General features: G+C 69.0%; 54 protein-coding genes and 1 tRNA gene (1 of these 55 only partly in view). 15 read left to right on the forward strand and 40 right to left on the reverse strand.

The window, feature by feature from the left end; genetic code table 11:
• Positions 1-358: 358 nt before the first annotated feature.
• Positions 359-1,630 (reverse strand): UDP-N-acetylglucosamine 1-carboxyvinyltransferase, encoded by a 1,272-nt coding sequence (gene murA, locus ACFQS9_RS16485; RefSeq protein ID WP_378406564.1) that lies wholly within the window; start codon positions 1,628-1,630, stop codon positions 359-361.
• A gap of 81 nt (positions 1,631-1,711) precedes the next feature.
• On the opposite strand from murA, the gene ACFQS9_RS16490 reads away from it, so the two are divergent.
• Positions 1,712-2,305, forward strand: coding sequence for a cob(I)yrinic acid a,c-diamide adenosyltransferase (locus tag ACFQS9_RS16490; protein WP_378406566.1), 594 nt, complete (start codon positions 1,712-1,714; stop codon positions 2,303-2,305).
• Between the two features lie 49 nt (positions 2,306-2,354).
• On the opposite strand, the gene ACFQS9_RS16495 is transcribed toward ACFQS9_RS16490, so the two are convergent.
• The 22 genes from ACFQS9_RS16495 to argS form a co-directional block, all read right to left on the reverse strand.
• Positions 2,355-2,777: a DUF2550 domain-containing protein gene (locus ACFQS9_RS16495; RefSeq protein ID WP_378406568.1), complete on the reverse strand. Its 423-nt coding sequence runs from the start codon at positions 2,775-2,777 to the stop codon at positions 2,355-2,357.
• A gap of 55 nt (positions 2,778-2,832) precedes the next feature.
• Complete coding sequence (locus ACFQS9_RS16500) at positions 2,833-3,201, reverse strand: F0F1 ATP synthase subunit epsilon (protein WP_378406570.1); 369 nt, start codon at positions 3,199-3,201, stop codon at positions 2,833-2,835.
• A 6-nt stretch (positions 3,202-3,207) separates the two neighbouring features.
• Positions 3,208-4,656, reverse strand: a complete 1,449-nt coding sequence (gene atpD / locus ACFQS9_RS16505) for a F0F1 ATP synthase subunit beta (protein ID WP_378406572.1) — start codon at positions 4,654-4,656, stop codon at positions 3,208-3,210.
• Between the two features lie 4 nt (positions 4,657-4,660).
• On the reverse strand, positions 4,661-5,632 hold the full coding sequence (locus tag ACFQS9_RS16510; RefSeq protein ID WP_378406574.1) for a F0F1 ATP synthase subunit gamma: 972 nt from the start codon (positions 5,630-5,632) through the stop codon (positions 4,661-4,663).
• Positions 5,633-5,681: 49 nt separating this feature from the next.
• Positions 5,682-7,325 (reverse strand): F0F1 ATP synthase subunit alpha, encoded by a 1,644-nt coding sequence (gene atpA / locus ACFQS9_RS16515; RefSeq protein ID WP_378406576.1) that lies wholly within the window; start codon positions 7,323-7,325, stop codon positions 5,682-5,684.
• Positions 7,326-7,392: 67 nt separating this feature from the next.
• Positions 7,393-8,217 carry a F0F1 ATP synthase subunit delta gene (locus ACFQS9_RS16520; protein ID WP_378406578.1) on the reverse strand — a complete coding sequence of 275 codons (825 nt, stop codon included), beginning with the start codon at positions 8,215-8,217 and terminating at the stop codon, positions 7,393-7,395.
• A gap of 5 nt (positions 8,218-8,222) precedes the next feature.
• Positions 8,223-8,783, reverse strand: a complete 561-nt coding sequence (locus ACFQS9_RS16525; RefSeq protein WP_378406580.1) for a F0F1 ATP synthase subunit B — start codon at positions 8,781-8,783, stop codon at positions 8,223-8,225.
• A gap of 7 nt (positions 8,784-8,790) precedes the next feature.
• The gene (locus ACFQS9_RS16530) at positions 8,791-9,039 is read right to left on the reverse strand and encodes an ATP synthase F0 subunit C (RefSeq protein WP_027503025.1); all 249 of its coding nucleotides are present in this window, start codon (positions 9,037-9,039) and stop codon (positions 8,791-8,793) included.
• A 70-nt stretch (positions 9,040-9,109) separates the two neighbouring features.
• Positions 9,110-9,835 (reverse strand): F0F1 ATP synthase subunit A, encoded by a 726-nt coding sequence (gene atpB, locus ACFQS9_RS16535; protein WP_378406583.1) that lies wholly within the window; start codon positions 9,833-9,835, stop codon positions 9,110-9,112.
• A gap of 413 nt (positions 9,836-10,248) precedes the next feature.
• Positions 10,249-10,746 (reverse strand): hypothetical protein, encoded by a 498-nt coding sequence (locus ACFQS9_RS16540; protein ID WP_378406585.1) that lies wholly within the window; start codon positions 10,744-10,746, stop codon positions 10,249-10,251.
• A gap of 10 nt (positions 10,747-10,756) precedes the next feature.
• Positions 10,757-11,977, reverse strand: coding sequence for a glycosyltransferase family 4 protein (locus ACFQS9_RS16545; RefSeq protein ID WP_378406587.1), 1,221 nt, complete (start codon positions 11,975-11,977; stop codon positions 10,757-10,759).
• Positions 11,964-13,307 (reverse strand): serine hydroxymethyltransferase, encoded by a 1,344-nt coding sequence (locus tag ACFQS9_RS16550; RefSeq protein WP_378406589.1) that lies wholly within the window; start codon positions 13,305-13,307, stop codon positions 11,964-11,966. The genes ACFQS9_RS16545 and ACFQS9_RS16550 overlap by 14 nt, the downstream gene beginning before the upstream one ends.
• Positions 13,304-13,972 (reverse strand): L-threonylcarbamoyladenylate synthase, encoded by a 669-nt coding sequence (locus ACFQS9_RS16555; RefSeq protein ID WP_378406591.1) that lies wholly within the window; start codon positions 13,970-13,972, stop codon positions 13,304-13,306. Before ACFQS9_RS16555 ends, ACFQS9_RS16550 begins: the two co-directional genes overlap by 4 nt.
• A gap of 105 nt (positions 13,973-14,077) precedes the next feature.
• Entirely contained in the window at positions 14,078-14,977 is a 900-nt protein-coding gene (gene prmC, locus ACFQS9_RS16560) for a peptide chain release factor N(5)-glutamine methyltransferase (protein ID WP_378406593.1), read from the reverse strand.
• A 60-nt stretch (positions 14,978-15,037) separates the two neighbouring features.
• Positions 15,038-16,117 (reverse strand): peptide chain release factor 1, encoded by a 1,080-nt coding sequence (gene prfA, locus ACFQS9_RS16565; RefSeq protein ID WP_378406595.1) that lies wholly within the window; start codon positions 16,115-16,117, stop codon positions 15,038-15,040.
• A gap of 148 nt (positions 16,118-16,265) precedes the next feature.
• Complete coding sequence (gene rpmE / locus ACFQS9_RS16570) at positions 16,266-16,499, reverse strand: 50S ribosomal protein L31 (RefSeq protein ID WP_027503018.1); 234 nt, start codon at positions 16,497-16,499, stop codon at positions 16,266-16,268.
• Positions 16,500-16,731: 232 nt separating this feature from the next.
• Positions 16,732-18,771, reverse strand: coding sequence for a transcription termination factor Rho (gene rho / locus ACFQS9_RS16575; RefSeq protein WP_378406598.1), 2,040 nt, complete (start codon positions 18,769-18,771; stop codon positions 16,732-16,734).
• A 356-nt stretch (positions 18,772-19,127) separates the two neighbouring features.
• Positions 19,128-20,060, reverse strand: a complete 933-nt coding sequence (gene thrB / locus ACFQS9_RS16580; protein ID WP_378406599.1) for a homoserine kinase — start codon at positions 20,058-20,060, stop codon at positions 19,128-19,130.
• A 29-nt stretch (positions 20,061-20,089) separates the two neighbouring features.
• Positions 20,090-21,178: a threonine synthase gene (gene thrC, locus ACFQS9_RS16585; protein ID WP_378406601.1), complete on the reverse strand. Its 1,089-nt coding sequence runs from the start codon at positions 21,176-21,178 to the stop codon at positions 20,090-20,092.
• The gene (locus ACFQS9_RS16590; protein WP_378406603.1) at positions 21,171-22,484 is read right to left on the reverse strand and encodes a homoserine dehydrogenase; all 1,314 of its coding nucleotides are present in this window, start codon (positions 22,482-22,484) and stop codon (positions 21,171-21,173) included. Before ACFQS9_RS16590 ends, thrC begins: the two co-directional genes overlap by 8 nt.
• A complete protein-coding gene (gene lysA / locus ACFQS9_RS16595) occupies positions 22,477-23,904 on the reverse strand; it encodes a diaminopimelate decarboxylase (protein WP_378406605.1) in 1,428 nt (475 codons plus the stop codon). The genes ACFQS9_RS16590 and lysA overlap by 8 nt, the downstream gene beginning before the upstream one ends.
• Complete coding sequence (gene argS, locus ACFQS9_RS16600; RefSeq protein WP_378406607.1) at positions 23,901-25,553, reverse strand: arginine--tRNA ligase; 1,653 nt, start codon at positions 25,551-25,553, stop codon at positions 23,901-23,903. The genes lysA and argS overlap by 4 nt, the downstream gene beginning before the upstream one ends.
• 123 nt (positions 25,554-25,676) lie before the next feature.
• Here argS and ACFQS9_RS16605 point away from each other — a divergent pair, with 123 nt between their 5' ends.
• Together ACFQS9_RS16605 and ACFQS9_RS16610 are read left to right on the forward strand one after the other, a co-directional pair.
• A complete protein-coding gene (locus ACFQS9_RS16605) occupies positions 25,677-26,579 on the forward strand; it encodes a DUF3105 domain-containing protein (RefSeq protein ID WP_378406609.1) in 903 nt (300 codons plus the stop codon).
• 1 nt (position 26,580) lies between these two features.
• Positions 26,581-27,384, forward strand: coding sequence for a DUF305 domain-containing protein (locus ACFQS9_RS16610; protein WP_378406611.1), 804 nt, complete (start codon positions 26,581-26,583; stop codon positions 27,382-27,384).
• Positions 27,385-27,403: 19 nt separating this feature from the next.
• Here the strand turns inward: ACFQS9_RS16610 and ACFQS9_RS16615 are convergent, their stop codons facing one another.
• Entirely contained in the window at positions 27,404-28,336 is a 933-nt protein-coding gene (locus ACFQS9_RS16615; RefSeq protein ID WP_378406613.1) for an alpha/beta fold hydrolase, read from the reverse strand.
• Positions 28,337-28,500: 164 nt separating this feature from the next.
• On the opposite strand from ACFQS9_RS16615, the gene ACFQS9_RS16620 reads away from it, so the two are divergent.
• Positions 28,501-28,576: transfer RNA gene (locus ACFQS9_RS16620), tRNA-Arg, on the forward strand.
• A 131-nt stretch (positions 28,577-28,707) separates the two neighbouring features.
• Here ACFQS9_RS16620 and ACFQS9_RS16625 read toward each other — a convergent pair.
• Positions 28,708-29,076, reverse strand: coding sequence for a nuclear transport factor 2 family protein (locus ACFQS9_RS16625; protein ID WP_378406615.1), 369 nt, complete (start codon positions 29,074-29,076; stop codon positions 28,708-28,710).
• Between the two features lie 157 nt (positions 29,077-29,233).
• Positions 29,234-29,929 (reverse strand): SDR family NAD(P)-dependent oxidoreductase, encoded by a 696-nt coding sequence (locus tag ACFQS9_RS16630; RefSeq protein WP_378406617.1) that lies wholly within the window; start codon positions 29,927-29,929, stop codon positions 29,234-29,236.
• Positions 29,930-30,030: 101 nt separating this feature from the next.
• On the opposite strand from ACFQS9_RS16630, the gene ACFQS9_RS16635 reads away from it, so the two are divergent.
• Positions 30,031-30,945, forward strand: coding sequence for a helix-turn-helix domain-containing protein (locus ACFQS9_RS16635; protein WP_378406619.1), 915 nt, complete (start codon positions 30,031-30,033; stop codon positions 30,943-30,945).
• Here the strand turns inward: ACFQS9_RS16635 and ACFQS9_RS16640 are convergent.
• The 5 genes from ACFQS9_RS16640 to ACFQS9_RS16660 all read right to left on the reverse strand — a co-directional run bounded on the left by ACFQS9_RS16640 (position 30,866) and on the right by ACFQS9_RS16660 (position 36,888).
• Positions 30,866-31,900, reverse strand: coding sequence for a TIGR03617 family F420-dependent LLM class oxidoreductase (locus ACFQS9_RS16640; protein ID WP_378406621.1), 1,035 nt, complete (start codon positions 31,898-31,900; stop codon positions 30,866-30,868). The genes ACFQS9_RS16635 and ACFQS9_RS16640 overlap by 80 nt on opposite strands.
• A gap of 7 nt (positions 31,901-31,907) precedes the next feature.
• Positions 31,908-33,035: a 3'(2'),5'-bisphosphate nucleotidase CysQ gene (locus tag ACFQS9_RS16645; protein WP_378406623.1), complete on the reverse strand. Its 1,128-nt coding sequence runs from the start codon at positions 33,033-33,035 to the stop codon at positions 31,908-31,910.
• The gene (cysN, locus tag ACFQS9_RS16650) at positions 33,032-34,894 is read right to left on the reverse strand and encodes a sulfate adenylyltransferase subunit CysN (protein ID WP_378406625.1); all 1,863 of its coding nucleotides are present in this window, start codon (positions 34,892-34,894) and stop codon (positions 33,032-33,034) included. The genes ACFQS9_RS16645 and cysN overlap by 4 nt, the downstream gene beginning before the upstream one ends.
• Positions 34,894-35,820: a sulfate adenylyltransferase subunit CysD gene (gene cysD, locus ACFQS9_RS16655; RefSeq protein WP_378406627.1), complete on the reverse strand. Its 927-nt coding sequence runs from the start codon at positions 35,818-35,820 to the stop codon at positions 34,894-34,896. The genes cysN and cysD overlap by 1 nt, the downstream gene beginning before the upstream one ends.
• A gap of 96 nt (positions 35,821-35,916) precedes the next feature.
• Positions 35,917-36,888: an IclR family transcriptional regulator gene (locus tag ACFQS9_RS16660; protein WP_378406629.1), complete on the reverse strand. Its 972-nt coding sequence runs from the start codon at positions 36,886-36,888 to the stop codon at positions 35,917-35,919.
• Between the two features lie 91 nt (positions 36,889-36,979).
• On the opposite strand from ACFQS9_RS16660, the gene ACFQS9_RS16665 reads away from it, so the two are divergent.
• Genes ACFQS9_RS16665 through ACFQS9_RS16675 form a run of 3 tightly spaced genes read left to right on the forward strand, consistent with a single transcriptional unit; the run spans position 36,980 to position 40,086 of the window.
• Positions 36,980-38,146 carry a hypothetical protein gene (locus ACFQS9_RS16665; protein ID WP_378406630.1) on the forward strand — a complete coding sequence of 389 codons (1,167 nt, stop codon included), beginning with the start codon at positions 36,980-36,982 and terminating at the stop codon, positions 38,144-38,146.
• A 7-nt stretch (positions 38,147-38,153) separates the two neighbouring features.
• Positions 38,154-38,936 (forward strand): SDR family oxidoreductase, encoded by a 783-nt coding sequence (locus ACFQS9_RS16670; RefSeq protein ID WP_378406632.1) that lies wholly within the window; start codon positions 38,154-38,156, stop codon positions 38,934-38,936.
• A gap of 13 nt (positions 38,937-38,949) precedes the next feature.
• Positions 38,950-40,086, forward strand: coding sequence for a sulfotransferase family protein (locus tag ACFQS9_RS16675; RefSeq protein ID WP_378406634.1), 1,137 nt, complete (start codon positions 38,950-38,952; stop codon positions 40,084-40,086).
• Between the two features lie 63 nt (positions 40,087-40,149).
• Here the strand turns inward: ACFQS9_RS16675 and ACFQS9_RS16680 are convergent, their stop codons facing one another.
• Positions 40,150-40,641 (reverse strand): MarR family winged helix-turn-helix transcriptional regulator, encoded by a 492-nt coding sequence (locus ACFQS9_RS16680; protein ID WP_378406636.1) that lies wholly within the window; start codon positions 40,639-40,641, stop codon positions 40,150-40,152.
• A 109-nt stretch (positions 40,642-40,750) separates the two neighbouring features.
• Here ACFQS9_RS16680 and ACFQS9_RS16685 point away from each other — a divergent pair, with 109 nt between their 5' ends.
• Complete coding sequence (locus ACFQS9_RS16685) at positions 40,751-41,107, forward strand: rhodanese-like domain-containing protein (protein ID WP_378406637.1); 357 nt, start codon at positions 40,751-40,753, stop codon at positions 41,105-41,107.
• Positions 41,108-41,132: 25 nt separating this feature from the next.
• Here ACFQS9_RS16685 and ACFQS9_RS16690 read toward each other — a convergent pair whose 3' ends face one another.
• Positions 41,133-41,666 carry an arsenate reductase/protein-tyrosine-phosphatase family protein gene (locus tag ACFQS9_RS16690; RefSeq protein WP_378406639.1) on the reverse strand — a complete coding sequence of 178 codons (534 nt, stop codon included), beginning with the start codon at positions 41,664-41,666 and terminating at the stop codon, positions 41,133-41,135.
• A 240-nt stretch (positions 41,667-41,906) separates the two neighbouring features.
• Between ACFQS9_RS16690 and ACFQS9_RS16695 the strand changes: the two genes are divergently transcribed.
• Complete coding sequence (locus ACFQS9_RS16695) at positions 41,907-42,344, forward strand: hypothetical protein (protein ID WP_378406641.1); 438 nt, start codon at positions 41,907-41,909, stop codon at positions 42,342-42,344.
• A gap of 3 nt (positions 42,345-42,347) precedes the next feature.
• On the opposite strand, the gene ACFQS9_RS16700 is transcribed toward ACFQS9_RS16695, so the two are convergent.
• The 3 genes from ACFQS9_RS16700 to ACFQS9_RS16710 form a co-directional block, all read right to left on the reverse strand.
• Positions 42,348-43,751, reverse strand: a complete 1,404-nt coding sequence (locus ACFQS9_RS16700) for a metallophosphoesterase family protein (RefSeq protein ID WP_378406642.1) — start codon at positions 43,749-43,751, stop codon at positions 42,348-42,350.
• A gap of 69 nt (positions 43,752-43,820) precedes the next feature.
• Positions 43,821-44,663, reverse strand: a complete 843-nt coding sequence (locus ACFQS9_RS16705; RefSeq protein WP_378406644.1) for an alpha/beta fold hydrolase — start codon at positions 44,661-44,663, stop codon at positions 43,821-43,823.
• On the reverse strand, positions 44,660-46,453 hold the full coding sequence (locus tag ACFQS9_RS16710; protein ID WP_378406646.1) for an N-acyl-D-amino-acid deacylase family protein: 1,794 nt from the start codon (positions 46,451-46,453) through the stop codon (positions 44,660-44,662). Before ACFQS9_RS16710 ends, ACFQS9_RS16705 begins: the two co-directional genes overlap by 4 nt.
• 100 nt (positions 46,454-46,553) lie before the next feature.
• Here ACFQS9_RS16710 and ACFQS9_RS16715 point away from each other — a divergent pair, with 100 nt between their 5' ends.
• Entirely contained in the window at positions 46,554-47,192 is a 639-nt protein-coding gene (locus tag ACFQS9_RS16715; protein WP_378406648.1) for a TetR/AcrR family transcriptional regulator, read from the forward strand.
• Here the strand turns inward: ACFQS9_RS16715 and ACFQS9_RS16720 are convergent.
• Genes ACFQS9_RS16720 through ACFQS9_RS16730 form a run of 3 tightly spaced genes read right to left on the reverse strand, consistent with a single transcriptional unit; the run spans position 47,168 to position 50,863 of the window.
• Positions 47,168-48,259 carry an ABC transporter ATP-binding protein gene (locus ACFQS9_RS16720; RefSeq protein WP_378406650.1) on the reverse strand — a complete coding sequence of 364 codons (1,092 nt, stop codon included), beginning with the start codon at positions 48,257-48,259 and terminating at the stop codon, positions 47,168-47,170. The genes ACFQS9_RS16715 and ACFQS9_RS16720 overlap by 25 nt on opposite strands.
• Complete coding sequence (locus tag ACFQS9_RS16725) at positions 48,256-49,821, reverse strand: ABC transporter permease (RefSeq protein WP_378406652.1); 1,566 nt, start codon at positions 49,819-49,821, stop codon at positions 48,256-48,258. The genes ACFQS9_RS16720 and ACFQS9_RS16725 overlap by 4 nt, the downstream gene beginning before the upstream one ends.
• Positions 49,822-49,825: 4 nt before the next feature.
• On the reverse strand, positions 49,826-50,863 hold the full coding sequence (locus tag ACFQS9_RS16730; protein ID WP_378406654.1) for an iron ABC transporter substrate-binding protein: 1,038 nt from the start codon (positions 50,861-50,863) through the stop codon (positions 49,826-49,828).
• A gap of 194 nt (positions 50,864-51,057) precedes the next feature.
• Here ACFQS9_RS16730 and ACFQS9_RS16735 point away from each other — a divergent pair, with 194 nt between their 5' ends.
• Both ACFQS9_RS16735 and bfr read left to right on the forward strand, forming a co-directional pair.
• Positions 51,058-51,261 (forward strand): (2Fe-2S)-binding protein, encoded by a 204-nt coding sequence (locus ACFQS9_RS16735; protein ID WP_378406656.1) that lies wholly within the window; start codon positions 51,058-51,060, stop codon positions 51,259-51,261.
• A gap of 90 nt (positions 51,262-51,351) precedes the next feature.
• Positions 51,352-51,837: a bacterioferritin gene (gene bfr, locus ACFQS9_RS16740; RefSeq protein ID WP_378406658.1), complete on the forward strand. Its 486-nt coding sequence runs from the start codon at positions 51,352-51,354 to the stop codon at positions 51,835-51,837.
• Positions 51,838-51,932: 95 nt separating this feature from the next.
• Here bfr and ACFQS9_RS16745 read toward each other — a convergent pair whose 3' ends face one another.
• The gene (locus ACFQS9_RS16745; protein WP_378406660.1) at positions 51,933-55,163 is read right to left on the reverse strand and encodes an arabinosyltransferase domain-containing protein; all 3,231 of its coding nucleotides are present in this window, start codon (positions 55,161-55,163) and stop codon (positions 51,933-51,935) included.
• 209 nt (positions 55,164-55,372) lie between these two features.
• Here ACFQS9_RS16745 and ACFQS9_RS16750 point away from each other — a divergent pair, with 209 nt between their 5' ends.
• Together ACFQS9_RS16750 and ACFQS9_RS16755 are read left to right on the forward strand one after the other, a co-directional pair.
• Positions 55,373-55,504, forward strand: coding sequence for a hypothetical protein (locus tag ACFQS9_RS16750; protein ID WP_378406662.1), 132 nt, complete (start codon positions 55,373-55,375; stop codon positions 55,502-55,504).
• Between the two features lie 66 nt (positions 55,505-55,570).
• A protein-coding gene (locus ACFQS9_RS16755; RefSeq protein WP_378406664.1) for a cytochrome P450 crosses the window boundary here: on the forward strand, positions 55,571-56,406 show its 5' portion. Its footprint extends 304 nt past the window's final position; only the first 836 of its 1,140 coding nucleotides appear in the window; its start codon is at positions 55,571-55,573; its stop codon lies off the right edge, out of view.

Raw genomic sequence — 56,406 nt, forward strand, 5'->3', positions numbered from 1 at the left:
CACACCATCGCCACCGAGAAACACGTTCTCGGCCACTCCGGGGCAACTGTTCCAGCCTAGCTCATCAAGTCTACCCAGTCAAAGCCGGGCTGAACGATCAAGCAGACTGCGGGATTGTCGGGCGCCTACGTCCAACCTCGTGTCCCTGGCCTCTCGGCCGGGTCGGTGTCCGTGTCGCTCTGACTCGACAAAAGTTACGCGGCGGCGAACGTTGTGGCAAATCGCCATGTCGCGCCCCGCTCGACTCGGAAGTTGCCAGGTCAGAGGAGTCGAGACGGCCACCGAACCGGCACTTTCGGGGGACATCGAACTTTGTGACGCCGGACACTCTCGGCGCTCCCCCGGTACGACGGCTCGCTCAGCGCGCCACCACCGGGGCCGAAACCCGCTCGATCGCGCCGCCGAGATCGGTCAGGTTCTCGACGAAACGCGGGTATCCGCGGTCGATGTGGAACACGTCGTGGACCTCGGTGACGCCGTCCGCCACCAGGCCGGCCAGCACGAGACCCGCGCCCGCACGGATGTCCGAGGACCAGACCGGGGCGCTCGAGAGACGCGGGATCCCACGGACCACCGCGTGGTGCCCATCGGTGCGGGCATCGGCGCCGAGCCTGATCATCTCCTCGACGAACCGGAACCGCGCCTCGAAGACGTTCTCGGTGATCATCGAGGTCCCGTCCGCCACGGCCGCCAGGCCGATTGCCATCGGCTGGAGATCGGTCGGAAATCCCGGGTACGGCAGCGTCGCGTAGTTCACCGCGGTCGGCCGGCCCTCCTGCACGATCCGGAAGCCGTCCGGCTCCATGGTCACCTGCGAGCCCGCGGAACGGAGCTTGTCGAGCACGAGCGAGAGGTGCTTCGGGTTCACCCCGCGCACCCGCACGTCGCCCCTCGTCATGGCGGCGGCCATCCCCCACGTCGCCGCCACGATCCGGTCACCGATCACCCGATGGGTGGTCGGTTGCATGGTCTTGACCCCCCGAATGGTCAGCGTCGTCGAGCCGGCACCCTCGATCTGGGCGCCCATCCGCCTGAGCATGTTGCACAGGTCCACGATCTCGGGCTCGCGGGCAGCGTTGTCGATGACCGTCTCCCCCTTGGCCAGCACCGCGGCCATCAGGATGTTCTCGGTGGCACCGACCGACGGGAAGGCCAGCCGGATGGTGGCGCCGTGCAGATCGTCCGCCTCCGCGACAACGCACCCGTGCTGGATCTCGCTGCGAGCGCCGAGCAACTCCAGTCCCGACTGATGCATGTCGAGCGGACGCGAGCCGATCGCGTCGCCGCCGGGAAGCGCGACCACGGCGCGCCTGCACCGGGCGACCAGCGGTCCGAGGACGCACACCGAGGCACGGAACTGGGTCACCGCCGGGAAGTCGGCGTGGTACTTCGGCTCGGCCGGTGTCGTGATCCGCGCCTCGTCGCCGTCGAGCACCACCTCGCAGCCGAGCCCGCGCAGGACCTCCGCCATCAACGGGACGTCGAGGATGTCCGGGCAGTTGGTGATGGTGGTCGTACCCTCCGCCAGGAGCGCGGCCGCCATCAACTTCAGGACGCTGTTCTTCGCGCCGCCCACCGAGACCTCACCCGTCAGCCTGTTGCCGCCGGTGACTAGAAAGCGTTCACTCACGTGCGACAGCCTAGTCAGCCCCGACCGGCTCACGACCGCGAGCGGTCCCGATCGGATCGCCGCGGGCGGTACCGTGACGTCATGTCCGTACACCTGACCCGCATCTACACCCGCACCGGCGACGACGGGACCACCGGTCTCAGCGACTTCTCGCGGGTGTCGAAGAACGACCCGCGGCTGATCGCGTACGCGGACTGCGACGAGGCCAACGCCAGCCTCGGTGTGGCGCTCGCACTCGGGCAGCCGGACCCGGAGCTCGTCACGGTTCTCCGCCAGGTCCAGAACGATCTCTTCGACGCGGGCGCGGACCTGTCCACCCCGGTCGTCGCGGATCCGAAGTACCCGCCGCTGCGGGTCACCGCCGGATACATCGACCGCATCGAGGGCTGGTGCGACCAGTACAACGAGTCGCTGGCCCCGCTGAACTCCTTCATCCTCCCGGGCGGGACCCCGCTGGCGGCGCTCCTGCACGTGGCCCGCACCGTGGTGCGACGCGCCGAACGCTCCGCCTGGGCGGCGGTGGACGCGTCCCCCGACGACACCAGTGTGCTGCCGGCGAAGTACCTGAACCGACTCTCCGACCTGCTGTTCATCCTCAGCCGCGCGGCGAACCCCGAGGGGGACGTGTTGTGGAAGCCAGGAGCCGGCGGCACCGAATCCGCGGACGGGCACTGAAACGAGAAAGACCCCGGCGATGAGCCGGGGTCTTCGATATGGGTGCGTGTCAGGCCGGACGGCCTCGCATCGACCGTCCCGAGGGACGCGATTCCACCCACGAGAGGAACGCCGTGAGGGCGCCGGAATCGAGCGCGACCTCGTAGCCGTTGTCGCCGTCCTGCACCGACAGGATCACGATCTCGTCGGTCATGATGTCGAACTCGGTGTCGCGGGGTCCACGCCGATCCCCCACTTCGATGCCCTGCCTGCTGATCCGGGAGTCGGGTCCCGGCCGGAGGCTGGAGAGCTTGTAGAACACGAGGTCTTCTTCGCCGTACCGGATGACCCCGTGACGCCAGCCCTGTCCGGGGGCCGCGGGGGTGGACCGGACGATCGCCGCCGTACCGCCCCGGCGGAGCACCCCCAACCGATACACGAAAGCCGCGACGAGCGCCGCGAGCAGCACTACCAGAATGAAGAGAACTGTCACTCCGGTGTTCACTGCTCGTCGGCCTTGCTCGTCGCGGCTATCGGGTTGGTACCGGTCAGGCCCGCTCGACGGCGCGCAGCTGGCCCTTGGCGATCGCGATCGCCTCCAGGTCGGCCCGCTCATCCGTCAGCACGGTCTTGGCAGCCTCGACATCGACGTCACCCGCGAAGTCCGCGGACTCCGCCAGAATCGTGACGGTCGTGCCCGTCACCGAGAGGAAGCCACCGTGCACCGCGGCGACGATGCGCTCGCCGTCGGCGGTGGTGATGGAAACCACGCCCGCCTCGATCAGCTGCCCGAGGACCGGCTCATGTCCGTACATGATGCCGATCTCGCCCTCGGTGGTCTGAGCGCTGACGAGCGTCGCCGAACCCGACCACAGCCGCTGCTCGACGGCAACGAGCTCAACGGTCATCTCAGCCATGGTCGACTACTTCCCGGCGATCTTCTTGGCGGCGGCCTCGACGTCGTCGAGTCCACCGCAGCTGTTGAACGCCTGCTCGGGCAGGTGATCGAACTCGCCCTTGCAGACGAGGTCGAACGCCTCGATCGTGTCGCGCAGCGGCACGACAGAGCCGGCCTCACCCGTGAACTTCTCGGCCACGATGAAGTTCTGGCCGAGGAACTTCTGCAGGCGACGCGCGCGGCCGACGAGGATCTTGTCCTCTTCCTGCAGCTCGTCCATACCGAGGATGGCGATGATGTCCTGCAGTTCCTTGTACTTCTGCAGGATCCGCTTGACCTCGTTCGCGACGCGGAAGTGCTCCGCACCGACGATGCCGGGCTCGAGGATGCGCGAGGTCGACGTCAGCGGGTCCACAGCGGGGTAGATACCCATCTGCGAAATCGGACGCGAGAGCTCGGTGGTCGCATCGAGGTGCGCGAAGGTGGTCGCGGGCGCCGGGTCGGTGTAGTCGTCGGCGGGGACGTAGATCGCCTGCAGCGAGGTGATCGAGCGGCCACGGGTCGAGGTGATGCGCTCCTGGAGCTCACCCATCTCGTCCGCCAGCGTCGGCTGGTAACCCACGGCGGAGGGCATACGACCCAGCAGGGTCGAGACCTCGGAGCCGGCCTGGGTGAAGCGGAAGATGTTGTCGATGAAGAGCAGCACGTCCTGGTTCTGCACATCGCGGAAGTACTCCGCCATGGTCAGCGCCGACAGGGCGACGCGCATACGCGTTCCCGGCGGCTCATCCATCTGACCGAACACGAGGGCGGTGTCCTGGAGAACACCCATCTCGGCCATCTCGAGGTGGAGGTCGGTGCCCTCACGGGTGCGCTCACCGACGCCTGCGAACACCGAGGTTCCGGAGAACTCGCGGGCGATACGGGTGATCATCTCCTGGATCAGAACGGTCTTGCCGACGCCGGCACCACCGAACAGACCGATCTTGCCGCCCTTGACGTACGGGGTCAGCAGGTCGATGACCTTGATGCCCGTCTCGAGGATCTCGGTCTTGCCCTCGAGCTGGTCGAAGGCGGGGGGCTTGCGGTGGATGCCCCACTGCTCGCCGTCGCGTCCGAGGCCGGGGGTGTCGAGGCAGTCACCGAGGGCGTTGAACACGTGGCCCTTGACGACGTCACCGACGGGAACCGAGATCGGCTTGCCGGAGTCGACGACCGCCGCGCCACGGACGAGGCCGTCGGTCGGCTGCATCGAAATGGTGCGCACCAGGTTGTCGCCCAGGTGCTGCGCCACCTCGAGGGTCAGCGTCTTCGCGACCGTCGGCAGAGTGACCTCTGCGTTCAGCGCGTTGAACAGAGCGGGAACGGCGCCACGCGGGAACTCAACGTCCACAACGGGACCGATGACCCGCACGACCCGGCCGGACGTGGTGCCCGAGCCGTTCGCGTTGGTTTGGGTTACTGCTGCGGTCATGTGTCTAGTCACTTCCTGCGCTCGAGGCGAGCGCATTCGCGCCACCGACGATCTCGCTGATTTCCTGGGTGATCTGGGCCTGGCGAACCTGGTTGGCCTCGCGGCTCAGGGTGTTCACCAGCTCGTTTGCGTTGTCCGTGGCCGCCTTCATGGCGGTACGACGTGAAGCCGACTCCGAGGCCGCCGCATCGAGCAGCGAGGAGTAGATACGGGTGCTGATGTACTTCGGCAGCAGCGCCGAGAGCAGCGTCCCGGCCTCCGGCTCGAAGTCGTACTGCGCCGTCGGCTGAGCACCGTTCGAATCGGAGAGCATGTCCTCCCCGAGTTCGAAGTTCTCGTCCTTGTACTCGACCTCGAGCGGAGCCATCCGCCGGACCTCCGGCGTCTGGGTCAGCATCGACACGAAGCGGGTGTAGACGATGTGCAGTTCGTCCACGCCCTCGACGGTGCCCTCACCGTTGTACGCGGCGACCTCGGAACCCGACCCGGCCATGAAGAGCTCGACCAGGTGCCGGCTCGCCTTGGCGGCGTCCGCGTAACCGGGCTGCTGAGAGAACCCGGTCCAGGCGCCCTTCAGATCGCGATCGCGGAACGTGTAGTACGTCAGGCCCTTCGCGCCCATCGCGTACAGCACCGGCTCCTTGCCCTCGGAACGCAGCAGCTGCATCAGCTCCTCCGCCTCCTTGAGGACGTTGGAGTTGTAGCCGCCGCACATGCCGCGGTCGCTGGTGACGACCAGCACGGCAGCCCGCTTGGGCTCCGGCCGCTCGTTCAGCAGCGGGTGGTCGAGCGACCCGGAGGCGCTCGCCAGCGCGGAGAGCACCTTGGTGATCTCCTCGGCGTAGGGCTTGGACGCCGCAACCCTGGCCTGAGCCTTGGTGATGCGGGAGGTCGCGATCAGCTCCTGCGCCTTGGTGATCTTCTTGGTCGAGTTGACTGACTTGATACGTGAGCGCAGTTCGCGCAGGCTTGCCATCTACTCAGTCACACTCCCTTCCCACGAGATTCCGACACGGCAGTCACGCTCACTTGCTGACGTGCTTGCGAGTGACGGAAACCTGCTCCTGGCTGACCTCGTCCGCGCCGAGGGTCGAGGCCTCGGCCTCGTTGACCACGCGGCTGCCGTCGGAGGCGATGAAGCCTTCCTTGAACTTGTCGGTCGCGGCCATGAGGGCGTCGATCGAGGTGTCGTCGAGGGCCTTGCCGCCCTTGATGGACTCGTAGACCGAGGTCGCATTGCGGTGCAGGTCCTCGAGCAGCTCGGCCTCGAAGCGGCGGACATCGCCGACCGGCACCGAGTCGAACACGCCCTCGCCCGCGAGGTAGATCGAGACGATCTGGTCCTCGACGGCGATTGGGGAGTACTGGTCCTGCTTGAGCAGCTCGACCAGACGCTGGCCACGCTCGAGCTGGGCCTTGGAGGCGTCGTCCAGGTCGGAGGCGAAGGCCGAGAAGGCCTCCAGCTCACGGAACTGGGCGAGCTCGAGACGCAGCGAACCGGAGACCTTCTTCATGCCCTTGGTCTGCGCGGCGCCACCGACTCGGGAGACCGAGATACCGACGTTGATCGCGGGGCGGATGCCCTTGTTGAACAGGTCGGACTCGAGGAACACCTGACCGTCGGTGATGGAGATGACGTTGGTCGGGATGTAGGCCGAGACGTCGTTGGCCTTGGTCTCGATGATCGGCAGTGCGGTCAGCGAGCCGCCGCCGAGCTCGTCGGAGAGCTTGGCCGAACGCTCCAGCAGACGGGAGTGCAGGTAGAACACGTCACCGGGGTACGCCTCGCGGCCCGGCGGACGACGCAGCAGCAGCGAGATGGCGCGGTACGCCTCGGCCTGCTTGGTCAGGTCGTCGAACACGACGAGGACGTGCTTGCCCTGGTACATCCAGTGCTGGCCGATGGCCGAGCCGGTGTACGGGGCGAGCCACTTGAAGCCGGCCGAATCGGAGGCCGGGGCGGCGACGATGGTGGTGTACTCCATCGCGCCCTGCTCCTCGAGGGCCTGCTTGACGCCCGCGATCGTGGAGCCCTTCTGGCCGATGGCGACGTAGATGCAGCGAACCTGCTGCTTCGGGTCACCGGTCGCCCAGTTGGCCTTCTGGTTCAGGATGGCGTCGACGCAGACCGCGGTCTTGCCGGTCTTGCGGTCGCCGATCACCAGCTGGCGCTGTCCACGGCCGATCGGGGTCATCGCGTCGATGGCCTTGATGCCGGTCTGCAGCGGCTCCTCGACGGGCTGACGCTCCAGCACGGACGCGGCCTGCAGCTCGAGCGCACGGCTCTCGGTGCTCTCGATCTCGCCGAGGCCGTCGATCGGCTGGCCGAGCGGGTTCACCACGCGACCGAGGAAGGCGTCGCCGACCGGCACGGACAGCACGTCGCCGGTCCGCTTGACCTGCTGGCCCTCTTCGATGTCCGCGAAGTCGCCCAGGATGACGGCACCGATCTCGGTGGCCTCCAGGTTCAGCGCCACGCCGAGCACGCCGCCGGGGAACTCCAGCAGCTCGTTGGCCATCGCCGAAGGCAGGCCGGTGACGTGCGCAATGCCGTCACTGGTGTCGGACACCACGCCGACCTCCTCGCGGGAGGCCTCCGGGGAGTAGCTCGCGGTGTAGTTCTCAATCGCGCTACGGATCTCGTCGGAGGAGATCGTCAGCTCCGCCATGTTTTTCCTGCTCTCGGTATCTGGTCTTCGAATATCTGGAGTTTGAGGTCGGGCGCGAACGCCGGGACTACTTGAGGGTCTTGCGCAGTGACGCGAGACGTCCCGCCGCACTGCCGTCGATGACCTCGTCGCCCACGCGAACGACAAGGCCGCTCAGGAGCTCGGGGTCGACCTCCACGTGCACGGTGACCGGCTTGCCGTAGGTGCGGCTCAGGATCGCGGCGAGCCGCTCCTCCTGATCGGAGGACAGCGCCGAGGCGCTGCGCACGTGTGCGACCGCCTTGTCGCGTCGCGCCGCCGCCAGTTCCGACAGCTCGTTGAAGGCATCCGCGGGTGCGGTCCGCAACCGGCCGACGGCCTGGCTGGCCAGCGCCTCGGAGATCGCGGTGACCTTGCCGTAGAGCAGCTTGGCCAGCAGTTCGCGCTTGGCCGCGGTGGGCGTCGCGCGATCCGACAGTGCCTGCTCGAGGCCGGAGTCCGCCGCCACGATGCGGCCGAGGCGGAAGAGCTCGTCCTCGACGGTGTCGAGCTGACCCTGATCGTCGGCCGCCTTGAGCAGCGACTCCCGACCGAGCAGCACCAGCGAGTTCCGCAGGTCCGCCGAGCTCGACCAGTCCTGGGACATGGCCGCCTTCAGCGTCGCGAGGGTCTCGGCCGAAACCTTGGCCGAGAACACCTGCTCGGCCAAGGCCTGCCGAACCGCCGCGGGGGCCGAGGGGTCGGACAGGGCGGCGCGAAGCGTGCGCTGTCCGTCGAGGACCTCGACCACCGTGAACAGCTCGGCACCGGTCTGTGCCGCAGCTGCAGTCGCCGCGCCGGCCGACACTCCGGCCAACGCTGATTCCAGGGCGCTCCTCGTGTGAGTCAGCGCCTCACGGCTTGCTGCGTACATGGTGCTCACTTTCCGGCTGCGGAGTCAGCGCTGACGGCGTCCAGTTCGCTGAGGAAACGATCGATCGAACCCGACCGCTTGACCTCGTCGGCCAGCGACTCGCCGATGACCTTCTCGGCCAGATCGACTGCGGTCCGGCCCAGGTCGCTGCGCAGTTCGGTGACGATCTGCTGACGCTGAGCGGCGAGCTGGCTGCTGCCCGCGGCCACGATGCGGTCGCTCTCCACCTGTGCCTGGACCTTCATCTCGGCGATGATCTGCTGGCCCTGGGTGCGGGCATCCTCACGGATGGCCGCGGCCTCGGTCCGTGCCTCGGCGAGCTGGGCGCGGTACTGCTCCAGCGTCTCCTTGGCCTCGGCCTGAGCTTCCTCGGCGCGCTTGATGCCGCCCTCGATCTGCTCGGAACGGTCCGCCAGCACCTGCTGGAACTTCGGAAGGACGTACTTCCAGAAGACGAAGCCGATGATAGCTACGCAGACCGCCGACCACACGATGTCGTAGGTCGCGGGGACGAGGGGATTGATGTCCTCGCCTTCCGCGGCTGCGATCAATGCAATGGTTGACATGGCGAGATCAGAAAATGAAGCCGGCGACGAGGCCGATCAGCGCGAGGGCCTCGGTGAACGCGATACCGAGGAACATGTTGGTACGGATCTGGCCGGCCAGCTCGGGCTGACGCGCGATGCCCTCGATGGCCTTGCCGACGACGATGCCCACACCGATGCCGGGGCCGATGGCCGCGAGGCCGTAGCCGATGGCGCCGTAGCCCTTGCCGGTGGTCGTCTGCTCAACGGCTTCCTGTGCCAGGTACGCGAGGCTCATTTGGTTTCCGTTCCCTTTCCGTTGCCCACCACCGGGATTCGGCGGATGGGTCAGTTTGTGTGTAGTGCGGTCAGTGCGAGTCGGCGTGCAGCGCCAGGTCGATGTACACGGCGGTCAGCAGGGCGAAGACGTACGCCTGCAGGAAGATCACCAGCATCTCGAACAGGGTGAACCCGAAGCCGGCGGCGAGGGAGAACACGCCGAAGACCTTCATCCCGGCTGCTGCCTCGAAGAAGAAGAACTGCGTGGCGCTGAAGAACAGCACCAGCATGATGTGACCGGCCAGCATGTTGGCCATGAGTCGGACGGTCAGCGTGAACGGCCGGAGGATGAAGGTCGAGATGAACTCGATCGGGATCAGCAGGAAGTGCAGCGCGATCGGGACGTTCGGGACCACGATGCTGCTCTTCACGTACTTGAAGAAGCCGTACTTCTTGATGCCCACGTAGTTGAACGTGATGTACGCCAGGGCCGCCAGGACGATCGGCATGCCGACGCGGGCGTTCGAGGAGATGTTCAGGAACGGGATGATGCTCGACGCGTTCAGGAACAGCACGGTGAAGAAGATCGTGGTGATCACGGGCAGGAATCGCTTGCCCTGCTCCTTGCCGAGCACCTCGTCCGCGATCTGGTTCTTGACGAATCCCAGACCCATCTCGGCGAGGTTCTGCGCGCCGCGCGGGACGAGCTTCGGGCTGCGCATCGCGATCACGAAGAAGGCGAGCAGCACGACCGTCATCAGGATGCGGATGAGCATCAGCCGGTCGAGCTCGAAGGGCGTGCCCTCGAACAGCACGGCGGGAGGGAAGAAGTCTGCAAGTGACGGCGGATGGAACTCCGCGGCCAGGGTGGTGACGCTCAGCGGTCTCTCCCGTAGTCGTGGCCGCAGGCGGCATCGCCTGCGGTTCGATCGGACATTGACGATCTAACAAGTCGACAAGGTCGGCTCGCGTATTCGTCAGCTGCTGTGGCCGATTCACTCGGCCCCGCGTCTGTCGGTGTCGGCGGACTGTCGTCGACTCGGTGTTCCCCGACCTGCCAATTCCGAACAGCCGAAAGTGGCAATCGTGGTCACCTGCGAGGCTGCCGGACCCTGCGAAATGTGTGTTTCGCGTGGTTCCCGCGCTCGCTTGGCCCTGACCCTACCAATACATCTACGACGTTGTGTAGATGGGGGTCCCGCTTGACCGATTACGACAGGTCGTCGTACTACTTTTCGTCGGATTCGGGCTCACCGGCTTGGCCGTCCTGCTGTGCGGGAGCGCCGTCCTGCTGTGCGGGAGTGACATACGGCACCTTCACCTTGAGCAGCCCGTACGTCTCGGCACCGAGCACGATGATCAGCGCCAGCACCATGACGATGACCAGTGCCTGCTTGCTGTAGAAGTCCATGCCCTTGAGCACGCCGAGGACCAGGATCGCCAGGATCATCTTGAGCAGCCAGCTGCCCAGCAGCACCGCACCCGAGGTGGCGGGCGGGAGCTTCTCGGTGAACAACACGGCCAGCGCGGTGCACAGGATGAATCCGCCACCGACGGCGACGCCGATCAGCGCACCCCACAGCCCCGGCATGCCTGCGGCCAGTGCGGCGACGATCGAGCCGACCACCGCGAGCGCGATCAGGCCGATCACCCCATAGCGAACCGCGGCACGCAGCGGAGCGGACTGGTCGGGCACGGGTTCCGGAGAGAAGGTCACGGTGCGCAAGCCTAGCTGGCTAGGGCTCGCCCACTCGATCGCGACCGGGGATCTGCTTCAGGCGCAGCGACGGCACCGCGGTGACGACCAGGGCGAACACCAGGCCGCCCGCCACCAGCAGGACCACGATCCTCCGGTCGATCAGGGCCGACCCGACGGCACCGAACGCCAGCACCCCGACCCACAAATAGATCAGCAGCACCACCCGCCGATGGGAATGCCCGATCTGCAGCAGCCGGTGATGCAAATGCATCTTGTCGGGGCTGAACGGGCTGCGGCCCGCCCTGGTCCGACGGACCACCGCGAGCAGCAGGTCGAGGATCGGGATGAACATCACCGCACCCACCAGCAACAGCGGCGAGAGCAGACCGAGGATGTCCTTGGTGCCGTAGGCGCTGAGCGGGATCCGCCCGGACGCGCTGGTCGAGATGGCTGCCAGCATCAGCCCGATCAGCATCGAACCCGAGTCCCCCATGAAGATCCGGGCGGGCTGGAAGTTGTGTGGCAGGAAGCCCAGGCACGCCCCCGCGAGGGCGGCGGCCAGCATCGCCGGCGGATACGCGCTCACGTCTCCCCCCTGCTCGTGCAGCAGGCCGACCGAGAAGACGCAGATCGCCAGCGCGGCGATCAGCCCGAGACCGGCCGCGAGGCCGTCGAGGCCGTCGACGAAGTTCATGGCATTGATCATCACGACGGCGATGAGCACCGTCACCAGGCCCGACTGCAACTGGTCGAGGACCAGCGTGGTGCCGTTGAAGGGCAGGTACAGCACGAACCAGCTGACCCCCATCACCACCAGCACGCCCGCGGCGGTGACCTGCCCGACGAACTTCGTCAGGGCGTCGAGCCCCCACCGGTCGTCGATGATCCCCACCAGCACGATGACGCCACCGGCGACGAGCGCAGCCGGGATGTCCTTGGTGTTGTAGTCGAATCCCCTGGCCAGCGCGGGCAGCTGCTGCGCGAACAGCAGGGCCGCGACGAACCCGACGTACATGCCGACGCCACCGAGCCGGGGCGTGGGCTCGACGTGGACGTCGCGATCTCGCGGGATCGCCACCGCCCCGAACTTGAGGGCGAGCAGCCGGACGGCGCCGGTGGCGAGGAACGTGATGACCGCCGCGGTGAAGAGCACCAGCAACAGTTCCCTGATCGGGACCCCGGCCCCCCGGCCCGACTGAGCGAGCAATGCTGAATGGGCGACGATCACGTCGAAGAGGCTACCGTCACCGCGCGCCATCCCCCGCCGCCGGATTCGCCTGCGTGCGCACCCGGGGGTAGGCAGGCTTGCGCGCGACCATCTCCGACACCTCGCGCGCGATGTCGGCCAGTTCGGCGTCGCCCGCGGTGGTGCCGTCCTCGGCCCGTACGGCCCTGGCGATCAGCCCGCCGACCGCCGCGCACTCGTCGGCGCCGAAGCCCTGCGTGGTCACCGCGGCCGATCCGACCCGGATCCCGGACGCCACCATCGGCGGCGCCGGGTCGTACGGGATCGCGTTCTTGTTCAACGTGATTCGGGCCGCATCGCACCGCCGTTCCGCCTCGGCCCCGGTCACCCCGAGCTCGCGCAGGTCCAGCAGGGCCAAATGGGTGTCGGTGCCGCCGGACACCGCGCGCATGCCGCCGGCCTCGAGCGCCTTCGTCATCGCCGCGGCGTTGTCCACCACGCTCGCCGCGTACGCCCGGTAGTCGTCGGTCGCGGCTTCCTTCAGCGCCACCGCCTTGGCTGCGATCGAGTGCATGAGCGGTCCGCCCTGGCTGAAGGGGAACACCGCCTTGTCGATCGCCTTGGCATGCTCGGCTCGACACATCAGCATGCCGCCGCGTGGGCCACGCAGGACCTTGTGGGTGGTGGCGGACACGACGTCGGCGTACGGCACCGGCGACGGGATCGCCCCGCCCGCCACCAGCCCGATGAAGTGGGCGGCGTCGACCCACAGGATCGCGCCCACCTCGTCGGCGATCTGCCGGAACCTCGCGAAGTCGATGAGACGCGGATAGGCGGTCGCGCCCGCGACGATGATCTTCGGTCGATGCGTCAGCGCGAGGTCGCGGACCTCGTCGTAGTCGATGAGCTCGGTGGACTTGTGCACGTGATACGGGATCGGCGTGAACCACTTGCCCGAGAAGCTCACCTTGGACCCGTGGGTGAGGTGGCCACCGTGCGGCAGGCTCATCGCCAGCACCGGATCGCCGGGCTGTGCGAACGCCGCGTAGACCGCCAGGTTGGCATTGGCCCCCGAATGCGGCTGTAGGTTCGCGTGCTCGGCCCCGAACAGCGTCTTGGCACGCTCGATCGCCAGGTTCTCGGCGCGGTCGACCTCGGCGCAGCCCCCGTAGTACCGGTGGCCCGGATAGCCCTCGGCGTACTTGTTGCTCAACGTCGACCCGAGCGCGGCCAGGACCGCGGGGCTGGTCAGGTTTTCGCTGGCGATCAGCTGCAGCCCGCCGCGCAGGCGGTCCAGCTCGGCGAGCGTGATCTCGGCGATCTCCGGGTCGGTCCGCTCCAGTTCGGAGAAGTCCGGCCCCCAGAACGCCGAGCCCGGCCCCGGGGATCCCGTATCGCTCATTTCGGTACCCGTCCCGGCAGCAGGCTCTCGACCGTCACGCCGAGGACGTCCGCGATATCGGATGCGGGAACTGCGCCCTCGCGCAGGATCCGCGGCTCGTCGGCCGTCAGATCCACGATCGTCGAGGCCACCGCGTGCTGTGCCGGGCCGCCGTCCAGGTACACCGACGCCGCGCTGCCGAGCTGATCGCGGGCCTGCTCGACCGTGGCGGCCGGTGCGTGCCCGGAGATGTTCGCACTCGAGACCGCGAGCGGGCCCACCTCCCGCAGCAACTCGAGGGCGACCGGGTGCAGCGGCATCCGCAACATCACCGTGCCCCGGGTGTCGCCGAGGTCCCACGCCAACGACGGCGCTTGCTGGACAACGAGACTGAGCCCACCGGGCCAGAAGGCGCGGATGAGCTCACGCGCCTGCGGCCGCACCGTGAAGACGAGTCCGTCGATGGTGTTCCACGAGCCGACGAGCACCGGCACGGGCATGTCCCGCCCGCGGCCCTTGGCGCGCAGCAACGAGGTGACGGCCTCGCCGTCGAAGGCGTTGGCCGCGAGGCCGTAGAGGGTGTCGGTCGGCACGACGACGAGGCGCCCGGCCTTGAGCGAGTTCGTCGCGGCAGCGATGCCCGCCTCGCGCGAATCGGTGTTCCGGCAGTCGTAGACGATGCTCACGCCCCCATCCTCCCATCCGCGTCGATCCGTCGCAGACACACCTGGTGGTTCCGCGGGCTCCACGCACCGAGCCATTGGTCGTTCCGCAGGCTCCACGCACGGTGGTCAGTGCCCGCGGGCCGCCTCGGCGTCCGTTGCGACCCGGCGGGCGACCACGAATCGGGGTTTACCTGCCAGGTCCGGGTGCTCGGCGACCTCGCCGAACACCCGTCGCTCGCGCAGCAGGGCCGCCACCTGACCGCCGTTGGTGTCGTCGTGTTCGATGGCCATCGCGCCGCCGATCTTCAGCCAGCGCGCGATATTGGAGACCATCGGGGTGATCACCGACAGCCCGTCGGGCCCGCCGAACAGCGCGAGATGCGGATCGAACTCCGCGACCTCGGGTTCGAGCTGAGCGCCATCCGGGATGTACGGCGGATTCGACACCACGACGTCGACCTTGCCCTCGAGCTCGGTGAGCAGCGAACGATCGGTGACGTCGCCCTGGTGCAGCGTGATGGGCGTGTCGCCCGCGTTCGCCCGGGCCTCGGCGTTGCGGCGGGTCCAGGCCAGGGCGGCCGGATCCAGTTCCACCGCGTGCACGATCGCGTCCGGGCGGGCGTTCGCCAGCGCCAAGGCCAGGGCGCCCGTGCCCGCGCACAGATCGAGGATCACCGGCGGATGCGCGGGGTTCCCCTCGAGGAAGGCCAGTGCCCACGCGAACAGCAGCTCGGTCTCCGGCCTGGGCACGAACACCCCCGGTCCGACCTCGAGGTCGATGTCGCCCATCGACGACACCCCGGTGATGTACTGCAACGGAACCCGCTCGGCACGCTTGGCGACCAGTCCGCGGTAGCGCTCGATCACCTCGGGGTCGACGAGCGGGACCAGTCCCAGCCTGGTCCGCTCGACCCCGACGACGTGGGCGGCGAGCAGTTCCGCGTCGGTGCGGGGACTGTGCACGCCCGCCTCCTCGAGCTGCTTGGTGGCCTCGAGGATCGCGAGGCGGAGGGGTTGACGGCTCACCAGCTCAGCCTGCCACGTGTCGGCGCCGGAACGTCGCATTGTCCGACCGTGCCCCGTGGCCTACTCCGCGGCGAGGCGGGCCTCCCGGTCCGACTTGCCGAGCGCATCGAGAAGCGCGTCCAGGTCGCCGTCGAGCACGGCATCGAGGTTGTGCGCCTTGAACCCGATGCGGTGATCAGTGATCCGGTTCTCGGGGAAGTTGTAGGTGCGGATGCGCTCGGAACGGTCCACGGTGCGCACCTGGCTCTGCCGGCCCGCCGACGCCTCGTCGGCGGCGGCCTCCTCCGCGGCGGCCTGCAGCCGGGCCGCGAGCACCTGCATCGCGCGGGCCTTGTTCTGCAGCTGCGAGCGCTCGTTCTGGCAGGTCACGACGATGCCGGTGGGCAGGTGGGTGATCCGGACCGCGGAGTCGGTGGTGTTGACGCCCTGCCCGCCCTTGCCGGACGAGCGGTAGACGTCGATGCGCAGGTCGGTCTCGTCGATCTGCACCTCCTCGACCTCCTCCGGCTCCGGGTAGATCAGCACGCCCGCCGCCGAGGTGTGCACGCGGCCCTGTGACTCGGTGACGGGCACCCTCTGGACGCGGTGCACGCCGCCCTCGAACTTGAGCCGGGCCCAGACACCGTCGCGGGTGTCGCCCTTCGACTTGATCGACAGGGTCGCGTCCTTGTAGCCGCCGAGGTCGGAGATGTTCGCATCCAGGACCTCGACCCGCCAGCCGTGCCGCTCGGCGTAGCGCAGGTACATCCGGGCCAGGTCCGCCGCGAACAGCGCGGACTCCTCGCCGCCCTCGCCGGATTTCACCTCGAGCACCACGTCGTCGCTGTCGTGCGGGTCCCGCGGTGCGAGCAGGTCGGTGAGGGCGACGTCGAGCTCGGCCACCTTGGCCTCCAGCTCGGGCACCTCGGCGGCGAAGCTCGAGTCGTCGGCGGCCAGCTCGCGGGCGGCCTCCAGGTCCTCGCGCGCGGCCTGCAGCTTGGTGTGGGTGGCCATGATGGGGGCGAGCTCGGCGAACCGCTTGCCGACCCGGCGGGCGGCCGCGGGGTCGTTGTGCAGGGACGGATCGGAGAGCTGCAGCTCGAGTCCGGCGTGCTCGGCCAAGATGTCATCGATCGCCGACGGCTGGGTGGTCCCCGCCATGGTTCGCTCCTCGGTTGTCGGCACCCCGAGGGGATGCCGGGCAGTGCAGTGGGTGGATGTTGGCGCCGGGTCCGGCGCGCGCACCACGGGTACAAAAAAACCGACGCCCGGCCTGCAATGGAACACAGGACGGGCGTCGGCGGGACAGCTAGCTGTCGGCGTCGGCCTTCTTGCCGGCGCGCTTGCCGTAGCGAGCCTCGAAGCGCGCGACGCGTCCACCGGTGTCGAGGATCTTCTGCTTGCCGGTGTAGAACGGGTGGCACTGCGAGCAGACCTCGACGTTGATGCGTCCGGACTCCTTGGTGCTGTGGGTCTCGAACGTGTTACCGCAACCGCAGACGACGGTGGTCGCCACGTAGTTGGGGTGGATTCCTGCCTTCATGGTGTCCCTTTCAGTGGTCGCCGGGTCGCCTTCGCCAATCGAAGCCGTGAACCGGAACCGGACATTGTTGTGCTCGCTCGCGGCAAATGCCACGGGCGCGATGGTTCATTCTGCCAGAACGCGCGCATCAAGTCCTAACGACCAGGTACCGCGATCTGTTCCCGACCGGTGCGAACGCGACGCAGGCCCCGGGAACCGTGCGGTTTCCGGGGCCTGCGTCGTGGCACGGCTGCTAGTCGTCGTCGCCCATCGCTCCCGGCGCGGTCTTGGAGACCTGCATCAGGAACTCGAGGTTGTTCTTACTCTTCTTGAGCCGGTCGATCAGCAGGTCGATCGCCTGGTGCGAGTCCAGGCCGGACAGCACCCGGCGCAGCTTGTGCAGCACCGCCGCCTCGTCCGGGCTGAGCAGCAGCTCGTCCTTGCGGGTACCGGACGGGTTGACGTCGACCGCGGGGAAGACCCGACGCTCGGCGATCTTGCGATCGAGCTTGAGCTCCGCGTTGCCGGTGCCCTTGAACTCCTCGAAGATCACGGTGTCGCCGGTGGAGCCGGTCTCGACCATCGCGGTGGCGATGATCGTGAGCGAGCCGCCGTTCTCGATGTTGCGAGCCGCGCCGAGGAACCGCTTCGGCGGGTACAGCGCGGTCGAGTCGACACCACCGGACAGGATTCGTCCCGAGGCGGGCGAGGAGTTGTTGTACGCCCGGCCGAGTCGAGTGATCGAGTCGAGCAGCACGACGACGTCCTTGCCCTCCTCGACGAGGCGCTTGGCCCGCTCGATGGCGAGCTCGGCGACCGAGGTGTGGTCTGACGGCGGCCGGTCGAAGGTGGAGGCGATGACCTCACCCTTCACCGAACGCTGCATGTCGGTGACCTCTTCCGGACGCTCGTCGACCAGGACGACCATCAGGTAGCACTCGGGGTTGTTCGTCGCGATGGCGTTCGCGATCGCCTGCAGAACGCTCGTCTTACCGGCCTTCGGCGGGCTCACGATCAGGGCGCGCTGCCCCTTGCCGATCGGCATCACCAGGTCGATGACACGGGTGGTGAGGATGTTCGGCGTGGTCTCGAGGCGCAGCCGCTGGTTCGGGTAGAGCGGCGTCAGCTTGCCGAACTCGGGACGCCGCTTGGCCGCCTCGACGTCACCGCCGTTGACGGTGTCCAGCCGGACCAGCGGGTTGAACTTCTGGCGCTGGCTGCCACCGCCGCCGCCCTCACCCTCGCGGGCGACGCGGACGGCACCGGTGATGGCGTCACCACGACGGAGTCCGTTCTTGCGGATCAGGTTCATCGAGACGTACACGTCGTTCGGGCCGGCGAGGTAGCCGGAGGTCCGCACGAACGCGTAGTTGTCGAGCACGTCCAGGATGCCCGCGACGGGCTGGAGGACGTCGTCCTCGCGGATCTCCAGGTCGCGGTCCGAACCTGCGCCGCCGCCCTCGCCACGGTCACGTCCACGACGACGCTCGCGGAATCGGCGTCCCCGCCGACCCCGGCCGTCCTCGTCCTCGCCGCCGCGGTTGTCGCCCCGGCCCTCGCCACGCGGGCCGTTGCCGCCCTGGCCACGCTCGCCCTGGTTGCGCTCACCCTGGTTGCGCTCACCCTGGTTGCGCTCACCCTGGCCGCGCTCGCCCTGGTTGCGCTCGCCCTGGTTGCGGTCGCGACGGTTGCGCTCGCCGCCCTGCTCCTGGCGTCCGCCCTGATCCTGACGGGGCTGGCGGTCGCCGCCCTGTTCGGCCGCAGGGGCCGTCGACGCCGTCGACTCACCCTGCTCGGGCGAACCGGCCTGGCGAGACGACCCGCGGCGCTGCCGGTTTCGGCGTCCGCCCTGCTCGCCCTCGGCGGACTCGACGGGCTGCGTGGCCGGGCGCTCGGTGGCCGCGGGGGCCGACTCGACGGCGGGAGCGGCCTCGGCGACCCGCTGCGGCGCGGTCGTGGCCTCGCTCGCCGGGGCCTCGACGGGAGCCGCCGCCTTGGGAGCAGCCGTCTTGGTGGCGGACGAGCCGCCCTGACGCTCCTTGATGGCCGCGATCAGGTCACCCTTGCGCAGGCCGGACGTCCCCTTGATACCGAGCTCGGACGCGAGTCCGCGCAGCTCGGCCAGCACCATTCCGGACAGGCCGGAACCGCGCCGGGCGTCGGCGCGCTTGGTGGAGGTTGCCACGGCGTCGCCGGTGGCCTCTGAAGTGTGTGCAGTGCCGCCGGCCTGGCTCGCCGCGGAGTCAACCGGGGTGTCGAGAACAGGTGTGGCGATCAGGTCCGTATCGGTCACGGAGATCCTTTCCTTCCCTCGCTCGCGCGGCGCGAAGTCGAGGGTTCGTCCCGAAGCTCAGCTCACTCGCTGAACTCGGTTGTGCCGGACGTGTTCACTGGATGGAACTATCGGCTCGTCCGCCCCCGTGGCCCCTCGAGCAGGCACGTTCCAGTCGATCACCGCGGAAATCACGCGAGGGAATCGAGCCAGATGCGTCTACTCCTGCTTCGGCGATCCCGCAATCGGGGAGCCTCGGTTTCGGAGTGAATGCCCTGGTAGAACACCGGCGTCAGATGCGCACGATGGGCGAACGACCCTCAGGATAGCCTCGAACCGAGCCGTGGGCAAGGACCCGCGCGCCGGTGTGCCGCCGGTCAACCGACCTGCACACCGTCCGCCACGTCGAGCTCGAGCACCCTGAGTCCGTCCGCTTCGGCCTTTCGGCGCAGGTCCTCGGGGAACGGCCGGGTGGACAGCGCCAGCACGGTGGGTCCCGCTCCGGACACCGTCGCCGCGATGCCCGCCCGACGCAGGGTGGCGATCCAGCGCGTGGTCACCGGCAGCGCCGCGGCCCGCTGGCGCTGGTGCAGCCGGTCCTCGGTCGCCGCCATCAGGAGATCCGGGCGGCTGGTCAGCGCGACCACCGCCAGCGCTCCGCGGCTGACGTTGAACGCGGCATCAGCGTGCGGGACCTGTTCCGGGAGCATGCCCCGGGTGTGTGCAGTCGAGGAACGCTCCGACGGCACCAGCGCCACCACCCTGATGTCGGGGTGCACGTCCAGCCGCACCGCCGCAAAGGTCCGCGGCGAGTCCGCATCCCCGGCGTCCTCGCTCCAGGAGACCACCGCGCCGCCGAGCACGCTCGCCGACGCGTTGTCGGGGTGGCCTTCGAACTCGGACGAGAGCTGGACCAACTGCTCCTGGGTCAGCGCCAGCCCCGGGTCGAGCCTGCTCGCCAGCCCGTTCGCGACCGCGAGGCCGCCGACCGCGGCCGAAGCCGAGGAACCGAGGCCTCGCGAATGCGGAATCGCATTGCGGCACACAACCTCCAGGCCGCCTGCCCAGACACCGATCGACTCGAGCCCGCGCTCGATCGCACGCACGACCAGGTGCGAGGGACCCCACGGCACGTCCTCGGCGCCCTCCCCCTCCACCCGGATCGTCAGCCCCGCGTCGGTGGTGGTCACGGTGATCTCGTCGTACAGCGCCAGGGCCATACCCAGCGTGTCGAAGCCCGGACCGAGGTTCGCCGTCGACGCAGGCACCCGTGCGGTCACGGTCAGCCCGGCGGGCAGCGTCTGAGTCATCGTGCTCCCTCCGATGCGCGGGTCAGCCACTAGACGAGCTCGAGCGCAGCGGCAACCGCCACCGGGTCGACCGGAATCGGCTGCACAGCAGGCATTCCCGCGAGCGCGGTGTCGGGATCCTTGAGGCCGTTGCCGGTCACCGTGCACACCACGGTGAGCCCGGAGTCGAGCCAACCCTCCTTGCGCGCGGCCAGCAGGCCCGCCACGGACGCGGCGGATGCCGGTTCGACGAACACACCCTCGGTCCTGGCGATGAGCCGGTACGCCTCGAGGATCTCCTCGTCGGTGGCGGCACGGAACGCACCGTTCGACTCCTCCTTGGCCGCGACGGCACCGTCCCAGGACGCGGGCGAGCCGATGCGGATGGCGGTGGCGATGGTCTCGGGATCCTTGACCGGGGCACCGTGCACCAGCGGCGCCGCGCCAGCGGCCTGCACACCGAGCATGCGGGGACGCACAGTGGTGATCCCGTCCGCGAAGTACTCCGAGTACCCGCGCCAGTACGCGGTGATGTTGCCCGCGTTGCCCACCGGGAGCGCGTGCACGTCGGGGGCCTTGCCCAGCGCATCGCAGATCTCGAACGCCGCGGTCTTCTGGCCCTCGATGCGGACCGGGTTCACCGAGTTGACCAGACCGATCGTCGGGAACTCGGCGGTGGTCTTGCGTGCCAGCTCGAGGCAGTCGTCGAAGTTGCCCTCGACCTGGATGATCTTCGCGCCGTGCATGACCGCCTGGGCCAGCTTGCCCATCGCGATCTTGCCCTGCGGCACCAGCACCGCGCAGGTCATGCCCGCGACGGCGGCGTAGGCCGCGGCCGAGGCCGAGGTGTTGCCCGTCGAGGCGCACAGCACGGCCTTCTGGCCCCGGGCCAGGGCGTCGGTGACGGCCATCGTCATGCCGCGGTCCTTGAACGACCCGGTCGGGTTGAGGCCCTCGACCTTGAGGTGGACCTCGCAGCCGGTGATCTCGGAAAGGTGGGCCGCGGGGATCAGCGGGGTGCCGCCCTCGCGCAGCGTGATCGTCTTCCAGTTCGGACCGATGGCGAGTCGATCGCGGTACGCCTCGATCAGCCCCGGCCAGGGCGTGTGAACGGGGGTGTGCAGGCGGGGGCTATTCACTGGAACCTTCCAATCGGAGAACGCTGGTGACCGCGGTCACGAACTCGAGTTTGCCGAGCGCGGCAACGGTTTCGGACAGTGCCGAGTCGGTCGCCCGGTGGGTGACCACGATCAGGCCGGCACCGGTGCCGATGCCCTCCTGCCGGACCGTCGAGATGCTGACGTCGTGCTTGGCGAACTCGGCCGCGACCGCGGACAATACACCGGCACGGTCCGCGACCTGCATGTTGACGTAGTAGCGGGTGGGGATCTCGCCGATGGGCGCGATCTTGAGATCGGCGTACTTCGACTCACGGGGTCCGCGACCGCCGTGCACCCGGTTCCGGGCCGCCATCACCAGGTCGCCCATCACGGCGGAGGCGGTCGGCGCGCCGCCCGCGCCCTGCCCGTAGAACATGAGCCGGCCCGCGGCCTCGGCCTCGACCACGACCGCGTTGAACGCGCCGTTCACCGACGCGAGCGGGTGATCGAGCGGCACCAGCGCCGGGTAGACCCGCGCGGAGATCCGCTCGGATCCGTCCGTTCCGTTGATCCGCTCACAGATCGAGAGCAGCTTGATCGTGCAATTGAGCGACTTGGCCGCCTCGAGATCCGCCGAGGTGATCTTCGAGATGCCCTCGCGGTACACGTCGGCGGCGGTGACGCGGGTGTGGAACGCGATGGACGCGAGGATCGCGGCCTTCGCCGCGGCGTCGTAGCCCTCCACGTCCGCGGTCGGATCGGCCTCGGCGTAGCCGAGCCGGCCGGCCTCGGCGAGCGTGTCGGCGTAGTCGGCCCCGGTCTCGTCCATCGCCGAGAGGATGAAGTTGGTGGTGCCGTTGACGATTCCGGCGACCTTGTTGACCCGGTCGCCCGCGAGCGACTGGGTGAGCGGGCGGATCACCGGGATCGCACCCGCGACCGCGGCCTCGAAGTACAGGTCGACCCGCTTGTTCTCGGCCGCCTCGGCGAGCTCGCCGGTGTAGTCGGCCAGCAACGCCTTGTTCGCGGTGACCACCGACTTGCCCGAGTTGAGCGCGGCGAGGATCAGCTTGCGGGGCACCTCGATGCCGCCGATCACCTCGACGACGATGTCCACGTCGGCCCGTGCGACCAGAGAATCCGCGTCGGTGGTCAGCAGCTCTGCCGGAACCCCGCGGTCACCCTCGATCCGGCGCACCGCGATACCTCGCAGCACCACGGGCGCACCGACCCGCGCCTCGAGCTCGCGGGCGTGCTCGCGCAGGATGCGCACGACCTCACTGCCCACGTTGCCGAGGCCGAGGACCGCCACACCGATCGCGGCGTTGCCACTCGGTTCAGTCATGTTGCTGTACCTCCAAGCTGAGCAGATCTTCCACTGTTTCCCTGCGCAAGATCAGTCGGGACCGACCGTCTCGCACCGCGACCACTGCGGGCCGGGTGAGCAGGTTGTAGCGGCTGGACATCGAATAGCAGTATGCGCCAGTGGCGGCAACCGCGAGCAGGTCTCCCGCGTTGACATCCTCCGGCATCCAGGCGTCCCGGATGACGATGTCGCCACTCTCGCAGTGCTTTCCCACCACGCGGGCGACCACCGGGTCGGCCACGCTGTCGCGCGAGACCAGACGCGAGTCGTACTCGGCCTGATACAGCGACGTGCGGATGTTATCGCTCATCCCGCCGTCCACGCTGATGTATCGCCGGGTTGCGTTGGCACCCAAGCGAACATCCTTGACCGTGCCGACCTCGTACAGGGTCACCGTGCCCGGTCCCGCGATCGCCCGGCCCGGCTCGACCGCGAGGGTCGGCACGGGCAGTCCCGCGAGCGCCGACTCGGTCGCGACGATGTGTCCGAGCTTGGCCGCCAGGTCGTCCACCGGCGGCGGGTCGTCGCTCTCCAGGTACGAGATCCCCATCCCGCCGCCGAGATCGACGATCGAGATCTGCGAGGACTTGTCCACCCCGAACTCGGCGACGATGGTGCGGAGCAGCCCGATCACGCGGTGCGCGGCGAGCTCGAATCCGTCGACCTCGAAGATCTGCGAGCCGATGTGGCTGTGCAGCCCGACCAGCCGCAGGTTCTCGGTGGCGAACACCCGGCGGACGGCGTCCAGCGCCGCTCCGTCCGAGAGCGAGAACCCGAACTTCTGGTCCTCGTGCGCGGTGGCGATGAACTCGTGGGTGTGCGCCTCGACGCCGACCGTGACGCGGATCAGCACGTCCTGCACCACGCCGTGCGCGCCCGCGACACGGTCCAGGCGGTCGATCTCCTGGGTCGAGTCGAGCACGATGTGCCCGACACCCGCGGCCACCCCGGCCTCGAGCTCGGCGACCGACTTGTTGTTGCCGTGCATGGCAATTCGCTCGGCCGGGAAGCCCGCGTGCAGTGCGATGGCCAGCTCGCCGCCGGAGCAGATGTCGAGCGAGAGACCCTCCTCGGCGACCCAGCGCGCGATCTCACCGCACAGGAACGCCTTCGAGGCGTAGTGCACCTTGCCGGTGGGGCCGAAGGCACGGGCCATGTCGCGGCACCGGGACCGGAAGTCGTCCTCGTCGACGACGAACAGCGGCGTGCCGTACCGCTCGGCCAGCTCCGTGACAGGCACCCCGGCCAGCCGGACCACGCCGTCCTCACCGCGAGCGGCGTTGCGGGGCCAGACATCGGCGGGCAGGGCGGTCAGCTCGGCCGCGGACTCCGGCCTGGGCGGCAGTCCGGGCGCGTGCGGGATCTCGGCGTGCTTGGGTCCCGCCGGATGCGCGCTCACATTCGCTCCGGTGCGCTGACGCCGAGCACGGCGAGTCCGTTGGCGAGCACCTGGCGCGTCGCCGCGCACAGGGCCAGCCGGGCCGTGTGCAGATCGCCCGCGGGCTCGTCGCCCTGCGGCAGCACCCGGCAGTCGGTGTAGAACCGGTGATAGGTGCCTGCCAGCTCCTCCATGTACCTGGCGATCCGGTGCGGTTCACGCAGCTCGGCCGCCGCGGCCACGACCCGCGGGTACTCGCCGATGGTCCGGATGAGGTCGCCCTCCCGGTCGTGCGTGAGCAGCTCCAGCTTCGGGTTCTCGGTGGAGATGCCCAGCTCGGCCGCGTTCCGGCCGAGGGAGGCGAGCCGGGCGTGCGCGTACTGCACGTAGTAGACGGGGTTCTCGCTGGTGGTGCTGGCCCACAGCTCGAGGTCGATGTCCAGGCTCGAATCGACGGAGGACCGGATCATCGCGTATCGGGCGGCGTCGACGCCGATCGCCTCGACGAGGTCGTCGAGGGTGATGACGGTTCCGGCCCGCTTGCTCATCTTCACCGCGACGCCGTCGCGGACCAGGTTCACCATCTGACCGATCAACACCTCGACGGTGTCCGGGTCGTCGCCGAACGCGGCGGCCGCGGCCTTGAGTCGGCCGATGTAACCGTGATGGTCGGCGCCGAGCATGTAGATGCACAGGTCGAAGCCCCGCGAGCGCTTGTCCTGGAAGTAGGCGATGTCACCGGCGATATAAGCGGCGTTGCCGTCGCTCTTGATGACCACCCGGTCCTTGTCGTCCCCGAAGTCGGTGCTCTTGAGCCACCAGGCGCCGTCCTCCTCGTAGAGGTTCCCGGAGCCCTTGAGGGTGGCGACGGCCGACTCGACGGCACCGGACTCGAACAGCGAGTTCTCGTGGAAGTACACGTCGAAGTCGGTGCCGAACTCGTGCAGGGTCTTCTTGATGTGGTCGAACATCAGCGCCACACCGATGGCCCGGAACGTCTCCTGGCGCTCGTCGGCAGGCAGCGCCAACGCGTCCGGCCGCTGCCGGACGACCTCCGCGGCGATGTCGGAGATGTAGGCCCCCGCGTAGCCGTCCTCGGGAGCCGGGTCGCCCTTGGCCGCGGCGATCAGCGACCGCGCGAACCGGTCGATCTGGGCGCCGTGGTCGTTGAAGTAGTACTCGCGGGTGACGGCGGCACCCTGAGCGGTCAGGATGCGTCCGAGTGCGTCGCCGACCGCGGCCCACCTGGTCCCGCCGAGGTGGATCGGACCCGTCGGGTTCGCCGAGACGAACTCGAGGTTGATCCGCTTGCCGGCCAGCGCCTGGGACGAACCGAAGGCCTCACCCGCGGCGATGACATTCGCGACGATGACACCCTGTGCGGCCGCGGCGAGCCGGATGTTGAGGAAGCCGGGACCGGCCACCTCGACGGTCTCGATGCCGTCGGTGGCGGTCAGCTCGTCGGCCAGCCAGGTCGCCAGTTCGCGCGGGTTTGCGCCCGCCTTCTTGCCGACCTGCATGGCCACGTTGCTGGCGTAGTCCCCGTGCTCGGGGTTGCGGGGGCGTTCGACGGCGAGCGTCGCCGGGAGGACGCTCGCATCGAGCCCACGCTCGGCGAGGACCTTCGCGGCGGTCCCTCGGAGCAATTCGGCAAGGTCGGCAGGAGTCACAGGTATCTATCCTATGGTCTGGCCGTTCAAAGCCTGCGCTCAGGCACTGAACGTAGAGTGGGGCCCCGGCGGGGCCCACCCTCGCCGCACCTGACTGTCCCACCACCGAAAGAGCACTCACCGATGCCAAGCGGTTCGGAAAATCGCGGCGCCAAGAACTCCGGCGCCAAGTCAGCCAAGGCCATCAAAGCCGCCAACAAGAGTGCCGGCGGCGCCAAGACCAAGGCCGGGCTGCCCAAGCAACGCCACATTCCCTGGCTGACCATCGGCGCGGTGGTGGCCGTACTGGCCCTGATCACTGTGCTCGCGGTGAATCTGTTCCCGAAGTACCAGGACAAGGCCGAGGCCGACAAGTTCGCACCGAGCGCCGAGAACAAGGACCCCTCGACCGGGATCGACGGCGTCGTGCGGACCGAGTACCCGCCCGCGCTGCACGTGAGCGCGACGCAGCGGGTCGCCTACGACCAGTCCCCGCCGTTCGGCGGCCCGCACGACGCGACCTGGGCCACCTGCACCGGCATCGTGTACCCGAACGCGATCCGCACCGAGAACGCCGTGCACTCGCTCGAGCACGGCGCTGTGTGGGTCGCCTACAACCCGGACAAGATCTCCGGCGACCAGCGCGATGCGCTCGCGGACCGCGTGGACGGCAAGTCCTACATGCTGATGTCGCCGTACCCGGGCCTCGACTCCCCGATCGCGCTGCAGAGCTGGGGCCACCAGCTCAAGCTGGACGACGCGAACGACCCGCGGATCAACCAGTTCATCGCCGCGCTGCGACTGAACAACTTCGGGGTCTACCCCGAGGTCGGCGCGAGCTGCTCGACGATCCCGGGGGCGTTCGACCCGGACAACCCGCCGGCGTTCGACGGCTCGGCTCCCGGACCCGACGCGGTGCCGATGACCGGCGAGGGCCTGGCACCCGACCAGGGCGAGCTGGGCACCGGCGGACTGCCCGGCGGAGTGCAGTTGCCGACGGACCTCCAGGTTCCGCCTGCGGCACCGGCACCGGCTCCGGCGGGCTGACATGGCTGATCAGACCGGAGCCGAACCGGCCGCAGTCGAGCAGGAGGCAACCGAGCAGGCGCAGGACGGCGGCAAGCGGAGTCAACGGACCGCCCTCGCGGTGCTCGGCCTGATCGCCGCCGTCGCGATCGGGTTCGCGATCGGGTTCCTGGCGAGCCTGCCGCTGCGCGACGACGCCGCCGCCACTCCGGGCGCCGGGTCGGTGGACGTAGGGTTCGCGCAGGACATGACGGTGCACCACAACCAGGCGGTAGAGATGTCGGCGATCGCGATCGCCAACGCCACCGACCCGATGGTCCGCGACCTCGCCTACGACATCCTCACCACCCAGCAGAACCAGATCGGCCAGATGACCGGCTGGCTGTCGCTGTGGGACCAGCCGCTGCTGCGGACCGGCGACTACATGACCTGGATGGGCTCGGACGGCCACGGGCACGGCGCCGAGGGGCACGGGTCCGGCGGACAGGGCGCGACCGGCGAGGGGGACGCCGGTCACGACATGGGCGCGATGACCTCCGCAGCCGCGCAGCCCGAGTCGACGGGGGCGATGCCCGGCATGGCCAGCTCCGAGGACCTGGCGGCGCTGCGCCAGGCTCGCGGACCGGCCGCCGACGTTCTCTACCTGCAGCTGATGCTTCGTCATCACCAGGGCGGTCTGCCGATGATGGAGTACGGCGCCCAGCATGCGGAGGTCCCGGCCGTTCAGATGCTGGCGCAGACGATGGTCGACACCCAGCAGAGCGAGGCGGACCGGATCATCACCATGCTGAGCGAAAAGGGCGCGGCTCCCCTGCCGATGAACTAGGGCGGCCCGGGGGCGTCGCTCACGCGGCGCTTCCGGGTGCCACGAACGGCGTCAATGCCGCGAGAAACTCGTCGGGCATTTCGATCATGGGGCTGTGCCCGGAGCCCTCGATCACCACGGGTGACAGCCCGGCGCTGTCGTAGCGCGCGACGTTGACGTCGGTCGGCGTCAGCACATCGGTCGACCCCCAGACGACGAGGACCGGTTTGCCGAGGTCGGCGAGCCGGTCGGCCACCGCGCGATCGTCGTTGAGATCGTCGCCGGCACTGGATTTGCACACACCCCGGTGGGTGAGTTGCTCGAGCGACCGGTGCGCGAGGTCCGGCACCGTGAAATCGGCGTCGAATCCGGTCTGCAGCGAGCTCTCGGTCATGGCATCGACGCCGCGAAACCGGTCGAGAACGGCACCGACGATCGGCCAGCAGCCGACCTGTGCCAACGTCGGCTGGTCGAAAAGGTCTTTGTCCCCGTACGTGTCGACCACCGCGACGCGCTCGACAACGTGCGGCTCACGCTCGGCGATCGCCGTCGCAACGTGGCCGCCCATCGAATGCCCGACCAGCACGGCACGCCGCACACCGAGCGCATCCAGGGCTCGCGTGACGGCCTGAGCCTGGCCGGCCGCGCCGTACTCGTCATCCTCGCGCGGCGCGTCGGAGCCGCCGTGACCGACCAGGTCGATCGCGACCACACGTTGGCTCGTCTCGGCGAGCGCAGGCGCGACCTGCTCCCACCACTCGATCGAGGCGGAGTAGCCGTGCAGAAGGACGATCGCCCTGTCACCGCCGGTCGGTCCGTACTCGCGCACGTTCAGATCCGGGCCCTCGAGCTCGATCACCCGGCCACCCGCAAACGACTCCGCGCTCCGGGTCTCGCGCGATACCAGGAATGCGTTGACCAGCACGAGCGCCAGCAATCCGACGACGACGGTGGCGGCGATCCGGAGCCTCATCGCCTGCACGCTACTCGGTCAATCCGACTGAACCAGTGCGGCATTGGGTCCGCGCGCTGGGTCCTCACCAGGGCTCCGCGCCACGATTCGGGGCCGTTTATGGATTCCTGCGCTCCATGCGCTACGCTAAGCCCGCCCAATGGCACACCGGATTCATCCGGTGCGCCCCCGTAGCTCAGGGGATAGAGCGTTCGCCTCCGGAGCGAAAGGCCGCAGGTTCGAATCCTGCCGGGGGCACCACCATCAACTCGCGCCATTGATGGATCGGTGCAGTTCTCAGCCGCGATCTGCGGATTCTCATCACACTGTGTGGCGCAATGGCGCGGAAACCGCCATTGCGCGCACAGAATGTGCGCGCAATGCGGTCGCGGCTAGCTGCCGAGCGCGGTCAGCGGCGTCATGTCGAAGTAGTCCCGCCAGGCCACGATCTTGCCGTCCGGGGCGATCTCGAAGACGCCGACCACCGGCAGGTCGATCTGCTTGCCGTTGATGGCGAACACGTCGGTCCGCTCGTTCATCACGATCGAACCGTTGGCCACCTGGTGGTGCACGTTGAACTCGATGCCTCCGAACGATCCGACGAATCCCGTGATGAAGTCCTTGATCGCGGCCTTCCCGACGACCGGTTCCATCGGGATGTTGTGGTAGACGGCGTCTTCCGCGAAATACTCGATGATCGCATCGGGATCGGCCTGCGCCCAGAGCGCGCAGAATTCGGTGACGACGGACTCCGGATTCATGGGTTCCCCTTCGGTTGTGGTGTGCGTGTGCCGACACCTTCTCATGCGGCGCCTCCAGAAGCTCCCGGCATCGAGCATCTCGGCACGAACGCGCGGATGCCGTTGACATATCCGCCGATGTTGACGCGGAGCACGGCGTCCCAGCCCCGAACCCGGATCACCAGCCGACGGGCCCCGATGCCGCGAAGAACGACCCGGTCGGGCCGTCCGCTCCGATGGCCGCCATGCGAACGATGATCGCGGCGCCCTCGGCCACCGACTGGGTGCCGCTGTGGCCGTTGAGGTCGGTCGCGGTGTAACCGGGATCGACCACATTGACCCGGAACCGCGGCAGCGCCTTCGCGTACTGCGTGGTGATCATGTTCACCGCGGTCTTGGACGAGGGATACCCGATGCCGACGATCCCGGCCTCGAGCCGCTCGGGATCGGTCGTGACCGCGAGTGAGCCCATGCCGCTACCCACGTTGACCACGACGGGCGCCCCCGATCGATCGAGCAGGGGGATGAAGGCGTGCATCATCCGGACGATGCCGAAGACGTTGGTCTCGTACACCTCCCGCACCTGGTCCGCGCGGGTGCCTCGCGGATGGTTGAACGTCCCTCCGATGCCCGCGTTGTTCACGAGCACGTCGAGCACGCCCTCGCGCTGCTCGATGAGCGCGGCCGCCGCGGCGACGGACGCGTCGTCGGTGACGTCGAGGGTGACGTGCCGCGCACCGAGCGCGGCGGCTGCCGCCTCCCCGCGACCGGCGTCGCGGGCCCCGAGGTAGACGGAGTGGCCGGTCTCGATGAGGGCGCGGGCGGTTTCGAATCCGAGGCCCTTGTTGGCTCCGGTGATGAGTGTGATCGTCATGATCCCACTGTCGGCCTGCGCGGGCACGCTACCCAGCCGTCCCGTCGTCCTGGGACCGCCGGTACCACCCTCGCGGGCGTGGGACGGACAATACTCGAAGCATGAGTGCTGACGAACGGGAGCTCGGCCGGATGCTGCGCGCATGGCGCGACCGGGTGGATCCCGGCGAGGCCGGCATCCCGGTCGGCCCCAAGCGGCGGTCTCCCGGCCTTCGACGGGAAGAGGTCGCGCTCGCGGCGGGCGTGTCGGTCGATTACCTCACGCGGCTCGAACAGGGACGCTCGCGGCATCCGTCGCCCCAGGTGCTCTCGGCGCTGGCCCGCATGCTCCGGCTGACCGCCACGGAACGCGACCACCTGTTCCTGCTCGCCGGCCTCCTCGCCCCGTCCGCCGGCACCGTCGACTCGCACGTGACACCGGGCGTGCAGCGCCTCGTCGAGCGGATGCGTGACCTGCCGGTCGCCGTCTTCGACGCGCGCTGGACGCTCGTGACCTCGAGTCCGCTCTGGGACGCGCTGATGGGCGCGCCGCTCGCAGGGGATGCGCGTGCGCGCAACCTGCCATGGCTGATCTTCCTCGGCCCCCCGGCCCGGGTGCGCCACAGTCCGGAGGAGCGGCGGACGCTCGAGTCCGCGGTCGTCGCCGACCTCCGTCAGGCGAGCACCCGCTACCCGCGCGACCGCGAGCTCGCCGACCTCGTGCACGGACTCCGAGCGGAATCGCCCAGGTTCGCCGAGCTCTGGGAGCGCGCCGAAGTCACCACGCACACCGCCGACCGCAAGACGATCGAGCACCCCGAGGTCGGCACGATCACCCTCGACTGTGACGTCCTCACCGTGCAGGGCGCCGACCTGCGGATCGTCGCCTACTCCGCGGAGGCCGGCAGCGCCGATGCTGCGGCGCTCGACCTGCTGCGCGTCATCGGTGAGGCGCCGCTCAGTCCAGATCGCGCAGCCGCCGCATCACCCGGGCGATCTCGACGTCGTGTGCCGGATCCGCGGGCAGCGCCAAGGTGACGGCGTCGGCCAGCCCGCCGATCCGGTCGTGGATCAGCTCGGGCAGCGCCTCGTACCGCGCCGACGGCGACAGTGCGCTCAGCACCTCGTCCGTCACCAGGTCCGGCAGCCGGCCCCAGTCGTTGGCCCGGACCATCCGCGCCAGCGGTTCCCGCAGTTCGCCGAGGCCGCAGCGTTCGAGCTCGCGGCGGTATTCCGGGGTCGAGTACAGGAAGGCGAACTGACGCCGCTGGCGCTCGCGCTCGGCATCGAGGTCGGCCTCCGTCGCGCCCGCGATCACCTGAAACCCGGCGACGATGTCACAGTCCGCCGGGTCTCGGCCTGCGGATGCCGCACCCTCGGCCACTGCGGGCCGGATGTCCTGCGCGAGCGACTGCGGGCTCGAACCGGTGGGGTGCGCGATCAACCCGTCCGCGACCTCGCCCGCCACCGTGCACATGCGCCTGCCCACCCCGCCCAGGTAGATCGGCGGGCTCGGCGTCTCACCGTCCGCCGCCTGGTGGGGGTTGAAGTACGGCTGCATCCGCGTGAACCGGTAGTGCTCGCCCTCGAACGGGGTCAGCTCGCCGGTCCGGAACGTCTCGAACGCGGCCCGCACCACCCGCACGTACTCGGCCATCCGCGCGGCGGGCGGGCCCCACGGCATCGCGTACCGCTGCTCGATGTTCTGCCTGATCTGACTGCCGAGTCCGAGGTGGAACCGTCCGCCGGACGTCCGTGCCAGGTCCCAGGCGGTGTACGCGGTGAGCAGGGGGCTGCGGACGAACGCGAGCGCCACCGACGTCCGCACCACGATCCGGGAGGTGCTCTGCAACGCGATCAGCGCGAGCAGGAACGGGTCGTGAACCGTCTCCGAGACGTGCATGCCGTCGTAGCCCGCGGCCTCGACGCGCCGGGCATACGCCGCGACGTCGCCGAGGCCCATCCGTGGGTCCGCCCCGGTGAAGACCTTCATCGCGTCGTCACTGCGGTGCGACGTGCGGCTCGATGATCGCCAGGATCGACTCGATCTCGCCGCCCGGCACCGCGAAGTGCTCGGTGATGGCGACGGTGATGACGTTCTCCCCCGCACCCATGTCGAGCAGGAACCGGGCCACCACGTTCGGACCCCACTCCCGGAACTCGAGGTCACGGATCCCGGTGATCGGCTTGTACTGGTCGCCGTGCTCCAGCTCGGCGATGATCTCCGGCCCGGAATCGCCCGTGCGCTGGCCGTTCTCGACCCGGAAGCAGTTCGCCGACAGCCGTACCTTGCTCGCGTCGTGGCTGACCAGGCTGCTGAGGTACTCGCGTGCCATCGCCACCCGCGGGCTGTCGGCGGGCGCGCCGGTCAGCTCGGCGATCCCGTCGAGCAGCGGCCGGGCCAGTTCGGGCCTGCAGATGACGAGGTCCGGGAGGTACGGGTGGGCCTCGTTGTAGATCAGCGGCGACCCGTCGATCCGCGAGCAGTGCAGGCCCGCCGCCTGTGCCACCCCGACCGGCGCCGCCGAATCCCACTCCCACTGACCACCGGCGTGCACGTAGGCGTCGGCCTCGCCGCGCAGCACCGCCATCGCCTTGGCACCGGCCGAGCCCATCGGCGCGACCTCGGCGCCGATCCGCTCGGCCAGCGCCCCGATGAACTCGGGAGGGCGACTGTCGCTGACCAGGATTCGCGGTCGTTCCCGCCCGGCCGGAGCGAGCGGCCGGGCAGATCCGCTCACATACACCTCGCCAAGCGCGGGCTGGGCGACGGCGGCCGCCGTGATCCCCGCGCCGCGTTCCCACAGCGCGATGTGCACCGCCCAGTCCGGACGCCCCGGCAGCCCGTACTCGCGCGAGCCGTCCAGCGGGTCGATGATCCACACCCGCGGATTGTCGAGGCGCGCACGGTCGTCCGCGGACTCCTCGGACAGCACGGCGTCGGCGGGATGCCGTTCCCCGAGCAGCCCCAGCAGCAGCGTGTTCGCCTCCTTGTCGCCCCGGCGGCCGAGCTCGCGCGCCTGCGCCTTCTCGAGCGGGGTCTCCCCCAGCTCGCGGTTCCTGAGTTCCAGGAGGAGTTCGCCTGCGCGGGAGGCCAGTTCGCTCGCGAGTGCTGCGTCGGTCGTCATAGGCTCAGATACTCCATGATCGCGGCGGCCTGGGCGACGGGATCGCCGTCCTCTGGGCGCAGCACCAGTTCGGCGTTCGTCGGCGCCTCGTACGGATCGTCGACACCGGTGAAGCCGGTGATCTCCCCGGCCCGCGCCTTGGCGTACATGCCCTTCGGGTCGCGCGCCTCGCACAGCTCGACGGGGGTGTCGATGAACACCTCGACGAAGGGAAGCCCGGCCGCGATGTGCTGGGCCCGCACCCGATCCCGGTCTTCCCGGTACGGACTGATCAGCGAGGCGACCGCGACCATTCCCGCGTCGGCCAGCAGCTGCGCGACCTCGCCGACGCGTCGTACGTTCTCGGCCCGGTCCGCGGCACCGAACCCGAGGTCGGCGTTGAGCCCGTGCCGCAGATTGTCCCCGTCGAGCCGGTAGGCGGGCACCCCGGAGGCCACCAGCCTGCGCTCGAGTTCGACCGCGACCGTGGACTTCCCGGACGCGGACAACCCGGTCAGCCATACGGTCGCGCCCTTGGTGGCGCGCTCGGCCCGGGAAACCGACGCGGCGTGCCAGACGACCTTCGATTCCTTCAGCGTCGGCCCGGTGATCATGCCGGCCGCGACGGTGTTGCCGGTGGACTCGTCGACCAGGATGAAGCTGCCGGTCACCCGGCTGCGACGGTACGGATCGAACAGCAGCGGCTGCTGCGTCTTGAGCTGGATCCGGCCGATCTCGTTGAGCGACAACGACTGCGCGGATTCGTCCCGGTGCAGGGTGTTGATGTCGAGCCGGTAGTCGAGCCGGACCACCTGCGCCTTGGTGGACTTGGTGGTGTGCAGCAGGGTGTACCGCGCGTTCTCGGAGAGCGAGGACTGTTCGGTGAGCCAACAGACCATCGCGTCGATCTCCTGGCCGACCTGCGGGCGGTTGTTCGGCCTGCAGAGCACGTCGCCGCGGCTGACATCGAGGTTGTCGGCGAGCGAGATGGTCACCGCCGACGGCGCGAACGCCTCCTCGATCACCGAGCCGCCCGGACCGAAGATGGCCTCGACCGTGGAGGTGAAGCCCGACGGCAGCACGACGACCTCGTCGCCCGGCTTGAACACGCCGCTGGCGACGGTCCCCGCGTAGCCGCGGAAGTCGTGCAGCTCGGCGTCGGTCTGGCGCTGCGGCCGGATCACGTACTGGACCGGGAACCGCGCGTCGATGAGGTTGCGGTCCGAGGCGATGTGCACGTCCTCGAGGTGGTGCAGCAGCGACGAGCCCTCGTACCAGGGCATGTTCTCGGTGCGGGTGACGATGTTGTCGCCCTTGAGCGCGGAGACCGGGATGAACGTCAGGTCGTGCACGTCGAGCTTGATCGCGAACTGCCGGAACTCCTCCTTGATCTCCTCGAAGCGTTCCTGCGACCAGTCCACCAGGTCCATCTTGTTCACACACAGCACCAGGTGCGGGATCCCGAGCAGCGTGGACAGGAAGGCATGCCTGCGGGTCTGCTCCAGCACGCCCTTGCGCGCGTCGACCAGGATCAGCGCGAGGTCCGCGGTGGACGCCCCGGTCACCATGTTGCGGGTGTACTGCTCGTGACCGGGGGTGTCGGCGATGATGAACTTGCGGTGCGGGGTGGCGAAGTACCGGTGCGCGACATCGATGGTGATGCCCTGTTCCCGCTCGGCGCGCAGGCCGTCGGTGAGCAACGCGAGGTTGGAGTACTCGTCGCCGCGGTCGCGGCTGCTGCGCTCGACCGCCTCGAGCTGATCCTCGAAGATCGACTTGGAGTCGTAGAGCAGCCGCCCGATCAGCGTCGACTTCCCGTCGTCGACGCTGCCGGCGGTGGCGACGCGGAGCAGCTGAAGAGCGTGGTGGGACTGCGGCATCAGAAGTACCCCTCCTTCTTGCGGTCTTCCATCCCGGCCTCGGAGATCCGGTCGTCGGCGCGGGTGGCCCCCCGCTCGGTGATCCTGCTGGCCGCCACCTCGGTGACGACCGCCGCCGCGGTGGCCGCGGAGGACTCGACGCAGCCGGTGCAGGTCGCGTCTCCGACGGTCCGGAACCGGACCAGCTCCTCGTACGGTTCCTCGCCGGGCAGCAGCGTGAGGAATCTGGTGTGCGCCAGCAGCATGCCGTCGCGCGGGACCACCTGGCGGCGGTGGGCGTAGTAGATGGCGGGCAGCTCGATCTCCTCCTCGAGGATGTACTGCCAGATGTCGAGCTCGGTCCAGTTCGACAGCGGGAACACCCGGATGTGCTCTCCCTTGCGGTGTTTGCCGTTGTAGAGGTTCCACAGCTCGGGTCGTTGCGCGCGCGGGTCCCACTGCCCGAACTCGTCGCGGAAGCTGAACACCCGCTCCTTCGCGCGGGCCTTCTCCTCGTCACGGCGCGCCCCACCGAACACCGCGTCGAACTCGTTGTCGCGGATGCCGCGCAACAGCGCATGCGTCTGCAGACGATTGCGGCTGGCCCGCGGACCCGTGTCCTCGGTGACGCGGCCGGCGTCGATGTCGTCCTGGACGCTCGAGACCACGAGGCGCAGACCGAGCTCCTCGACCACGCGGTCCCGGAACTCGATCACCTCGTCGAAGTTGTGGCCGGTGTCGACGTGCATCACCGCGAACGGCAGCGGCGCCGGCCAGAAGGCCTTGGCGGCGACGTGCAGCATCACCACCGAGTCCTTGCCGCCGGAGAACAGCAGGACGGGGCGCTCGAAGGTGGCGGCCACCTCACGGAAGATGTGCACCGCTTCCGCCTCGAGCGCGCCCAGGTGGGACAGCTCGTAGGCGGGTGGGGCATGGCGGGTTGTCATGTGCGGCTCCTCGACTGGATCGGGGTCCGAGCCATCGGTACATTTTTGTACCGGGGCGGTTCGAATTTGAAGTCTGAGCCGACAATAGAACGCGTTCTAGGTCGGGTCAATCCCCCCGCCGGCCGAGACCCGACCCGGACCGCCGTCCCGTTCCGGCCACCGCCCGCCGACCTCGGCCGTCACCGCATCGGCCGCCGCCACGAGCGCCTTCCCGCGGCGCGCGATCTCCGCACCGCTGATCGACGAGCCCACATCGAGCGTCAGGACCAGCGCCTGATGCCCGTCGGCGTCGTAGGTGGGCGCGGCGATCAGGCTCACCGGATACTCGGTGTCGGCGGCCAGCTCACGCCCCAGGTACACGCGCTCGCCCAGGCTCGAGACCATCTCGCCGAGCAGCTCGCGGATCTCCGACGGCAGGTCCTGCCCGGCGACGCCCTGCATGAGAGAGAAGAGCCTGCGACCCATCGGGGTCAATCGCTCCACGAGGTACCCCGCCTCGCGGCAGTCCTCGACGACCTGACCCAACAGGTCGCGATCGAGCACCACCGGCAGCGTCGGCTCCCGCCGCAGCCACGCCTCGAGCTCGCGGTCGACGCTCCACAGCACGTACATGAGCCCCACCGGGGGCGCGAACGGGTAGGCCTGGCCCACCTTGACCGCGGTCCGACCGCTCTTGACCCCGGACGGCGTGGCCACCTCGAGGATCATGATCCGATCGCCCACCACGGCGGATGCCGAACAGACGGACCCGAATTCGGCCGCAAGCCGGTCGAGCTGGGTGCGCGCGATCGGGCCGACCGCGAACCCGCGCTGCGCCGCGCGACCCGCCGCGATCAGCGCGGGGCCGAGCCCGTACGTCTTGGCCACCGGGTCGCGGGTGAGGTACCCGCCGGCGACCAGCGCCGACAGGATCCCCAGGCACGTCGGCTTGCTGATCGAGAGCGCGCGGGCGAGCTCGGACAGGCCGAATCGCTGATCCTGGCGGGCCACCAGGTAGTCGAGCACCTGCACCACCCGCTCGGTCGGGGGCGAGCGACGCCCGGCGACTGTGTCCTGCTCTTCAGCCATTGACCACTCCTTAGAACACGTTCTATTGTCGGACCATTACCGGTCTACCACCTAGGTACATATTTGTACCATTTGAACGCGAGGAGCGGGAGTGCTGACAGAACCCCTGGCCGAGGCCATCGCCGAGGCCGAGAAGCTGGTCGAGGCCGCCCCACACATCCGGTCCGAACAGGACCTGCTCGAGGGGTACCAGTACCTCGCGGGCGGAATCCTGGCGACCGTGCACGCCGCCTGGGCGACCGAGAAGACCCATCCCGGCTTCATCCAGGGCACCGGGCCGTACATGAAGATGGGCCTGGACAACCCCGACACCCTCTACTTCGGTGCCCGGATCAACGACGACGCCGAGTACATCGTGACCGGCACCCGCGGCACCACCGCCGATCTCAGCTTCCAGGTGCTCAGCGGCAACTACACCAACGCGAACGTCCCCGGCAGCGAGATCGCCTTCGACGACCGGGAACTCCACATCGAGGACGACGGCACCTTCGTGGCGACCTTCGGGCCCGGACCCGCCGACGGCCGCACCAACCACTTCACCCTCGCGCCGGGCTCCTCGCAGCTGGTCGTCCGCGAGGTGTACAGCGACTGGGAGCAGCGGCGCGGCACCATCCGGATCGAACGTGCGGACCGGCGGGGCGTCCCGTTCGACCCGCTGACCCGGGAGGAGACGGAGAAGCGTTTCGCTCGCGCGGGCAAGGCGCTCGTCAGCCGCGTCAAGACCTGGCTGCAGTTCCCCGAGTGGTTCTACACCAAGCTGCCGGTGAACACGATGACCGCGCCGCGGCTCACCCCGGGCGGACTGGCCACCCAGTACTCGTCCGTCGGCCACTACGAGCTCGCCGACGACCAGGCGATGATCATCACGGTGCCCAAATCCGATGCGCCCTACCAGGGATTCCAGCTCGGCAGCCTCTGGTACATCTCGCTCGACTACACCGGCCACCAGACCTCGCTGAACAACACCCAGGCCCAGGTGGATCCCGACGGGATGATCCGGATGGTGGTCAGCGAGCGCAATCCCGGCGTCACCAACTGGATCGAGACGGTCGGGCACCCCCGCGGCTACCTGCAGTTCCGCTGGCAGCGCACGTCGCGGGAGTTCACCCCCGCCGACGGACCGACCGTGGAGGTGGTGAGCCTGGACGAGGTCGCCGCCAGACTTCCCTTCCACGAACAGAACAAGATCACGCCGGAGGACTGGACCGCCCGCATCGCGGCGCGCCAGGCCGCCGTCGCCAACCGGATGCTGGGGTAGTACGACCATGACAAATCTCTTGCAGGACAAAGTCGTTGTGATCTCCGGTGTCGGGCCGGCGCTCGGCCGCACCCTCGCGCTGCAGTCCGCCGCCGCCGGGGCCGACCTGGTGCTGGCCGCCCGCACCCAGTCGCGGCTCGACGAGGTGGCCAAGGAGGTCACCGACCTCGGCAGGCGCGCGGTGACGGTGTCCACCGACATCACCGACCAGGCCTCCGCCGAGAACCTGGTCGCCGCCAGCGTCGACGCCTACGGCCGGGTCGACGTCCTGGTGAACAACGCGTTCTCGATTCCGTCGATGAAGCCGCTCGCCCGCACCGACTACCAGCACATCCGGGACAGCATCGAGCTGACCGTGCTCGGCGCGCTGCGGCTGACGCAGCTGTTCACCCCCGCCCTCGAGGAGAGCAAGGGCGCGGTGGTGAACATCAACTCGATGGTGCTGCGCCACTCGCAGGAGCGCTACGGCAGCTACAAGATGGCCAAGGCCGCCCTCCTCGCGATGTCGCAATCGCTCGCCACCGAGCTGGGCCCCAAGGGAATCCGGATCAACTCGGTCGCGCCCGGCTACATCTGGGGCGACACCCTCAAGCAGTACTTCGAGCACCAGGCCCAGAAGTTCGGGATCACCGTCGAGCAGATCTACGAGCACACCGCGGCGGCCACCGACCTCAAGCGGCTGCCGGAGACCGAGGAGATCGCCGACGCGGTCATCTTCCTGGCCTCCTCGATGGCCAGCGCCATCACCGGCCAGTGCCTCGACGTCAACTGCGGCGAATTCCACCACTAGAAAGTCGAAACAGATGACTGAACGCACCACCGTCGGGACCGTCGAGGACCTGCACGCGTCGGCGACGAAGATGACCGGCATGACCGACTTCGGCGTCGACGACTACACCGAGGCGCTCGGGGTACTGCTCGACTCCTACGCAGGCGACGAGGACCTGACGCCGTTCGGCAGCAAGATCTCCCGGGTCTTCCTGCGCGGCGCCCTGGTCGCGCGACTGCTCAGCGAGGCCGCGTGGAAGCAGCATCCCGAGCATGCCGACGTGCCGATCGAGCGGCCGATCTTCGTCACCGGGCTGCCCCGCACCGGCACCACCGCGCTGCACCGGCTGCTCACCGTCGACCCCGCGCACCAGGGCCTGGAGATGTGGCTGACGGAGATGCCGCAGCCGCGGCCGCCGCGGGAGAGCTGGGACTCGAACCCGGTCTTCCAGGGCATCGAGGCCCAGTTCAGCAAGCACCACATCGAGCACCCCGAGTTCATGGGCGTGCACTACATGTCGGCGGGCGAGGTCGAGGAGTGCTGGCAGCTGCTGCGCCAGACCTTCAAGTCGGTGTCCTACGAGTGCCTGGCCAACCTGCCGACCTACTCGAAGTGGCTCGAGGGGCAGGACTGGACCAATGCCTATGCGCGGCACAAGAAGAACCTGCAGCTGATCGGCCTGCCGGATCGGGACCGCCGGTGGGTGCTGAAGAACCCGAGCCACCTGTTCGCGCTCGACGAGCTGATGGCGGTGTACCCGGACGCGCTGATCATCCAGACCCACCGCCCGCCGACCACGATCATCCCGTCGGTGTGCAGCCTCGCCGAGCAGGCCACCGACGGCTGGTCGAACAAGTTCCGCGGCGAGGTGATCGGGCGCAGTCAGCTCGAGCTGTGGGCGCGCGGCCTCGAGCAGTTCAACGCCGCCCGGGCGAAGTACGATCCGGCGCAGTTCATCGACGTCGACTACCAGGACTTCGTCGCCGACCCGCTGGGCACGGTCGAGGGCATCTACACCCGCTTCGACATCCCGCTGACCGCGCAGGCACAGCAGGCGATGGAGGCGATGCACGAGGAGAGCCGGTCCGGTGATCGGCGGCCCGCACACAAGTACACCCTCGAGGAGTTCGGGCTCACCGCAGCCGAGGTCGAGGAGCGCTTCGGCGCCTGACCGGAGTGACGGTCGCGGCGTCCACCGGAGACGCCGCGGCCGCCGGCTCGGCCCTCGCGACGGTCAGGCCGGCCGGGACCCGGCTCGGTCGCCGCTGTCATCGGCCGGCTCGACCACCCTCTGCAAGGCCGCCGTGATCGTGGCGAGTTCCTCGTCGGCCAGCCTGTCCGCGAAGCGCTCCGCGATGCCACGCAGGTAGATCGGCGCGGCCTCACGGTATCGGCGCCTGCCAGCGTCGGTGATCGTCACGAACGCCGACCGGCGATCGTCGGGGTTGGCGTCCCGCTGTACGAGCCCGTGGGTCTCCATCTCGGCCACCAGGCGGCTGACGCGGGTGCGGCTGAGCACCACCCGCTCCCCGAGATCACTCATCCGCAGCCGGGTGTCGCTGGCTCCCGCCAGTTCGAGCAGCACGTCATACCAGGCCAGCGGCAGCCCGGTCGTGCGCTTCAGGTCGCCGTCGAGCTTGGGAACCAGCCGCGCATGGACCTGCAGGAGCGCGCCCCACGCGCTCGTCTCCAGGTGACGTCTCCGGGAATTCCGTGTCGCTGCCACCGAGGCAGTCTAGCCGGGCCCACCCCACCAGTTGCGTGTGTACGCACATTAATATTTAATGTGCGTACGCACGCACATGAGTGGGTGCACCCAGATGGAAGGTGACACGATGACCGAGTTGATCACACGCGAGGAACTGGCCGCCGCGCTCCGCGACGACTCCGTGGTGCTCCTCGACACGCTCCCCGCCGACTACTACGACAAGGCGCACATCGCCGGCGCACTGAACCTCGTCGAGGCCGACGTGGAATCGATGGCGCCGCAAGTCCTTCCGGACCGAGACGCGGCGATCGTCACCTACTGCGCGAGCATCTCGTGCCGCAACAGCGAGATCGTGGCCACCCGGCTCCGCACACTCGGGTACACCAACGTGCGCACGTACCGGGAGGGCATCGCGGACTGGGAGTCCGCCGGCCTGCCGATCGACGGCTCGAGCACCGCGCTCCAGGAGCACGTCACCGGCTGACCGGGCGCCAATCGATCCCCGCCCGTCACGCGACCTCAGACCACCCGGTGGCGTGCAGGGCGGGGATCACCTGCAGCAGCGCCTCCGCGATCTGCTCCCCCACCCGCTCGAACGCTTCTCCTCGCAGTCCCACCGGGTCGCTGATCGACTCGCCACCCGGCCGGACATCGTCTCGGCCTGCGGCCATCTCGTGCACGGTCCGCGCGCCGGTCAGCCACACGATGCGGCGGGCCTCCGGCAGCGTGAAGCTGCGATCGACGGCCGTGGGCAGCAGGCGCACGGCCTCGTCCCGCACGGACTCCGACATCGCCAACACGAGGTCGGCGCGCTCGATCATCTCGGGCCGCAGCCGACGGGCGACGAAGCCCGACGGATCGCCGCCGAGCCCGCGCAGCACCTCCGCGGCGACCGGTTCCATCGGGAATCCGACCAGAGCCCTGGTCCCGGCACTCTCCGCGATCACGCCCGCCAGTCCCAGCTCCGCGGCGATCGCGATCGCGAGCCGCTCGGCGATGGCCGACCGGCACACGTTGCCGTTGCAGACGAACAAGACGCGCATGGCCGGACTTTATCCACGCCGATTGACCTCTGCGAGTTGAGAACTCACAATCCGTGGCGAGATCGCCGGACGTTCACCGAACCCACCCGACGAGTTCATCGACCCGCTACTTCCCGGCAACTCCCGGGCGGGGTGCGACTCGGAAACAGGTAGGTATCCCCGTAGTTCCACCGTCCCAGGTGAGGACGAGAACGAGAACAGTGTGACCCATGTCACCAACCGCCACCCACCGAGGTTCCGATGCACCAGGACCAACACACACCCCCGCACACCCTGAAGTCCCGCGGCCGGGCCGACGGCGCTCCTGACAGCGAGCACCGAATGATGGCCGTCGACGGGGACGCCGCCGAGCGAACTCGAGCGTGGCGTCGACTGTGCGACGTCCTCGAACAAGCGGGCGCCGTCAGTCCGCACGCCGGGTGGGTGATCAATTTCGCGATCACGTGGGCGCCGTTCGGTGGCGCGAGCCCGGCCGAGCTGCTCGAGACGTTCGGCGTCACACCCGCACGGTTTCTCCAACTGCTCCGCGAGTCACTCGACCCGCGCGGCGGGGTCCCCCACCTGGAGACGCTCAAGCGTCAACTGAGCGAATCACTGCTCAGGGCCTGGGCCGGCGTCGGCCGCACGCAGTCGCCCCGCCCGAGGCGTCGTGCGACGGCCGCGCCCGGTCGAGCGTAGGCGTCACGTCGCGGCCAGGCCGGTGAGGTCGCGTAGCACCACGTGGTTGCGGTCCGACGTCGTGCCGAGGGTGTATTCGGGCATCAACCCGAAGTACTCGCCACGGCTGCGCTGGCTCCACTGCCTCGCCAGGTCGGTACGCGTCTTGTAGAAGTTCACCATGTAGCCGCCCTCGTGGATTCGCAGCAGGCTGTAGCCGCCCGGATACTCCTTCACCGCGCCGACCTCCAGGAACTCGACGGCCGCGGCCGTGTCGGGCCGGGTCCGGCGGTTGCGGTGGGTGTGGCCGCTGTGGTGCAGGAAGACTCCGGGCGACCGCACGTAGAGGTCCTGCAGCTCACACGAACTCGCCTGGTCGAGGATGAATCCCGGACCCGCGAGGTTGGACATCCCGGCCTCGACGGTGACGGGATGGTGCCCGAAGACCAGCGTGGGCCGGTCCGGGTCGGCGTGCAGGGTGTCGCGAACCTGTGCCATCTGGTCCGGCTCGATCACCCCACCCGAGGCATCGAGCGCTGTGGTGTCGAGCGCGAGCACCCGGAGCCCGCCGAGGTCGTGCCGCTGGATCCGCTGTCGCGGCACGAACACATCTCCCCAGCAGTCGTGGTGGTCGGGCGCTCCGGGCACCACCGAGCAGCCCGCGTACGCCGCCCCGCGGTGCGGGCGGTCGTGATTGCCGCGACTGACGAAGTAGTCGCGGCCGAGTTCGCCCCAGCCGTCGAGCCGCTCGCGCAGCTCGGACGAGTCCGCCGCCGACGCCTCGTCGGTCAGGTCGCCGGCGATGACCAGATGATCGGCGCCGCGGTCGTCCCGGCGCAGGTCGTCGAGCATCGCGGCGAGCATCACCTCCGGATAGGGCGGCAGCCCCGGTTCCTGCCGATAGCCGGGCGGCTGCCCGGCGGCGACGATGCCGCTCAGTTCCTCCCCGTAGTGCAGGTCGTTCGCGAGCGCGATCGTGCGCAGATGCCTGCCGGGCGGCGCCACCAGCGTGGTGAATCGGCCGGCCGATTCCGGTGTGCCCGGCCGTCCCGTCACGACAACCGTTGGGACGGCGCGCATTCCGTTCGAGTACGCCTCGAAGCGGTACGTCCGCCCCGGCTCGAGGCCGTGCACCTCCGCGTAGTGAAAGGGGGTCGGCGCCCCGTCGAACACGGCCGTGCGCGGGGCCGCGAGCCCATCGGCGGGACCGATCCGCAGCTCGGTGTCGGCGGCGACCGGGAGCGGCCTGCCATGGTCGTCGACCCGGATCACCGACACCGACGCCCACGTCACGATCGCGGAGGTATCGGTGATCGTGACGACCTCGAGATCCAGCGCGAGCATCGGCTCCGCCCCCGCGCGGGCGACGCCCCCACGGCCGGCACCGAGCACGGGTAGCACCGCGGCCGCCCCCAAGATCTGGAGCACCCGGCGCCGGGATGGCCCGCAACAACCCACGATCGGTGAGCGTAGCGGCGACCGCCTAGGCCCGCAGGCCTACCGCGCGTGCGCCACCAGGTGTTCACCGAGCAGCGCATCCAGCCGCTCCGGCGCCTCGTCGGGGATCCAGTGACTCACACCCTCGAGGATCTCGAACCGGTACGGGGCGTCGACGTATCGCGACGTCAGCGCGGGACCGACCGGCCCGACCGCGGTGTCGCCGTCGCTCCACACGTGCAGGGTGGGCACCCGCACCTTGGTCGACGCCCGACCCGGCGTCGTGAAGGCCATCCCGCGGTACCAGTTCAGCCCGCCGCGGGCCCTGTCGCGCTCGCGCATCGGTTCGGCATCACGGGCCACGTCCTCGGGCGACATCCCGGTGGCGCGTAGCTGTTTGCGGAAGGCGCCACCGGCCAGCAGCAACTCGGGCAGCACCGGAATCTGGACGGCCAGCATGTACCAGGACTTGAGCACCTGACTGCTGGTGAGCACGGACCGGACGAAGGCGGCAGGGTGCGGCACCGACAGCGTCGTCAGCGTGCGGACCAGGTCGGGGCGGTCCACCGCGACAGTCCACGCCGCGGCGGCGCCCCAGTCGTGACCGACCAGGTGCACCGGGCCCGCCCCTGCCTGCTCGATCAGCGCCACCACGTCCGCGCTCAGCTGGGAGCTGCGGTAGGCCCACCGTGATCGCGGCCGGGCACCGGGCGAGGCTCCTCGCAGGTCGGGCGCCAGGGTCCGGAAGCCACGCCGGTGCAGCAGCGGCGCCACCCGATCCCAGGACCGCGAGTCCTGCGGGAAGCCGTGCAGCAGCACAACGGGCGCCCCGTCGATCGGACCGGTGTCGCGGACGTCGAACGTCAGACCGCCGCGGCTGAACGTGGTGATCCGATCGCTCATGCGCGCGACCCTACGCGGACCTGCCTGCCCACCTCACGGGCCTTGGCGCCGGCAGGCAGGAACTGTCCTGTCTTCTCGACACCGAAGCCGGGGGTGAACTCCCCCTCCCGGTACACGAGCCGGCCGTTGATGACGGTGGCCACCGCCGCGGCATCGCTGCGGTTGACCATCCGGCGCAGGCCGCCGTACTCGGGCACCGGCTCCTCGAACAGTCCGTCCACCGAGGCATCCAGTCCCGCCGGATCGACCACCACGAGGTCGGCACGGTCGCCCTCGCGCAGGTGGCCCGCATCGATTCCGTACCAGTCGGCCAGCTCCCCGGTGAGCCGGTGGATCGCACGCTCGATCGTGAGGAACGGCTTGCGGGAGGACTGGGCGTCGTTGACCCGCTTGAGGAGTCGGATCGGGTAGTTGTAGAACGCCATGTTGCGCAGGTGCGCGCCGGCGTCGCCGAACCCCATCTGCACGCCCGGGCTGGCGGCCAGCCTGTCGGCGAACTTCGGCCGGTGATTCGCGACCGTAGTCCGCCACCGCAGCGTCCTGCCGTACTCCACGACCAGGTCCAGGTACGCGTCGACCGGGTGGACCCCCCTCTCGTCGCCCACCCGGCCGAAGGTCTTGCCGATCAGGGTCTCGTCGGGGCACCCGACGATGACCGCGTCGTAGAAATTGCGGTGCCAGATGCGCGGCGAGTACTTGTTGTCGTAGTCCTTGCGGAACCAGCGGCGGTACTCCTCGTCCTGCAGCAGCGCGTTGCGTTCCACCTCGTTCTTGAGGTGCAGCGCGGCGGCGCCCGCACCGAACTCCTCGAACACCACCAGGTCGATGCCGTCCGCGTACACGGTGAACGGCACCGGCAGGTGCTGCCAGCGGAAGTTCGTCTTGGCGAAGCGGTTCAGCAGCGGAGCCGCCGTCAACATGAAGTACACGATCGCCGGGTAGGCCTTGGAATCGGCGCCGGAGAGCAGCGACGTCTTGAGCGCTTTCTTCCGTCCGATCGCTGAGCTCTCAACGAAGAACGCGGCCACGTTGGGGTGCAGGTTGATCGTCGGCGCGCTCTGCAGGATCTTGCCGCGATCGCGCAGGATCCGGTTCAGGAAGCGAAACTCGCGCCAGCGCGCGTACGTCGACGGCAGTGAGCGCGAACGGTATTCGTCGCCGTCGATCTTGTCGAGGGCATTGGTCATCGAGGACAGTCCGAGGAACCCGGCGTCGATGGCCTCGGTGAGCATCGAGCCCATCCGGTCGAGCTCGGCGGCGGTGGGCTTGGTCTTCTTGTCCGTGCCGCGGCCGAGCCCGAGGACGTGGGTGCGGATGTCGGAGTGGCCGATGAACCCGGCGACGTTCGGGCCGAGCGGCAGTGAGTTGAGCGCGTCGACGTACTCCGCGGGCCCGCGCCAGGTCTTGTTCTCCTCCAGGATCCGGAGCACCGACTCGCGCGGCACGGCCTCGACCCTGCTGAACAGGTCCGCGCACTCGCGCGGGGTCGAGTACACCGTCGAGAGCGAGCAGTTGCCGAGGACCACCGTGGTGACGCCGTGCCGGACCGACTCGGGCAGACCCGGGCTGACCAGGGCCTCCGCATCGTAGTGGGTGTGCACGTCGACGAAACCCGGGAGCACCCATTTGCCTGCCGCGTCGATGACCTCGGTGTCCGGTCCGATCGGCAGCGCGGCGGCGGAGACGGCCGCGACGACGCCGTCCCGGATCCCGAGATTGCGCCGCTGACCGGCGGCCCCGGTGCCGTCGAACCACAGGCCGCCGTTGACCACGATGTCGAACTCGGTCATTGTCGCGCTCCTCACATCGAGTACGTGTTACCCGAGGTTACATATCCCGTTGAGTGGAAGTCAATGGACCGGTTGAGCATTTCTCAATAGAGTGCTGGGCATGGCCGCTGCCCCTCGCTCTCCCGCCGATCGGCGCGCCCAGATCCTCGAGGTCGCGGTGCGGATGCTCGAGTCGGAGTCCTTCGACGACCTGTCGATCGACCGGGTGGCCGCGGAGGCCGGGGTGTCGCCGCCGCTGCTGTTCCACTACTTCAAGAACAAGCAGGGCTTCCGGAACGCGGTACTCCAGGCCAGCGCGGAGGCCCTGCAGCAGCGGATGAGGCCCGATCCAGCGCTGCCGACATCCACCCAGCTGCGCGCGGGTGTGGAGACCTTCTTCGACGCGGTGGTCGCGCACCCGACGAGCTACCTGGCCGTGATGCGGTTGGCGGGCAGCGGCGACGAGGGCATGCGCCGGATCTATCGCGGGATGCGTCGCACCTTCACCGACTGGATCGTGCACGCGCTGACCGAACTCGGCCTGCCGACCACTCCCGCCGTCGACGCCGCCGTGCAGGGCTGGCAGGCCTTCATGGAGGAGATCGTCCTGTCCTGGCTGGACGAGCCCACGATGGCGCGCGTCGAGGTGATCGACCTGTGCGAGCGGGCCTTCTATCACCTGCTGCCGGCCGCGGGCCTCGACGCCGAGCAGATCGCGCGCGCGATGGCGTCGGCTCAGCCGGGACCTCCCCTGCCCTGATCGCCCCGGCCCGCAACCGGGAATACCTCGGCCTCCCCCAGCACCTCGATGGCCACCAGCGCACCCACCGACGGGGTCCTGGTGCCGGCCTGACGGACCCGGATAGGGGTCGGCGAGGAGTTGAGGGTGATGTCGAGCAGCGCCTGCGAGCCGAGGAACTCGGTCGCGATCACGGTGCCCGTCTTGCGTCCGTCGGACGCCGTCCCCAGGTCCGAGGCCACGATCTGTTCCGGGCGCAACAGCATCCGGGCGGGACCCTCGAACGCATTCTGCCGCACCGGGACTCGACCCAGAGCGCAGTCGGCGACGCCGCCGGTCACGACCGCGGGCAGCAGCACGCACTCGCCCAGGAATTCCGCGGTGAAGATGTCCGCGGGGCGGTGGTACAGCTGCTCCGGCGCTCCCACCTGGGTGAACCGGCCCGCCCGCATCACCGCGACCTGCCCGGCGAAGGAGAGGGCCTCCTCCTGGTCGTGGGTGACCAGGATCGTGGTCACACCCGTCGCACCGAGCGCCTGCGCCACCGCCTTCCTGGTCGAGGCGCGCAGGCCCGCGTCCAGCGCGCTGAACGGCTCGTCGAGCAGCATCACCTCGGGTTCGCGGGCCAGCGCGCGGGCCAGCGCCACCCGCTGCTGTTGTCCACCGGAGAGCTCGTGCGGCCGCCGCCGCGCATAGGACTCGTCGAGCGAGACCATCTCCAACAACTGCGCGATCCGGCGCTCGGACCCCGCCCGGTCCCGGAATCGCCCGCCTCGCAGGCCGAAACCGATGTTCCCGGCAACGGTGAGGTGGGGGAACAGCGCGCCGTCCTGTGCCACATAGCCGACCCGGCGCCGGTGCGCGGGCACCACCCGGTCCGGCCGCGCCACCAGGGCGCCCGCGATCGTCACCGTCCCTGCGTCGGGCCTGTCGAAACCCGCGACGACGCGCAGCAGGGTGGTCTTCCCGCAACCGGACGAGCCGACGACCGCGGTGGTCGTGCCGCGCTCGACGCGCAGGCTCACCGCGTCCAGGACCAGGATCGGGCCGTAGGACTTCGACACCGAGTCGATCTCCACCTCACTCACAGCCCGGCCGCCTTCTGTGACCGACGCAGCAACAGGTATGTCATGGGCAGCGCGAGCAGGATCATCGTCAGCGCGTAGGGCGCGGCGGCGGCGTAGTCGAGTTCGCTTGTCAGCGACCAGAACCGGGTCGAGAGCGTTCGCGTCCCGTTCGGTGCGAGGAGCAGCGTGGCGGTCAGTTCCGTCACGACCGCCATGAACACCAGCGCGGCTCCCGCCGCTGCCGCGGGCGCGGTCAGGCGCAGCGTCACCCTCACGAAGGTGCTCACCTGCGAGTGTCCGAGCGCGGCCGACGCCTCCTCGAGCCCGACCGGCACCTGAGCCAGCCCCGAACGCAGCGACACCAGCGCCCGCGGCAGGAACATCAGCACGTAGGCGGTGATCACCACGATCACGGTCTGGTAGAGCGGATTGGCGTAGCGGATGGTGACGGTGATCAGCGCGAGCGCGGTGACGATGCCCGGAAGCGAACTGGTCACGTAGTTGCAGCCCTCCACGATCCTGCTGAACACCCCCGGGCGCCGCACCGCGATCCAGGCGACGGGGAACGCCAGCGCCGTGGTCACGGCGGCGCCGAGCACGCCGAAGACGAGGGTCTGGGTGAGCGCGGGCCACAGCGTGTCCGTTCGCCAGACCTCCGCGCCGCCGACTCGCAGCCAGCGCACGATGGTCCACAGCGGGACACCGAGCGCGGCGACGGTCAGCGCCACCAGCCCGAGCGCGGCGGGTACCGCGCTCCATCGCAACCGGATCCGGTCGGGCCGGCGAGGCGCGCCAGAGCCCAACCGCGCATACCGGGCCGAGCCCCTGGCCGCGGCCTCGGTGACGAGCAGGATCAGGCAGCACAGCACCAGCACGCTCGCGAGCATGCTGCCGGCCGCGCCGTTGAACGTGGACTGGAACTGCTCGAAGATCGCCGTGGTGAAGGTGTCGAAGCGGAGCATCGCGAACGCCCCGTACTCGGCGAGCATGTGCAGTCCGATCAGCAACCCCCCACCGAGGATCGGTAGCCGCAGCTGCGGCACGACGATCCGGAAGAACACCCGGTACGGACCGGCCCCGAGCGCGTTCGCCGACTCCTCGACACCCGGGTCGAGTCGACGCAGCGTCGCGGCGACGGGCAGCGCGACCAGCGGGAAATAGGACAGCGTGGCGATCAGCACCCCGGACCACAGGCCGTGCAGGGACGGGATCACGCTCACCCAGGCGTAGCTGTTGACGAATGCCGGCACCGCGAGCGGGGCGGCCAGGATCGGGGCCCAGTACCGGTGTCCGAAGACGGTGGTGCGCTCGACGATCCACGCGGCGCCGACCCCGAGTGCCATGCAGATCGGAACGGTGACGGCCACGAGCGAGACGGTGTTGCGCAGCAGTTCCCCGACCCGGGGACGAAAGATCAACGCGGACGCCGTCGCCCAGCCGGTGGTGATCGTGGTGGCGATGACATACCCGAGCGGGATGAGCGTGATCGCCACCAGCGCCGCGACCATGGCCGCGACGGCCGGCGGCACCCGCCGTCGCTCCGATCGCCCGGATCGGGGGCGCGCGAGCGTGGGCGCGATCATCGCACTAGAGGAGGCCGGCCTCGGTCATCAGCTGGGTGACCTTCTGGCTGTTGAGTTTCGACGGATCGACGGTCGGTGCCTGCAGGTCGGCGAGTGGCACGAGAGCCGGGTTCGACGGGACGTCGCTACCCACCGTGTACTCGAACGAGTCGCCCGTCCGGAGTACCTCCTGCCCGGAGGTGCCGGTCACGAATCGCAGGAACTGCTGTGCGGCGACGGCCTTGTTGCTCGACGCGAGCACGCCGCCGCCGGACACGCTGACGAATGCGCCCGGGTCCTGATTCCTGAAGTAGTGCAGCGCGGTGTTGGAACTGTTCTCGCCGGTCTTGGCCTGGTCGCCGAACCAGTAGTACTGGTAGATGATCCCGCCCGGCACCTCCCCCGCGTTGACGGCCTTCATCACGGTGCTGTTGCCCTTGTAGGGCACGGCGTTCTCCTTCATGCCTGCCAGCCACGCCCTCGTCGCGTCCTCACCCCTGAGTTCGAGCAACGCGCCGACGATGGCCTGGAAGTCCGCGCCCGACGGCGAGGCCGCCCAGCGGCCCTTCCAGCTCGGGTCCTGCAGGTCGAGCAGCGACTTCGGCAACTGGTCCTGCGGAAGCTTGTCCTTGTTGTGGACGAAGACCGTCGAACGAGCCGCGATGCCCGTCCACTTGCCCGTCGAGGGCCGGTACTGCTCGGGCACCTGCGCGAGGGTGTCGGGGTCGACGTCGGCGAACAAGCCCGCGTTCTCGACGAGCGCCATCGCGGGCGAGTTCTCGGTCAGGAACACGTCCGCCGGGGAGGCCGCGCCCTCGGCGACGATCTGGTTGCCGAGTTCGGCGTCGCCGCCGTTGCGCAGATTCACCTCGATCCCGGTCTCGGCGGTGAACATGTCGACCCATTCCTGGGTCAGCGATTCGTGCTGGGCGTTGTAGACGGTGATCTGTTCCGGCGAGTTCCCCGGGGAGCCGGGGTCCGAGCCGTTCGAGCATGCGGTGAGGCCCACCAGCGTCGATGTGAGAATCGCCGCGCTCGCGATCGTCTTCCATCCTGCTGCCATGACGGTGCCCTTCACCCGCTGCGACCACCGGGGAATCCCCGATGAGGATTGCCTCAGCAACGTACACCCGTGGGTGCGTTCGCGGGCCCTGATCGACCCACGATCAAGATCAAAAAGTTGGGTTAGCCTACCCTTTTCATTGACCGATCCTTAGTGTAGCCTTCCCTGAGGAAGCCGGGCTGGAGGATCTTGACATGTACGTCTGCGTTTGCGAAGCAGCCACCGAAGAACACGTGCAGCAATGCATCACTGCGGGGGCTCGCACCGCCAAGCAGGTCGCGCTGGGCTGCGGCGCGGGTCGCGGGCGTGGTTGCGGCATGTGCCGCGATCGGATCAAGTCGATGATCGAACAGCACTACGCCACCGTCGAATGTGAGGCAGAAGCGATCAGCGCCTAGACACGAATCCGCACTCAAATACACCGAGTGAATTCACCCGGTGAGGGTTAGGCTGAATCTAGTGTCCAGCCCACCCCCACCGGAGGTGTCATGCGCGGCGACGACGAGGTCATTGCTCTTCTGAACGAGCAGCTGACCAGTGAACTCACAGCGATCAATCAGTACTTCCTGCACTCGAAGATGCAGGCCAACTGGGGCCTGACCAAGCTCGCCGAGAAGACTCGCGAGGAGTCCTTCGAGGAGATGCAGCACGCGGAACTGCTCACCGACCGGATCCTCATGCTCGAGGCCCTGCCGAACTACCAGCGGCTGTTGCCGCTGCGCATCGGACAGACCATCCGGGAGCAGTTCGAATCCGACCTGGCGATCGAGGTCGAGGTGGTGCAGCGCCTCCGTCCCGGCATCACGATGTGCCGCGAGAAGGGCGACCACACCAGCGCCGGCCTCTTCGAGAAGATCCTCGCCGAAGAGGAGGACCACGTCGACTACCTCGAGACCCAGCTCGAGCTGATCGACAAGCTCGGCGAGCAGCTCTACATCGCACAGACCGTGGATCAGCCGCCGTCGGTCGGCTGACCCGCCAACACACCGAGTGACCCCTCTCCGGATGCTCCGGAAGGGTCGCTCCTCTCGCGAGGCCTGCCGTCAACCAACCGCGACCCCGGGCCTGCTCACCACGTGATGTTGATCGGGCCGGGATTCCACATACCCGAGCGCCTCACGGTCTCGGTGCCCAGCTGTGCCGGTTCGGCGTTCGGGTCGATGCGTGCGTACTGCTCGAGGCTGCCCCAGTCCCGGCCCCAGTCCCCGTCGAGGTAGGTCGGCAGGGTGCGGCCGGTGGCCGTCATGTCGATCCAGCCGAGGGGGCCGCCGCCGAAGTGGTCCTGCCACAGGCTCGTCATCACCGCGGCCGGGCGGTCGGGAAGGATGCGGTATTCCGGGATCTCGGCCACGCCGAGGCGGTGATCGAACGGCCGCTGGCACGGGAACTGCAGCGCCACCGACCAGTCGATCATCGTGGGCGTGTCGGCACCGATCAGATCGTTGAGGGTGCGGGTCTGCGGGACCCTCGGCGGTGTGACGGCGACCCACTGGTCGGGGTCGGTGTCGCTGTCGTCGACGACGATCCGGACGGCGTTCACTTCGGCGGGGAGCTGGTCGAGCGGCACCCGGAGGTTTCGCCACGAGGGTGCGGGCCCGATGTCGATGGGCAGGGCACGACCCAGTGCCTGGACGGTTCCGTCCGCACCGCGGACACCGTACTCGAGTTCGACGCAGGCTCCGGGAGTGTCGATACCGTCGCCGTCGACCGAGTACACCCGGCCCGCGACGGACATCGAGACGAGGTCACCCTCGCCGGGCAGGGCGTACCAGTCCGAGGTCAGTGACGCGGGTCCGTTCGCCCCGAAGGTACCGAGAACGGGAGTGGTCGAGGGCTCGAGGCCGAACGGCAGAGCGACACTGCTGCCGTTGATGCCGGAGGCGCCCTGGCCACCGGCGGTGCCGGCCGCGTCACTGGACTTGGCGTCCTCGTTGTCGAGGGAGTTCGCCATGCCCTCGGAGGCGGCCTTCTCGTCGGAGGTCAGGTCGCCTGCCACCCCGTTCGGAGTGAACCCGGTGCTCGCCGCGCCGAGCGCATTCGCGGGCGCGGCCGTGAGCGGTTGCAGGACAGAGGCATTGGGGTCGGTCTCGACGAGCACGTCCTCGGCCAGGCCGCACGAGTGACCGGCGAGGGCGCCGAAGTTCGACTTCGCCAGCGAGAACGACGGATACTGGGCGATGGCACCCTTGGCCATCGAGAGCACGAAGAACGCGACCATGGCCCCGGCGGCGACCGTGAGCGGGGGAATCGACCAGAGTCGGCCCGGCTGAGCTGCCCTGTCTTCGTGGGGTTCGCGGAGGAAGCACCACGCGGCGACGAGCAGCATCACCGCGGTCAGACCGAGCAGGATCGTGCCGGCGCCGAACCCGGCGATCATCACCGGCTTGTCCCACCACGGGATGCCCCAGGCCGATATGTACCACCAACTGTTGCTGCTGGTGCACGCGAGCGCGAGCACGAACAACACGGCGGCGGCGAACAGGGCCCGGTTGCGGCGCGACCGGAGCACCATCGGGCCCACCGCGACCGCGGTCAGCACCGCGAGCGAACCGGCCAGGCCCGCGTAGATCCCGAAATGGTGCGTCCACTTCGTGGGCGTGAACATCATCAGCACCATCGCGGCGATCGTGATGCCGATGATCCGGCGCGACGGCCCCGCCGCCGTTCCGGGGATCCGGCCCCCGCGGCGCAGCATCACCAGCAGGCTGGCGACGATCGACAGGACCATCACGAACACCCCGAACCGTCGGGCCAACGACCCGTCGGCGTTGATCATGAACAGCCATTCGTAGCGCTTGTACTCCTCGAACCAGGCGTTCGTCGGAGGAATCGCGTGCACGTGCTGCATCTCGATCACGGCGGCGAGGGCCTGGTCTGCGAACACCGCGACGAGGATGACCAGGCCCGCGGCGATGATCGGGCCGAGCACGGCAAGGTAGCCGACGGTCTTGGCGCGCGCGGCGACGATCGCGAGCACCGGTCTGGCGCCGGCGATCAACGCACCGAAGCAGATGATCCCCGAGGGTCCGACCGTCACCGTGAGTGCACCGACGAGCACGGCGACGGCGGCGGGGAGCAGGCGCCGCGTCGCAATGGCGCGCTCGACCGAGCACCACGTCAGCAACACACCGGTGGCGACGATCGGCTCGGGGCGCAGGCCGTTGTTGTACGGCAGCCAGAACGCGAGGAACACCAGCCCGCCGGTCCACAACGCCACCCGGTTCCTACGGACCGCGGCGCCGAGGCGCGGGGCCACCTCGCGGCTGATGACCAGCCAGGACACGATCCCCGCGACCAGGGCGGGCAACCGGACCCACGGGCTGGCCGTGGACACCTGTGTCATCCAGGCGAGCAGGTCGTAGTACGGCGTGCCGAACGGTGCCTCGGGCACGCCGAACCAGCGGAAGTAGTTGGACATGTAGCCCGACTCGAGCGACGTCCTGGCCATGGTGAACTGGTAGCCGTCGTCCGAGGTGGTGGCACCGATGAAGTGCCACAGCAGCAGCGTTCCGATCACCACCGCGTCGATCGACCGAAACCTCCACCAGCGGGCAGGCAGGAAACGGCGGGAACGCCGCCCGTCGAGGCCGTCGATGCGGTGCAGCCCGACGAGGGCGACAGCGGTCGCGAGCACCGCGACGATCATCGCGACGAGCTTGATCGCCGAGGGCGTCGAGGTGAATCGGGTATCGAGATCCGCGCGCACCGCCAGGCCCTCGGGAACGGCGCCCCTGAGGTCACTGAAGACACCCACCATCTGCGGCCGGAAGTCGCCCGCGAGGGTGATCGGGTCGCCGCCCGCGAGCGTGGCGGTGGTCCGCTCCGAGTTCGACGTCACGGTGACCGAACGCCCGGCGAGCTCGTCGACCGGGATCGAGAGCAGGTTCTGGTCACGCTGGACGATCTCGAACTGCGCGGGGGCGCCGTCCGCACCCGGGCTGACCCGGGCGACAACGCCGTATCGGGCCGCGTCCGCCGCGCCGACCGGGGCGGTGGTGACCACGACGCCGCCGGTGGCGGAAAGCTGCGTCGCCGCGGCGGCAGGGATCGTCGCATCGAATTCGAGCGGTGCGTACGACACCAGCGGAGCATCGACGCTGGTGACCGAGTCCGCCTGGGGCCAGGACAGACTCGCGCTCTCCTGTTGCACCGGCAGGAACGGCACCGACAGCGCCGCCAGGATCCCGAGGACCGACGACACCACAGCTACCAGGCGAACACGGCCGACCTCCCCGCGGACCGCCCGCTTCGGGTCCGGTCGGCTGGATTGCTGTCGTTCGTCTACGGCGCTGACGGTCACGCTGATCGATGCTAGACGGCAATCCGCCAGAAGCGTTCCCGCTGGTCTCTTCCGTTGGTCTGGGGTCGGTTCGGGTGACGAGGGCGACCGCCATTCCCGTCGGGGGTGCGGATCACCGCACCCCAGGGTGTCTATTTCGATCCCAGCAGACTGCCGATGATTGTTCTACCGCCGCAGAGCGCGGCAGATCCAGAGAAAGGACAAGACACATGAACACAATTGATATCGCCGAGGTTGTCGACATCGAAACCGCGTCGGAACTCGAGATGCTCGAGGGAATTCTCGAGACGCCCGCGCTGGAACCCGATCGCTCCGGCTACATCTTCTCCTACAGGTACTGATCGATAGCTGGTTATCCGGGGGCGAGGCGGCCCAGCCTCGCCCCCGAACCATGAGGGTAGAGAGCCATGAGCATCGGACGTTCCCATTCTGTCCAACAACTAACGGACAGAAGGTATCTGGTTTCCGGGTTTGCCGACGCGTTGTCGGTGCTGTCGGATCGGCGACTGTCCAACGACCCCTCCACCGGCGAGGACTTGCACCCGGACATCACCACTGCGCTGGTTGCGAGCCAACGACGCAGCACCAGCATGCAACTGTGCGACGCGCCGCGCCACACCCAGCTTCGGCGAGCGGTGGCGGGCGCGCTGACCCCGCGCCGATACGACGCGCCGCTGGCTCGAATGGAACGACGGGCGGAGAAGTCACTCGAAGCCCTCCTCGCGCGCGGCGGAGGTGATCTCGTATCCGAATTCATACTGCCGCTGGTGTTCTCGGTGATCTGCGACCTTCTCGGGGTCCCGGAGGTGGACCGCGAGCGTGTGCTTGCCTGGTCGGAAGACTCCACCATGCCGGACCCCGAAGTCAGCACGAAGGGTGGAAGCGCCCTCGACGCCTACCTTTCATCGTTACTGGAGGCCAAGGCCGAAGGACCCGACGAAGATCTGCTCAGCGAGCTCGCAGCGGCGCGTCAGGCGGGCCGGCTCTCGGACTCCGAGGCGGTGGGCACCGCTTCCCTGATGTTGGTCGCAGGGTACGAGACGACGGTCAGCTTCCTCAGCACGAGCGCCCTCACACTGATGATGGCACCGCGGCTACGGCAAGGGCTGGAGCAGCGACCGGAGCTGCTGCCACCGACCATCGAGGAGATGTTCCGCTACATCACTCCCACCCGAGGTGCGTGGATACGCTTTGCCACGGAGGACGTTCCGATCGGTGACACGGTCATCCCGGCAGGCAGCGC

The organism is Rhodococcus daqingensis (genome assembly GCF_042665615.1).
GTDB lineage: Bacteria > Actinomycetota > Actinomycetes > Mycobacteriales > Mycobacteriaceae > Rhodococcus_G > Rhodococcus_G daqingensis.

Excerpts from the sequence above, each read along its gene's own strand:
- ACFQS9_RS16730 (WP_378406654.1), bottom strand. The coding sequence starts at position 50,863 with ATGGCAGCAGGATGGAAGACGATCGCGAGCGCGGCGATTCTCACATCG.
- ACFQS9_RS16695 (WP_378406641.1), top strand. The coding sequence starts at position 41,907 with ATGCACCAGGACCAACACACACCCCCGCACACCCTGAAGTCCCGCGGC.
- ACFQS9_RS16605 (WP_378406609.1), top strand. The coding sequence starts at position 25,677 with ATGCCAAGCGGTTCGGAAAATCGCGGCGCCAAGAACTCCGGCGCCAAG.
- ACFQS9_RS16590 (WP_378406603.1), bottom strand. The coding sequence starts at position 22,484 with ATGACTGAACCGAGTGGCAACGCCGCGATCGGTGTGGCGGTCCTCGGC.
- atpD (WP_378406572.1), bottom strand. The coding sequence starts at position 4,656 with ATGACCGCAGCAGTAACCCAAACCAACGCGAACGGCTCGGGCACCACG.
- ACFQS9_RS16660 (WP_378406629.1), bottom strand. The coding sequence starts at position 36,888 with ATGGCTGAAGAGCAGGACACAGTCGCCGGGCGTCGCTCGCCCCCGACC.
- ACFQS9_RS16675 (WP_378406634.1), top strand. The coding sequence starts at position 38,950 with ATGACTGAACGCACCACCGTCGGGACCGTCGAGGACCTGCACGCGTCG.
- cysN (WP_378406625.1), bottom strand. The coding sequence starts at position 34,894 with ATGCCGCAGTCCCACCACGCTCTTCAGCTGCTCCGCGTCGCCACCGCC.
- ACFQS9_RS16635 (WP_378406619.1), top strand. The coding sequence starts at position 30,031 with ATGAGTGCTGACGAACGGGAGCTCGGCCGGATGCTGCGCGCATGGCGC.
- ACFQS9_RS16670 (WP_378406632.1), top strand. The coding sequence starts at position 38,154 with ATGACAAATCTCTTGCAGGACAAAGTCGTTGTGATCTCCGGTGTCGGG.
- ACFQS9_RS16630 (WP_378406617.1), bottom strand. The coding sequence starts at position 29,929 with ATGACGATCACACTCATCACCGGAGCCAACAAGGGCCTCGGATTCGAA.
- ACFQS9_RS16625 (WP_378406615.1), bottom strand. The coding sequence starts at position 29,076 with ATGAATCCGGAGTCCGTCGTCACCGAATTCTGCGCGCTCTGGGCGCAG.
- ACFQS9_RS16690 (WP_378406639.1), bottom strand. The coding sequence starts at position 41,666 with ATGCGCGTCTTGTTCGTCTGCAACGGCAACGTGTGCCGGTCGGCCATC.
- ACFQS9_RS16735 (WP_378406656.1), top strand. The coding sequence starts at position 51,058 with ATGTACGTCTGCGTTTGCGAAGCAGCCACCGAAGAACACGTGCAGCAA.
- ACFQS9_RS16500 (WP_378406570.1), bottom strand. The coding sequence starts at position 3,201 with ATGGCTGAGATGACCGTTGAGCTCGTTGCCGTCGAGCAGCGGCTGTGG.
- ACFQS9_RS16550 (WP_378406589.1), bottom strand. The coding sequence starts at position 13,307 with ATGAGCGATACGGGATCCCCGGGGCCGGGCTCGGCGTTCTGGGGGCCG.
- ACFQS9_RS16645 (WP_378406623.1), bottom strand. The coding sequence starts at position 33,035 with ATGACGACCGACGCAGCACTCGCGAGCGAACTGGCCTCCCGCGCAGGC.
- prfA (WP_378406595.1), bottom strand. The coding sequence starts at position 16,117 with ATGGCGGGGACCACCCAGCCGTCGGCGATCGATGACATCTTGGCCGAG.
- ACFQS9_RS16490 (WP_378406566.1), top strand. The coding sequence starts at position 1,712 with ATGTCCGTACACCTGACCCGCATCTACACCCGCACCGGCGACGACGGG.
- ACFQS9_RS16705 (WP_378406644.1), bottom strand. The coding sequence starts at position 44,663 with ATGAGCGATCGGATCACCACGTTCAGCCGCGGCGGTCTGACGTTCGAC.
- ACFQS9_RS16725 (WP_378406652.1), bottom strand. The coding sequence starts at position 49,821 with ATGATCGCGCCCACGCTCGCGCGCCCCCGATCCGGGCGATCGGAGCGA.
- ACFQS9_RS16715 (WP_378406648.1), top strand. The coding sequence starts at position 46,554 with ATGGCCGCTGCCCCTCGCTCTCCCGCCGATCGGCGCGCCCAGATCCTC.
- ACFQS9_RS16685 (WP_378406637.1), top strand. The coding sequence starts at position 40,751 with ATGACCGAGTTGATCACACGCGAGGAACTGGCCGCCGCGCTCCGCGAC.
- ACFQS9_RS16615 (WP_378406613.1), bottom strand. The coding sequence starts at position 28,336 with ATGAGGCTCCGGATCGCCGCCACCGTCGTCGTCGGATTGCTGGCGCTC.
- ACFQS9_RS16610 (WP_378406611.1), top strand. The coding sequence starts at position 26,581 with ATGGCTGATCAGACCGGAGCCGAACCGGCCGCAGTCGAGCAGGAGGCA.
- ACFQS9_RS16710 (WP_378406646.1), bottom strand. The coding sequence starts at position 46,453 with ATGACCGAGTTCGACATCGTGGTCAACGGCGGCCTGTGGTTCGACGGC.
- ACFQS9_RS16520 (WP_378406578.1), bottom strand. The coding sequence starts at position 8,217 with ATGTACGCAGCAAGCCGTGAGGCGCTGACTCACACGAGGAGCGCCCTG.
- bfr (WP_378406658.1), top strand. The coding sequence starts at position 51,352 with ATGCGCGGCGACGACGAGGTCATTGCTCTTCTGAACGAGCAGCTGACC.
- atpA (WP_378406576.1), bottom strand. The coding sequence starts at position 7,325 with ATGGCGGAGCTGACGATCTCCTCCGACGAGATCCGTAGCGCGATTGAG.
- ACFQS9_RS16750 (WP_378406662.1), top strand. The coding sequence starts at position 55,373 with ATGAACACAATTGATATCGCCGAGGTTGTCGACATCGAAACCGCGTCG.
- rpmE (WP_027503018.1), bottom strand. The coding sequence starts at position 16,499 with ATGAAGGCAGGAATCCACCCCAACTACGTGGCGACCACCGTCGTCTGC.
- ACFQS9_RS16530 (WP_027503025.1), bottom strand. The coding sequence starts at position 9,039 with ATGAGCCTCGCGTACCTGGCACAGGAAGCCGTTGAGCAGACGACCACC.
- ACFQS9_RS16525 (WP_378406580.1), bottom strand. The coding sequence starts at position 8,783 with ATGTCAACCATTGCATTGATCGCAGCCGCGGAAGGCGAGGACATCAAT.
- thrB (WP_378406599.1), bottom strand. The coding sequence starts at position 20,060 with ATGACTCAGACGCTGCCCGCCGGGCTGACCGTGACCGCACGGGTGCCT.
- cysD (WP_378406627.1), bottom strand. The coding sequence starts at position 35,820 with ATGACAACCCGCCATGCCCCACCCGCCTACGAGCTGTCCCACCTGGGC.
- ACFQS9_RS16510 (WP_378406574.1), bottom strand. The coding sequence starts at position 5,632 with ATGGCAAGCCTGCGCGAACTGCGCTCACGTATCAAGTCAGTCAACTCG.
- ACFQS9_RS16640 (WP_378406621.1), bottom strand. The coding sequence starts at position 31,900 with ATGAAGGTCTTCACCGGGGCGGACCCACGGATGGGCCTCGGCGACGTC.
- ACFQS9_RS16545 (WP_378406587.1), bottom strand. The coding sequence starts at position 11,977 with ATGGCGCGCGGTGACGGTAGCCTCTTCGACGTGATCGTCGCCCATTCA.